General features: G+C 39.2%; 53 protein-coding genes and 3 tRNA genes (2 of these 56 cut by a window edge). 26 read left to right on the top strand and 30 right to left on the bottom strand.

Features of this window, described 5'->3' with window-relative positions:
• Nucleotides 1-1,331, bottom strand: partial view of a glutamine synthetase III family protein gene (locus BIZ36_RS06945; protein WP_187457151.1) — the 5' portion only. The gene continues 856 nt to the left of window position 1, outside the view; only the first 1,331 of its 2,187 coding nucleotides appear in the window; it begins with the start codon at nt 1,329-1,331; its stop codon lies off the left edge, out of view.
• Nucleotides 1,332-1,545: 214 nt separating this feature from the next.
• On the opposite strand from BIZ36_RS06945, the gene BIZ36_RS06940 reads away from it, so the two are divergent.
• Nucleotides 1,546-2,562, top strand: a complete 1,017-nt coding sequence (locus BIZ36_RS06940; protein WP_187457150.1) for a glutamine synthetase beta-grasp domain-containing protein — start codon at nt 1,546-1,548, stop codon at nt 2,560-2,562.
• A gap of 60 nt (nt 2,563-2,622) precedes the next feature.
• Here the strand turns inward: BIZ36_RS06940 and BIZ36_RS06935 are convergent, their stop codons facing one another.
• Both BIZ36_RS06935 and BIZ36_RS06930 read right to left on the bottom strand, forming a co-directional pair.
• Complete coding sequence (locus BIZ36_RS06935; protein ID WP_187457149.1) at nt 2,623-4,230, bottom strand: carboxypeptidase-like regulatory domain-containing protein; 1,608 nt, start codon at nt 4,228-4,230, stop codon at nt 2,623-2,625.
• A 10-nt stretch (nt 4,231-4,240) separates the two neighbouring features.
• The gene (locus BIZ36_RS06930) at nt 4,241-5,179 is read right to left on the bottom strand and encodes a calcium/sodium antiporter (protein ID WP_187457148.1); all 939 of its coding nucleotides are present in this window, start codon (nt 5,177-5,179) and stop codon (nt 4,241-4,243) included.
• 566 nt (nt 5,180-5,745) lie between these two features.
• Here BIZ36_RS06930 and BIZ36_RS06925 point away from each other — a divergent pair.
• Nucleotides 5,746-5,895, top strand: a complete 150-nt coding sequence (locus BIZ36_RS06925) for an SsrA-binding protein (protein WP_187457147.1) — start codon at nt 5,746-5,748, stop codon at nt 5,893-5,895.
• Nucleotides 5,896-5,899: 4 nt separating this feature from the next.
• Here the strand turns inward: BIZ36_RS06925 and BIZ36_RS06920 are convergent, their stop codons facing one another.
• The gene (locus BIZ36_RS06920) at nt 5,900-6,421 is read right to left on the bottom strand and encodes an adenine phosphoribosyltransferase (RefSeq protein ID WP_222937289.1); all 522 of its coding nucleotides are present in this window, start codon (nt 6,419-6,421) and stop codon (nt 5,900-5,902) included.
• Nucleotides 6,422-6,473: 52 nt separating this feature from the next.
• Here BIZ36_RS06920 and BIZ36_RS06915 point away from each other — a divergent pair.
• A tRNA-Arg gene (locus tag BIZ36_RS06915) sits at nt 6,474-6,547 on the top strand.
• A gap of 533 nt (nt 6,548-7,080) precedes the next feature.
• Here BIZ36_RS06915 and BIZ36_RS06910 read toward each other — a convergent pair.
• Nucleotides 7,081-8,163 (bottom strand): carbohydrate-binding family 9-like protein, encoded by a 1,083-nt coding sequence (locus BIZ36_RS06910; RefSeq protein WP_286174640.1) that lies wholly within the window; start codon nt 8,161-8,163, stop codon nt 7,081-7,083.
• 198 nt (nt 8,164-8,361) lie between these two features.
• Here BIZ36_RS06910 and BIZ36_RS06905 point away from each other — a divergent pair, with 198 nt between their 5' ends.
• Together BIZ36_RS06905 and BIZ36_RS06900 are read left to right on the top strand one after the other, a co-directional pair.
• A complete protein-coding gene (locus BIZ36_RS06905; RefSeq protein ID WP_187457146.1) occupies nt 8,362-8,919 on the top strand; it encodes a YeeE/YedE family protein in 558 nt (185 codons plus the stop codon).
• Between the two features lie 3 nt (nt 8,920-8,922).
• Nucleotides 8,923-9,336, top strand: a complete 414-nt coding sequence (locus BIZ36_RS06900) for a DUF6691 family protein (RefSeq protein ID WP_187457145.1) — start codon at nt 8,923-8,925, stop codon at nt 9,334-9,336.
• 7 nt (nt 9,337-9,343) lie between these two features.
• Here the strand turns inward: BIZ36_RS06900 and BIZ36_RS06895 are convergent, their stop codons facing one another.
• The 5 genes from BIZ36_RS06895 to BIZ36_RS06875 all read right to left on the bottom strand — a co-directional run bounded on the left by BIZ36_RS06895 (nt 9,344) and on the right by BIZ36_RS06875 (nt 12,999).
• Nucleotides 9,344-9,619 carry an ATP-dependent Clp protease adaptor ClpS gene (locus BIZ36_RS06895; protein ID WP_187457144.1) on the bottom strand — a complete coding sequence of 92 codons (276 nt, stop codon included), beginning with the start codon at nt 9,617-9,619 and terminating at the stop codon, nt 9,344-9,346.
• A 32-nt stretch (nt 9,620-9,651) separates the two neighbouring features.
• Nucleotides 9,652-10,488 carry a 50S ribosomal protein L11 methyltransferase gene (gene prmA / locus BIZ36_RS06890; protein ID WP_187457143.1) on the bottom strand — a complete coding sequence of 279 codons (837 nt, stop codon included), beginning with the start codon at nt 10,486-10,488 and terminating at the stop codon, nt 9,652-9,654.
• 62 nt (nt 10,489-10,550) lie between these two features.
• Nucleotides 10,551-11,300, bottom strand: coding sequence for a triose-phosphate isomerase (gene tpiA / locus BIZ36_RS06885; RefSeq protein WP_187457142.1), 750 nt, complete (start codon nt 11,298-11,300; stop codon nt 10,551-10,553).
• Between the two features lie 51 nt (nt 11,301-11,351).
• Nucleotides 11,352-12,449: a BT_3928 family protein gene (locus BIZ36_RS06880; protein WP_187457141.1), complete on the bottom strand. Its 1,098-nt coding sequence runs from the start codon at nt 12,447-12,449 to the stop codon at nt 11,352-11,354.
• Nucleotide 12,450: 1 nt separating this feature from the next.
• On the bottom strand, nt 12,451-12,999 hold the full coding sequence (locus BIZ36_RS06875) for a DUF1599 domain-containing protein (RefSeq protein WP_187457140.1): 549 nt from the start codon (nt 12,997-12,999) through the stop codon (nt 12,451-12,453).
• A gap of 106 nt (nt 13,000-13,105) precedes the next feature.
• Here BIZ36_RS06875 and folP point away from each other — a divergent pair, with 106 nt between their 5' ends.
• Complete coding sequence (gene folP / locus BIZ36_RS06870; protein WP_187457139.1) at nt 13,106-13,942, top strand: dihydropteroate synthase; 837 nt, start codon at nt 13,106-13,108, stop codon at nt 13,940-13,942.
• Between the two features lie 23 nt (nt 13,943-13,965).
• Nucleotides 13,966-14,754 carry a diadenylate cyclase CdaA gene (gene cdaA / locus BIZ36_RS06865; RefSeq protein WP_187457138.1) on the top strand — a complete coding sequence of 263 codons (789 nt, stop codon included), beginning with the start codon at nt 13,966-13,968 and terminating at the stop codon, nt 14,752-14,754.
• Here the strand turns inward: cdaA and BIZ36_RS06860 are convergent.
• Together BIZ36_RS06860 and truA are read right to left on the bottom strand one after the other, a co-directional pair.
• The gene (locus BIZ36_RS06860) at nt 14,751-16,517 is read right to left on the bottom strand and encodes an ABC transporter ATP-binding protein (protein ID WP_187457137.1); all 1,767 of its coding nucleotides are present in this window, start codon (nt 16,515-16,517) and stop codon (nt 14,751-14,753) included. The two genes, cdaA and BIZ36_RS06860, sit on opposite strands and share 4 nt — an antisense overlap.
• Complete coding sequence (gene truA, locus BIZ36_RS06855; protein WP_187457136.1) at nt 16,510-17,262, bottom strand: tRNA pseudouridine(38-40) synthase TruA; 753 nt, start codon at nt 17,260-17,262, stop codon at nt 16,510-16,512. The genes BIZ36_RS06860 and truA overlap by 8 nt, the downstream gene beginning before the upstream one ends.
• A 91-nt stretch (nt 17,263-17,353) precedes the next feature.
• Between truA and BIZ36_RS06850 the strand changes: the two genes are divergently transcribed.
• The gene (locus BIZ36_RS06850; protein WP_187457135.1) at nt 17,354-17,848 is read left to right on the top strand and encodes a metallophosphoesterase family protein; all 495 of its coding nucleotides are present in this window, start codon (nt 17,354-17,356) and stop codon (nt 17,846-17,848) included.
• 167 nt (nt 17,849-18,015) lie between these two features.
• On the opposite strand, the gene BIZ36_RS06845 is transcribed toward BIZ36_RS06850, so the two are convergent.
• The gene (locus BIZ36_RS06845) at nt 18,016-18,834 is read right to left on the bottom strand and encodes an SDR family oxidoreductase (protein ID WP_187457134.1); all 819 of its coding nucleotides are present in this window, start codon (nt 18,832-18,834) and stop codon (nt 18,016-18,018) included.
• 180 nt (nt 18,835-19,014) lie between these two features.
• On the bottom strand, nt 19,015-19,425 hold the full coding sequence (locus BIZ36_RS06840; RefSeq protein WP_187457133.1) for a DUF4293 domain-containing protein: 411 nt from the start codon (nt 19,423-19,425) through the stop codon (nt 19,015-19,017).
• Nucleotides 19,426-19,618: 193 nt separating this feature from the next.
• Between BIZ36_RS06840 and rho the strand changes: the two genes are divergently transcribed.
• The 6 genes from rho (at nt 19,619) to BIZ36_RS06810 (ending at nt 26,771) form a co-directional block, all read left to right on the top strand.
• Nucleotides 19,619-21,280 (top strand): transcription termination factor Rho, encoded by a 1,662-nt coding sequence (gene rho, locus BIZ36_RS06835; protein WP_187457132.1) that lies wholly within the window; start codon nt 19,619-19,621, stop codon nt 21,278-21,280.
• A 209-nt stretch (nt 21,281-21,489) separates the two neighbouring features.
• On the top strand, nt 21,490-22,221 hold the full coding sequence (locus tag BIZ36_RS06830; RefSeq protein ID WP_187457131.1) for a hypothetical protein: 732 nt from the start codon (nt 21,490-21,492) through the stop codon (nt 22,219-22,221).
• 30 nt (nt 22,222-22,251) lie between these two features.
• Entirely contained in the window at nt 22,252-22,944 is a 693-nt protein-coding gene (locus BIZ36_RS06825) for a hypothetical protein (RefSeq protein ID WP_187457130.1), read from the top strand.
• Nucleotides 22,945-23,975: 1,031 nt separating this feature from the next.
• Nucleotides 23,976-24,779, top strand: coding sequence for a pyrroline-5-carboxylate reductase (gene proC, locus BIZ36_RS06820; RefSeq protein ID WP_187457129.1), 804 nt, complete (start codon nt 23,976-23,978; stop codon nt 24,777-24,779).
• Nucleotides 24,780-24,781: 2 nt separating this feature from the next.
• A complete protein-coding gene (gene proB / locus BIZ36_RS06815; protein ID WP_187457128.1) occupies nt 24,782-25,561 on the top strand; it encodes a glutamate 5-kinase in 780 nt (259 codons plus the stop codon).
• Between the two features lie 10 nt (nt 25,562-25,571).
• Nucleotides 25,572-26,771, top strand: a complete 1,200-nt coding sequence (locus tag BIZ36_RS06810) for a glutamate-5-semialdehyde dehydrogenase (protein WP_187457127.1) — start codon at nt 25,572-25,574, stop codon at nt 26,769-26,771.
• 77 nt (nt 26,772-26,848) lie between these two features.
• Here the strand turns inward: BIZ36_RS06810 and rpsT are convergent, their stop codons facing one another.
• The 4 genes from rpsT to proS form a co-directional block, all read right to left on the bottom strand.
• Nucleotides 26,849-27,100: a 30S ribosomal protein S20 gene (rpsT, locus tag BIZ36_RS06805; protein ID WP_187457126.1), complete on the bottom strand. Its 252-nt coding sequence runs from the start codon at nt 27,098-27,100 to the stop codon at nt 26,849-26,851.
• A 61-nt stretch (nt 27,101-27,161) separates the two neighbouring features.
• Nucleotides 27,162-27,233, bottom strand: a tRNA-Glu gene (locus BIZ36_RS06800).
• Between the two features lie 73 nt (nt 27,234-27,306).
• Nucleotides 27,307-27,378 (bottom strand) — tRNA-Glu (locus BIZ36_RS06795).
• A gap of 70 nt (nt 27,379-27,448) precedes the next feature.
• Nucleotides 27,449-28,924: a proline--tRNA ligase gene (gene proS, locus BIZ36_RS06790; protein WP_187457125.1), complete on the bottom strand. Its 1,476-nt coding sequence runs from the start codon at nt 28,922-28,924 to the stop codon at nt 27,449-27,451.
• A gap of 95 nt (nt 28,925-29,019) precedes the next feature.
• Between proS and BIZ36_RS06785 the strand changes: the two genes are divergently transcribed.
• Complete coding sequence (locus tag BIZ36_RS06785; protein WP_187457124.1) at nt 29,020-30,252, top strand: hypothetical protein; 1,233 nt, start codon at nt 29,020-29,022, stop codon at nt 30,250-30,252.
• Between the two features lie 38 nt (nt 30,253-30,290).
• Nucleotides 30,291-31,805, top strand: coding sequence for an OmpP1/FadL family transporter (locus tag BIZ36_RS06780; protein WP_187457123.1), 1,515 nt, complete (start codon nt 30,291-30,293; stop codon nt 31,803-31,805).
• A gap of 75 nt (nt 31,806-31,880) precedes the next feature.
• Here BIZ36_RS06780 and BIZ36_RS06775 read toward each other — a convergent pair whose 3' ends face one another.
• Nucleotides 31,881-33,302, bottom strand: coding sequence for a T9SS type B sorting domain-containing protein (locus BIZ36_RS06775; protein ID WP_187457122.1), 1,422 nt, complete (start codon nt 33,300-33,302; stop codon nt 31,881-31,883).
• A 128-nt stretch (nt 33,303-33,430) separates the two neighbouring features.
• Nucleotides 33,431-35,233 (bottom strand): T9SS type B sorting domain-containing protein, encoded by a 1,803-nt coding sequence (locus BIZ36_RS06770; RefSeq protein ID WP_187457121.1) that lies wholly within the window; start codon nt 35,231-35,233, stop codon nt 33,431-33,433.
• A gap of 216 nt (nt 35,234-35,449) precedes the next feature.
• Here BIZ36_RS06770 and folE point away from each other — a divergent pair, with 216 nt between their 5' ends.
• The 7 genes from folE (at nt 35,450) to BIZ36_RS06735 (ending at nt 41,180) form a co-directional block, all read left to right on the top strand.
• On the top strand, nt 35,450-36,130 hold the full coding sequence (gene folE, locus BIZ36_RS06765; RefSeq protein ID WP_187457120.1) for a GTP cyclohydrolase I FolE: 681 nt from the start codon (nt 35,450-35,452) through the stop codon (nt 36,128-36,130).
• A gap of 16 nt (nt 36,131-36,146) precedes the next feature.
• The gene (cysS, locus tag BIZ36_RS06760; protein ID WP_187457119.1) at nt 36,147-37,628 is read left to right on the top strand and encodes a cysteine--tRNA ligase; all 1,482 of its coding nucleotides are present in this window, start codon (nt 36,147-36,149) and stop codon (nt 37,626-37,628) included.
• Nucleotides 37,629-37,630: 2 nt separating this feature from the next.
• Nucleotides 37,631-37,855: a membrane protein insertion efficiency factor YidD gene (gene yidD / locus BIZ36_RS06755; protein WP_187457118.1), complete on the top strand. Its 225-nt coding sequence runs from the start codon at nt 37,631-37,633 to the stop codon at nt 37,853-37,855.
• Nucleotides 37,856-37,957: 102 nt separating this feature from the next.
• Nucleotides 37,958-38,920 carry a prolipoprotein diacylglyceryl transferase gene (gene lgt / locus BIZ36_RS06750; RefSeq protein WP_187457117.1) on the top strand — a complete coding sequence of 321 codons (963 nt, stop codon included), beginning with the start codon at nt 37,958-37,960 and terminating at the stop codon, nt 38,918-38,920.
• Between the two features lies 1 nt (nt 38,921).
• A complete protein-coding gene (locus BIZ36_RS06745; RefSeq protein WP_187457116.1) occupies nt 38,922-39,425 on the top strand; it encodes a DUF192 domain-containing protein in 504 nt (167 codons plus the stop codon).
• Between the two features lie 2 nt (nt 39,426-39,427).
• Nucleotides 39,428-39,952, top strand: coding sequence for a GNAT family N-acetyltransferase (locus BIZ36_RS06740; protein WP_187457115.1), 525 nt, complete (start codon nt 39,428-39,430; stop codon nt 39,950-39,952).
• Complete coding sequence (locus BIZ36_RS06735) at nt 39,945-41,180, top strand: ATP-binding cassette domain-containing protein (RefSeq protein ID WP_187457114.1); 1,236 nt, start codon at nt 39,945-39,947, stop codon at nt 41,178-41,180. The genes BIZ36_RS06740 and BIZ36_RS06735 overlap by 8 nt, the downstream gene beginning before the upstream one ends.
• Before the next feature lie 58 nt (nt 41,181-41,238).
• Here the strand turns inward: BIZ36_RS06735 and secDF are convergent, their stop codons facing one another.
• Nucleotides 41,239-44,211 carry a protein translocase subunit SecDF gene (gene secDF, locus BIZ36_RS06730; protein WP_187457113.1) on the bottom strand — a complete coding sequence of 991 codons (2,973 nt, stop codon included), beginning with the start codon at nt 44,209-44,211 and terminating at the stop codon, nt 41,239-41,241.
• 304 nt (nt 44,212-44,515) lie between these two features.
• Nucleotides 44,516-45,442 (bottom strand): malate dehydrogenase, encoded by a 927-nt coding sequence (locus BIZ36_RS06725; RefSeq protein WP_187457112.1) that lies wholly within the window; start codon nt 45,440-45,442, stop codon nt 44,516-44,518.
• A gap of 324 nt (nt 45,443-45,766) precedes the next feature.
• On the opposite strand from BIZ36_RS06725, the gene BIZ36_RS06720 reads away from it, so the two are divergent.
• A complete protein-coding gene (locus BIZ36_RS06720) occupies nt 45,767-46,141 on the top strand; it encodes a hypothetical protein (RefSeq protein WP_187457111.1) in 375 nt (124 codons plus the stop codon).
• Nucleotides 46,142-46,222: 81 nt separating this feature from the next.
• Here BIZ36_RS06720 and BIZ36_RS06715 read toward each other — a convergent pair whose 3' ends face one another.
• From BIZ36_RS06715 to asnB, 3 genes are all read right to left on the bottom strand, one after another.
• Nucleotides 46,223-46,984: a hypothetical protein gene (locus BIZ36_RS06715; protein ID WP_187457110.1), complete on the bottom strand. Its 762-nt coding sequence runs from the start codon at nt 46,982-46,984 to the stop codon at nt 46,223-46,225.
• Nucleotides 46,985-47,073: 89 nt separating this feature from the next.
• Nucleotides 47,074-49,029, bottom strand: a complete 1,956-nt coding sequence (gyrB, locus tag BIZ36_RS06710) for a DNA topoisomerase (ATP-hydrolyzing) subunit B (protein WP_187457109.1) — start codon at nt 49,027-49,029, stop codon at nt 47,074-47,076.
• A 240-nt stretch (nt 49,030-49,269) separates the two neighbouring features.
• On the bottom strand, nt 49,270-50,940 hold the full coding sequence (gene asnB, locus BIZ36_RS06705) for an asparagine synthase B (RefSeq protein ID WP_187457108.1): 1,671 nt from the start codon (nt 50,938-50,940) through the stop codon (nt 49,270-49,272).
• Between the two features lie 238 nt (nt 50,941-51,178).
• On the opposite strand from asnB, the gene BIZ36_RS06700 reads away from it, so the two are divergent.
• Nucleotides 51,179-51,727, top strand: a complete 549-nt coding sequence (locus BIZ36_RS06700; protein ID WP_187457107.1) for a DUF2911 domain-containing protein — start codon at nt 51,179-51,181, stop codon at nt 51,725-51,727.
• A 70-nt stretch (nt 51,728-51,797) separates the two neighbouring features.
• Here BIZ36_RS06700 and BIZ36_RS06695 read toward each other — a convergent pair whose 3' ends face one another.
• Complete coding sequence (locus BIZ36_RS06695; protein WP_187457106.1) at nt 51,798-53,417, bottom strand: amidohydrolase; 1,620 nt, start codon at nt 53,415-53,417, stop codon at nt 51,798-51,800.
• Nucleotides 53,418-53,456: 39 nt separating this feature from the next.
• Entirely contained in the window at nt 53,457-53,882 is a 426-nt protein-coding gene (locus tag BIZ36_RS06690) for a hypothetical protein (protein ID WP_187457105.1), read from the bottom strand.
• Between the two features lie 132 nt (nt 53,883-54,014).
• Between BIZ36_RS06690 and BIZ36_RS06685 the strand changes: the two genes are divergently transcribed.
• Entirely contained in the window at nt 54,015-54,806 is a 792-nt protein-coding gene (locus BIZ36_RS06685; protein ID WP_187457104.1) for an NIPSNAP family protein, read from the top strand.
• A gap of 6 nt (nt 54,807-54,812) precedes the next feature.
• Here the strand turns inward: BIZ36_RS06685 and BIZ36_RS06680 are convergent, their stop codons facing one another.
• From BIZ36_RS06680 to BIZ36_RS06670, 3 genes are all read right to left on the bottom strand, one after another.
• Complete coding sequence (locus tag BIZ36_RS06680; protein WP_187457103.1) at nt 54,813-55,928, bottom strand: OmpA family protein; 1,116 nt, start codon at nt 55,926-55,928, stop codon at nt 54,813-54,815.
• Between the two features lie 65 nt (nt 55,929-55,993).
• Complete coding sequence (locus tag BIZ36_RS06675) at nt 55,994-57,469, bottom strand: hypothetical protein (RefSeq protein ID WP_187457102.1); 1,476 nt, start codon at nt 57,467-57,469, stop codon at nt 55,994-55,996.
• Nucleotides 57,470-57,585: 116 nt separating this feature from the next.
• Nucleotides 57,586-57,671: the end of a TonB-dependent receptor domain-containing protein gene (locus tag BIZ36_RS06670; protein ID WP_222937288.1), read on the bottom strand. It continues 1,687 nt past the right edge of the window; only the last 86 of its 1,773 coding nucleotides appear in the window; its start codon lies beyond the right edge, outside the window; the stop codon is at nt 57,586-57,588.

Below are 57,671 nucleotides of genomic sequence, written 5' to 3'. Positions count from 1 at the left end.
ACTACGTTCAATTTAAGCTCCGTTTTTTCTTCCGGGGACAATTTACCTTTGGTAACACCTTCCAATTCATCAAGGACATTGCCTAGTTGTGTGCCGATAAAAATGGAAATAATAGCCGGTGGGGCCTCATTGGCCCCTAAGCGATGATCGTTACTGGCCGAAGCTATAGAAGACCTTAACAATTCCTCATAATTATCCACCGCCTTTATGGTGTTTACAAAAAAGGTCAAGAATTGTAGGTTCTTCATTGGAGTGGAGCCAGGACTTAGTAGATTAACACCGGTATCCGTAGTCAAGGACCAATTATTATGCTTACCGGAACCGTTGATTCCTTCAAATGGTTTTTCGTGAAACAACACCTTAAAGTTATGCTTGGCAGCCACCTTATCCATCACGTCCATTAATAATAGGTTATGATCTACGGCAAGATTAGCTTCTTCAAAAACAGGCGCAAGCTCAAACTGATTAGGGGCCACCTCATTATGCCTTGTTTTTACTGGAATACCCAACACCAAGCACTCCCGCTCCAATTCCTTCATAAAAGCAATGGCCCTATTGGGTATAACCCCAAAATAATGATCATCTAACTGCTGACCTTTTGCGGCAGCATTACCTATTAAGGTACGACCGGTGAGACTAATATCTGTTCTTGAATTGGCCAAAGCCCTATCAATGAGAAAATATTCTTGCTCCCACCCTAAGGTAGCGCTCACCTTCACCACATTTTTGTCAAAATACTTTGCAACGCCTGTAGCCGCTTCATCAATGGCGTTCAATGCCCTTAACAACGGAGTTTTATTATCCAAGGCCTCTCCCGTATACGAGACAAAAACAGTAGGAATACAAAGTGTAGTTCCATAGACAAAAGCCGGACTGGTAGGATCCCACGCCGTATAGCCTCTTGCTTCGAACGTATTTCTGATTCCTCCACTGGGAAAGCTTGAAGCATCCGGTTCTTGTTGTACCAATTGCGCCCCTCCAAATTTCTCCAAAGCCCTACCATCATCCAACAGATCAAAAAAAGCATCGTGCTTTTCCGCGGTAGCTCCCGTTAAAGGCTGAAACCAATGGGTGTAGTGGGTGGCACCCATTGTTATGGCCCACCCCTTCATAGCTTCGGCAACTTGATCCGCTATTTTTCTATTTATTTTCGAACCGGAGAAAATAGCATTTCGCACACTATCCAATGCATCTTTGGTAAGATACTGGAGCATGCGCTCATCATTAAAGACGTTGGATGCAAAAATTTCTGACCGCCTACCAGCATCTTCTACCGCTAAAGGGGTTCTTTTTTGACTTTCCAAAATAGCATCAAATCGCAATCTAGACATAAGGTATTATTTAATAAGTGCGCAAAATTACCAATTAAGGATTTAATAATAAAAAGGGCTTATAATCCATATAATTTAAAATACCCCTCACAAAAAAGGGGTATCATAAATTTTATTCAATTTTTAGATATTTACCCCCTGTAAAAATAGGATATGTCTTCAAAAAATCTATTTTTGTTAGTCTGAAAATTAAAAAATTTAACTTCCAAAGATTATGAGCAAAACAAAATTGGAGTATATCTGGTTAGATGGATACTTCCCCACGCAGAACATGAGAAGCAAAACCAAAGTAGTAAATGATTTTGGTGGAACCTTGGAAGACTGCCCAATGTGGTCTTTTGACGGAAGTTCAACCAAACAGGCCGAAGGTGGTTCTTCAGATTGTCTATTGAAGCCAGTTGCTATTTTCCCAGATCCGGTGAGAAAAGATGGTTTCTTAGTCATGACAGAGGTACTTAATGCCGACGGAACTCCACACCCTTCTAATGGTAGAGCTACTATTGATGATGATGACAATGATTTCTGGTTCGGTTTCGAGCAGGAATATTTTATCATGGATACCGTTACCGACCTTCCATTAGGTTTCCCAAGAGGTGGCTATCCTGCTCCTCAAGGTATGTACTACTGCTCCGTAGGAGGAAAAAATACTCATGGTCGCCATATTGTTGAAGAACATGCAGATATGTGTATAGCTGCGGGTATCAACTTTGAAGGTATCAATCAAGAGGTTGCTTGTGGACAATGGGAATTCCAATTGTTTGCAAAAGGCGCCAAAAAAGCAGGCGATGAACTTTGGGTTGCTCGTTATATGTTAGATAGATTGACTGAGCAATATGGTTACTATATTGAGTACCACCCAAAACCATTAGGTAAGGATATGGACTGGAACGGTTCTGGTATGCACGCCAACTTCTCAAACAGCACTTTAAGAACTGCCGGTTCTAAAGAAACTTACGAGAAAATATGTGAAGCATTTAGACCAGTTGTTAAAGAACATATCGCTGTATATGGTGAGTTCAATGATCAGCGTTTGACCGGTCTTCATGAAACAGCTTCTATCAATGATTTCTCATACGGTATTTCTGACCGTGGAGCATCAATCCGTATTCCTATCGCAACGGTAGAAAGCGGCTGGAAAGGTTGGTTGGAAGATAGAAGACCAGCTTCTAATGGTGACCCATACAAAATTGCCGGTAGAATTGTTAAGACTGTAAAGTCTGCTGACGTATAATCGAAAAGATTAATTGTTGACATAATACGTAAAAACGCCCTGATTTGTTCAGGGCGTTTTTTATTTCTTAAGTGAATTTTCCTCCAAAGGTTTGAAAGGAGTGTTCATCCAATAACTTTTATAATTATCGGGCCTGTTAACGGGTTGGTTATCAAAAATTGGCCTTCTCATGTCCATTAGTAGGCTATCGACAGGAATTCTTGATACCGCACCAATCTCTTGTGTAAAAAACTCTCTAAACTGAGTGTAATCCTTAAATACATATTCATTTAAAATATTGCCCTCATTATCTAAAATATCTTCAATCTGTACTAAAAATACATCCGCGGCACTTACTCTCTTATTTGTCCGCGTATTCAATTCCCTTGTTAAATTATTCCACAATTTAGCACTGGCCTTTACTTCAAGCAAGCACCTATCTGTATAAACTTTTACATTAGTAGGTTTTATTATTTCGCCTCGATAACTAAACTTATAATTTTTTAAATCATCAGCTTTGGATTCCTTTCCTAAATCATTGTTGAAGTAGACCATAATCTTGTTCTGATCCATTATTTGCAATGAGTCAACAATAAATTTTGGTGGCAATGCTAATTGAAAAGTGTTTCTAAAAGCATTAAAATTTAAATACATTTTATCATTTCGGCCCCTTCTGTATTCCGTATTTACTTCAAAAATCAAACTACCTATAATTCCTTTATCCCTTAATTCCTTATCACTATTTCTTTTATAATCATCATAGAGACTATAGTGTATTTTGTGTATAGCATAGTCTTGTTGAGAAATATAAAACATTCCACTAGCAGTATATCCTGGGAATTTCTTTTTCAAATGGATGGCAAATAGTCTCTCTTCATCTGCGTAAGTATCCAACTTCCTTTCTATAGAATGGTTTTTAATTACATCACCTTCCGCTAATGAATTGATGAAATCATAGCTGCTTAGTTTATAATTTCTGATAGCATTATGAATTCTTAAAATTGCAAACTCATTACCTCCGTAGGCTGAGAGATATGCTTTATCTATAACTTTTGTTCCCTTCTCATAATTGTAACTGTTATCTGAAACCGTATCTCTGGGAAAATCGGTATTTCTAACATAATCGTACATACTAATTTTAGTGGAAATTGTATCTATTTTATGAAAGCCCATATCAAAAACTTCAACAAAAGCTTCATTCAAGTTTATATAACCGATACTATCCACTTGATACTCTCTATAATAGCCCTTTGTTGAAAATGAAAACATTGGATAATTTAACGTTATATTATCGATAGCCCTTTTTAAAATTTGCCGAGCTGTCAATCTTTTTTTACGCTTAGCACTTACGACAGCTTCATCCAATGAAAAAAGAGTGGTTGGTAACCTTAGAATGTTAATTTCAGAAGGAGATAGTTTTGATATCGGAAAGTTCGTTAACTGATACCCCATACTTGAAACCTGAATGGTATCACCCATTTGGTAAAGTTTCTTAGGTAAGCGAAAACCTCCATCCATATTGGTAATTACACCTTTTGCTTTTCCTTTAATACGAACCGTAGCGTAGACAATTGGAGTATTTGAAGTAGATTCATAAACCCTACCTCTAAGAAAGTTCTCTTCTTGAGCATACAAAGTAATTGTCGAAAAACCGATCAACAGTATCAACAAACATTTAAGATAGCTCATAGTTGGAGGTTTATCCCAAGGTAAAATACACAAAGGTCACATATAGGCCCACAAGAATTATACCATCGCGCCATCCCAATCGCAAACCTTTAGGGAAGAAAACCAAGGGCAGAATAATAAAGGATATCCCCAACATCCAAAAAATATCATTCCGGAGTAGACCTTGGTCCAAAACCTTTACGGGAGTTATAATCGAAGTAATGCCCAGAACCGCCAAAATATTGAAAATATTTGAGCCTATAAGATTACCTAGAGAAATTGCTTTTTCTTTCTTTATCACAGCAATGATAGAAGCTGCCAACTCAGGGATACTTGTACCTACGGATACCACTGTAACCCCAATTACACGTTCGCTCACCCCATACAATGTTGCTAAACCCACTGCGCCGTTGATCAACAATTCAGAACCGCCCCAAAGTGCCACTCCTCCTATTCCAAGAAAGAGTACCGTCTTGTACAACGGAAGAGGTTCATCATCTTCAGGAAGTTCGTCTACCACGGCAGGTTTTTGAAAACGGAGCAAATAGACCAGAAACAGAAAAAGAAATGTTACCATAAGCAAACCTTCATACCGAACCAAAACCCCATCAAAATAGATAAAACCGAAAAAGAGTGCAGAGGCAATCATCATCACGGGCCAATCTGTAGTATAAAAACTTTTGTTTACATCAATACTTCCTAAAATAACGGTGATACCCAATACCAAACCGATATTTGCAATATTGGACCCCACTACGTTTCCTAAAGCCAAATCAGGAAAGCCCTCCAGAGCGGATTTTATACTCACAATTAATTCTGGAGCAGAGGTCGCAAAAGACACTACGGTCATTCCTATAACTATTTTTGGAATGTTCAACCGCATAGACAAGGCCACAGCGGACTTCAACAGCCAATTTCCACCGGCAATTAATAATACGAGACCTAAAACTATAAATATTGAATTTTGCATGGTTGGTTAAATATGAAAACAAAGATAATTTAAGATTTACTAAACTGTCCTCACCCCATACATACTTCCTTTTAAAAAAATAAACTGATGATGGTTTTGATTAAAACATGAAAATTTTTGATGGAATGCCCCTTGAAAACTCAAATTAGAGCTAAAAGGACCCTTCAAATGTTTCGAATATGAACAAATGCGGCATATTTACATAACATTTAAAAACACGTTACAAGCATTTCAATCAAAATATGAAACCATATCCATCATTACAACTACAGTTCAGTATTCAATTTTAATAAAAGTCATCAATTTATTAGGAAGATATTATCGCCCTTATATATATTGAAAAAACAATCGATTGAGGAGTACTATTTACTCATCCTTCAATAAGAAGGCTAACCCTAAAAACCTTTAAAATTAAAATGATCACTATCGCTAAAATGCTTTTGTTTTTTATATCCTTAATCCTTGCAATTATCTAGATACTTTTCCCATAGGCCTATTATAAAATTAGACCGCCCATTGGCGGTCTAATTATTTCATATATTATCTATATTTGGTAAAACCCAGTTATGAAAAAAAGTTTTTTCAAATTCTTGGCCAAGCTAAACAAAGTCTTACTTCCTTCTTACACCAAAAAAAGACTGGATTTAGCCAAGGCATCTAAAATACAGCTGGCAATCATCGGTTGGCGTTATTATGTAACGACCAATGCCCTGTAATACGCTAGTACTTTATCAACGACTTTGTAGGGTATTCATTCAATTTACTAGCTCCGTTTAAGAAGGTAAGTTCAATCAAGAAGTTACATTGAACAATTTCTCCTCCTAAGCGTTCAATTAACTCACAAGTAGCGAAAGCTGTACCTCCGGTTGCCAAAACATCATCATGCACAAGTATTTTATCGCCTTTTGCAATACTGTCTTGATGCACTTCTAACATGTCCGTACCATATTCCAAATCATATGATTGTTGTAGGGTCTTTGCCGGTAATTTTCCGGGCTTACGCACAGGAACAAATCCGGCCCCTAACTTACTGGCCAGCAATGGGGCGAAAAAAAACCCTCTACTTTCCATGCCCACCACCTTGTCAATTTTTTTATCATCCAATAGCTCCAATAAGGCACTCACAGTTTGGTTTAATGCCTCTCCATTTTTAAGCAATGGCGTAATATCCTTAAATACCACTCCTTCTTTTGGAAAGTCTTGAATATCCCTGATATAGGATTTAAAGTCCATATTTTTCATTTTCAGTTTTGCAGTAAAAGTAAAAAGAAATATATTTGCACCCCGTTAATAAGGCCTCGTGGCGCAACTGAATAGCGCATCTGATTACGGCTCAGAAGGTTGCAGGTTTGAATCCTGCCGAGGTCACTTAAAGCGCAAACCCTGTATGAAAATGCAGGGTTTTGTATTTTTTGGAGGTTTTGAAAGCCTGCTTTCATAAGCGAACCAAAAATGACTAAATCGTAGTGCGCAAGCGATGTAAATTTGCATTTCCAAATCGGAGCACAAAGGAAGACCGTAGGTAATCCTGCCGAGGTCACGATTAAATCGAAAAGCAAGCAAATTCTTAAAGCTTGCTTTTTTTGATTTTATATCTTTTTGATTTTCAGCGCGGAGCGCTAATGTAAAATAATCCTACCGAAATTGCTTAAAGAGTAGACCCAATCTTAAATGCAGGGTTGTTTTTTCGGTTAAGGCCAAATCCTAACACATGCTCAAAAAGGATTATTAGCGATATTGAGTTGACTCCATTTTTTAAAAAGTACAAGAAAAGTAATTGACTCTGAAGTCATTAAGCAACATCTACTTCAAGAGAATGGCTCACCCCAAAGGTGAGCCATTCTCTTAAATTATCCGAGCTTTTGAACCTCTAAACCTTTAAAATTATTTGTTGGAGTGGACTATCGCTCAGAATCGATAAACTTCCCATCTTCCTTAATTAGCAAAACTTTTGAACTGAACGGACTTATCACTGTTATGTTCCATCCACTTTTGTGCCTCTCCACGTTAGGGACAACTGTTTTCCCTTGAACCCTAAAAATTTCTGAGTCAATTTCACTTATCATATTTTCAAAATTGTCCCCTGCCCCTAAGAGCTTTCGGTACAACGCATACATTTTCCATTTTATATGCTCGTCTAAAGGCAATTCAAAATTGACGTTGCCACCTACTTTTTCATCAGCAAAAAAGAGATATCCCCAATGTTCAGGTTCATGCATATTAATAACCCACTGCGGTGACCACACCCAATTGTATTCGGGTAGAAATTTTCCGTCGCCATCCTGCTTTCTGCTATACTTACCATCCTTTAGCTGATAATCCCAATTGACCCTAGAGAAGTTAATGCGCCAAAACTCATTTTTAGGTATTCCGTTTTTTCTACTCGCCTCTGTTATTACCTTCCAAGGAAAGGCAATTTCAACACTCCAGCCCTTATCTATATCCTCGGGATTGTTTAAAGTACCGTCAATTTGAACGGCGGTCTTAACCCCTTGAATATCCCAACTATCAATTATTTTACCATGATTTCTGTACGGTTTTGTGAGGAAAAGGTCCCACAAAGTGTTCAAGGCGTTCATTTCAAACTCATAGTAATTATGGGTATCTCCATCCGGGTCAATAAAAATTTCAAAGTCATTATTGTAAAAAATGACCGTGTCCCTATGTTTTAAAGTTGCCCAAACATGAGGCTCTTCCATTTCCGCATAGAAATAAAGATTTTCCTCATCATACAACATCTTCATTCTCGTTGCGTAAGTTGGAGTTTTATTACCTTCAATGTCTATGTAATTGTCTGTCCATGATGCTTTTTCCCATGAAGTTTCATTGGCCATACCATCAATTTGAATGGCGTCAATGGGTTGATAAGCAATATATTTTCTTGGTGGTTCTTGTGCATTCACCATGAAAATAGTAGTCCAGATAAGAAAGAACGTCTTCTTCATTATCGATAGCGATAGACCCGTTTTAGAAATAATATTCATTTTAATATATTTTGGTTTGGTTTGGCGCCAAAAATAAAGATTTAAGTCTAGTTGGTGGGTGAGTCCAATTCTTTTTACGAATACGCCAAAATGCAATCGATATCTTTACAGCAACATGAAATGCATTTATTGTATTGTAACAATTATTACCTTACGGCCCCGGTCTTTGTATTACTTTTGCTGAAAGTTTTTAACTAAATGGAATATATTCTCAATCCTTGGCCTTGGTACGTTTCAGGCCTATTAATAGCTACGGTTTTACTGCTTCTTCTCTATTTTGGTAAAACATTTGGTATGTCTAGCAACCTACGAACTTTTTGTAGTATTGGGGGCGCAGGCAAGTATGCCGATTTTTTTAAGTTTGACTGGCGTAGCCAAAAATGGAATCTTACGGTAGTTCTGGGTGCTGTGATCGGCGGATTCATTGCCGTACAATTTCTGTCCAACGGAGCGCCCATCGAATTAAACCCAAAAACAGTTGAAGATCTACAGAATCTAGGATTTCAAAATGCCGGGGAATCCATTCTACCTCCTGAAATTTATAGTTGGGAGAATGTATTAACCTTGAAAGGTATGCTCATATTGTTAATTGGTGGGCTTTTGGTAGGTTTTGGAACACGATATGCTGGGGGTTGCACCTCTGGTCATGCTATAACCGGACTTAGCAACCTACAATTACCTTCTTTAATCGCAGTAGTCGGCTTTTTTATCGGAGGATTGGTAATGACCCATTTTATTCTGCCCCTAATTTTTTAATTGATGAAGTTCCTTAAATTTTTACTTGTAGGAGTGTTTTTTGGAATTGTTTTGGTAAAATCCGAAGCTGTTTCTTGGTACCGTATATTTGAAATGTTCAAGTTTCAATCCTTCCACATGTACGGCATTATTGGTTCTGCTGTTTTGCTGGGAATCATTAGTGTATACACTATCAAAAAATTAAGACTAAAGAGCATTGAAGGAAAGGAAATATATCTCCCTCCCAAAGATAAAAGTGTAACGCGCTATCTCCTTGGCGGAAGTATTTTTGGATTGGGATGGGCTCTTGCAGGAGCTTGCCCAGGGCCTATGTACATTTTGGTAGGAACAGGGGTCCTAAGCATGCTAATAGTAATTGCAGGAGCTGTCTTGGGTACCTTCCTCTACGGAGTTTTTCGTCATAAACTCCCCCATTAAGTTACCTTTAGACAATTTCCGCGCTCAGGCCCGCTCGCAATAGTTTGCTGCAACGAGGTTCCAAATCTTTGTAATCACCCGTTTTAACGGTACACTTACCGTTGTAATGTACAATAATGGAGCATTGTTCTGCTTGCTCAGGGGTATGATCGCAAACATCGATCAAGGTTTCAATAACGTGGTCAAAGGTGTTTACATCATCGTTAAAGAGAACAATTTCATTTTGTTTAACAACCTCTTCCTCTAAAAGTAAATCTTCTAAAATCTTTTCCCTCGTACTCATATCTTTTTCATTTTAGATGTGCAAGACACTTTCTAAAATACGTATTTTACTGCTACCCAATTGTTTCTGGTAATATTTTTTTCAAATTTTAATCCACAGCTATTACATATTTCGGAAATCGCAAAAATATCATCTTCATAGAAGCCACTCACAAAAAGTATGCCGTTGGGTTTAAGACACTTTGCATATGCAGGAATGTCATTTATCAAAATATTCCGGTTGATATTCGCCAAAACAACATCGTACAATTTGACACCTTTCAAAAGGGTTACATCCCCTTCAAAAACAGAAACCTGCACATTGTTTCTTTCTACATTTTCCATTGCATTATGATAACACCAATTATCGATATCTATGGCTTCTACATTGGTAGCCCCTTTCATGGCCGCTAATATGGCCAAGACCCCCGTTCCACTACCCATATCCAAAACGGACTTCCCCTCAAAATCATGATCTAAAATCATTTGAAGCATCATATGGGTTGTTTCGTGATGACCTGTACCAAAGCTCATTTTGGGCTCAATAACTATATCGTAGGTCACCTGAGGCTTTTTATGAAAGGGAGCCCGTACAGAACAGTGCTCTCCTACCAGAATTGGGCTAAAATTCTCTTCCCAAGTAGCATTCCAATTTTCTTGCTCAATCTCTTTTTTTTCAAAAGAAATAGTAAAATCAGTATTCCTGAGAATTTCTATGGAGTCTATCATTCCTTCCACAAACTCTTCCTTTTGAATATAGGCTAGCACACCTGTTTCATTTTCAACAAAACTTTCAAAACCTACTTCTCCCAATTCTGCAATTAAAATATCGGTAGCTGGTTGAAGCGGTAAAACGGTAAAACTATATTCTATGTAAATGGTATTCTCCATACAAAATCAAAGAGGAGTGCAGAACACTCCCCTATTTATTTATGATGTCTCATCAATTTTTTTTAGATAGCCTCAATGATGGCCACGAAGTCATCGGCTTTTAAAGAAGCCCCTCCAATAAGTCCGCCATCCACATCTGGCTTTCCAAAGATTTCCTTTGCATTGGCAGGCTTTACACTACCACCGTACAAAATGGAAACATTTCCAGCAATGCTGGCATCGTAGGCATCGGTAATCGTTTTACGTATAAAAGCATGCATCTCCTGTGCTTGTTCTGGAGAAGCAGTTTCTCCGGTTCCTATGGCCCAAACCGGTTCATAGGCCAAAATAATACTGCTCCAAGCCGATGCATCTAACGAAAACAAGGCATTCTTCAATTGGCTCTCTACAACATTAAAATGATTACCGGATTTTCTATCCTCCAGCTCTTCTCCAAAACAGAACATAACTTTCATATTCTTGTCCAAGGCAGCTTTTACCTTTTGAGCTAAGATAGCATCATCTTCCTTAAAATATGCCCTTCTTTCAGAGTGACCTAAAATAACCGTTTCCACTCCAATGCCAAGAAGCATGTCTGCAGAAATTTCTCCGGTATACGCCCCGCTTTCCGCAAAGTGCATATTTTGAGCAATTACCTGAATTACAGAAGACTCCAAAGAACGAACAGCTCCAGCCAAATTAACAAAAGTTGGAGCAACCATCACTTGGGCATTAGTATCTGGCAGTTTTGCAGCTAATTCCGTTAATAAGGCTTCGGTCTCCGCCGCATTCTTGTTCATTTTCCAGTTTCCGGCAACTATTTTGCTTCTCATTTTATTTTAATTTTTAGTGTTCATGGTTAAATAAATAAGGCCGTTTGAAAATCAATTGAATTTCAACTCGTCCAAATCGTTATAATGTACTTTTTGTTTGATGGTTCCTTTCTCTAAAACCAACATTCCAGGGTTGGAACGCACAATGGTCTTTAAAGTGGTCTCATCCGTGAAATAGAATTCAAAATCCAGTTTATGATTGTCGATTAAGGCCTGGGTCTGTTCACTATTGGAAGCGGACATCCCAATGACTTTATAACCGTTGCTTTTAGCTTGGTCCGTTACGGATTTTACTTCAGCATAAGCCTCCTCATTCGTTTTACGAAGATCATAGGCAATTACCATCAACAATTTAGACTCTTGAAGCAAACTTGCAGCGAAATCCTCGCCATCTTGTTCAATGGTAAAATCATGCACGGGAGGTTCATAACCTTTTTGAACTTCAGTTGTTTCCACATCTATAAACTCACCATTGACTTGTGGATAATCCCCTTGGGTAACAATTACTTTTTCCTCTCCGTTCACATCAAATTTCCATGCGTAATCGTAAATAGGCTTAGGAGCATCTTCCGGTACGCTCATTCCATCCTCAATATTAGCCCCAATTTTATAGGGCCTAAAATCTATGACAGGTAGATGATTGAGCACATGATTACAATACGCAATACACAACATCAAAGAGATAACCATAACAATGGAACGCCCTTTAAAGCTAAAAAGGGGTGTGATATACTTTTGCCCTATAAACAGCGCCAATATTAATACCAACAGTATAATATCCTTGGTAAAAGATTCCCAGGGCGTCAATTTTATGGCATCTCCAAAACACCCACAATCCGTAACTTTATTATAGTATGCGGAGTAAAAGGTCAAAAATGTAAAGCCTACAATCATAATCAATAGGCTCCATACCGTAAATTTCACCCTGAACCCCACTAAAAGCATAACACCCAACAGCACTTCGAAGATTACAACGAATATGGAAATTGCCAGTGCATAAGGCTCAAATACAGGCATATCTAGCACTCCTTGGCTAAAATATTCTTCCAGTTTAAAAGAAAACCCTACAGGGTCATTCAGTTTTATAAATCCGCTGATAATAAAAAGAATCCCAACAAATACCCTACTTATACCAACTACATACTTCATCTTAGGAACCGGATTTTTCATTAAGGTGTATAAGTGCAAAGACTGCATAATTCACCATATCTTGGTAATTGGCATCTATTCCTTCGCTCACCAAGGTCTTACCTTTGTTATCCTCAATTTGTTTAACACGTAAAATTTTTTGAAGAATAAGGTCGGTTAGCGAACTTACTCGCATATCCCTCCAGGCCTCCCCATAGTCATGATTTTTGTTCTCCATAAGCTGCTTGGTATCTGCGGTATGCCAATCGTAAAGTTCAACGGCCGAGTCCGGGTCCAAATCCGGTTGTTCCGCCACGCCTTTTTGTAATTGGATCAAAGCCATTATGGAGTAATTGATAATGCCGATAAATTCGGAGCGTTCCCCCTCATCTACTTTTCTAACCTCATTTTCTTGAAGTCCCCTAATTCGCTGTGCCTTGATGTAAATTTGATCGGTAAGGGAAGGTAGGCGTAAAATTCTCCAGGCACTCCCATAGTCCTTCATTTTATTCTTGAACAACTCGCGACACGTTTTTATGACCTCGTCATACTGCTGGGAAGTTTCTGGCATGGATATCGTTTCTAATTTGCGTAAATTTCACACAAAATTTTGAATTGCTCAAAGTTCGTGTTTTAAACTTGGTTTTTCAAATGATAGCGCTTCAACTTTACGTAAAATGACCATTAACTGCCTAGGCCAACTGATTGACTTATCCACCCCTAAAATCATGGGGATACTAAACATTACTCCAGATTCCTTTTTTGATGGCGGAAATTACACCCAAGAATCCCAAATTTTAAATCAAACCGAAAAAATGCTGGCCGAGGGAGCAACTTTTATAGATGTAGGCGCCTATAGTTCCAGACCGGGTGCAGATTTTGTGAGCGAGGAAGAAGAATTGCAACGCATAGTACCAATAGTTCAACTTCTTACCAAGGAATTCAAGGACATAAACCTATCTATTGATACTTTCAGAAGCCGAGTTGCCAAAGAGTGTATCAATTCCGGGGCGGCCCTTATCAATGATATATCCGCCGGACTTATGGATGACAAAATGCTTTCAACTATTGCCCAACTGCATGTACCTTACATCATGATGCACATGCGTGGAACCCCAAAAACCATGCAATCTTTAACGCAATATGAAAATTTGCTAACAGATATATTGACGTATTTTGCGGAGCGAACCGCAGCTACAAAGGCCTTGGGAATTGTTGATGTGATTATTGACCCCGGGTTTGGATTCGCCAAAACCTTGGAACAGAATTTTCAACTTTTAGGTGCTCTAGAACTATTTAACATCTTAGAACACCCACTTTTAATCGGTCTAAGCCGAAAGTCCATGATCTACAAAAGTTTGGATACCGATGCAAAAAATGCCCTAAATGGCACTACGGCTCTAAACATGGTGGCTCTTGTAAAAGGAGCCAATATTTTACGCGTCCATGACGTTAAAGAAGCCAAGGAATGTGTTAAACTTGTAGAAAACCTGAAGAGCGAATTATTTTCCTAATTTTACAAAAACTCCTCCCAATTTTGGACTTTCTCAATTTTCTGGAATTTAATGTAACCGACTTACTGGATATTTTTCTGGTAGCCGTTCTTCTCTACTATGTGTACAAACTTGTACGCGGATCGGCAGCCATCAATATCTTTATAGGAATCGTTATCATTTGGGGTTTTTGGAAACTCACAGAACTCCTTGGAATGGAAATGATCAGCAGTTTGGTGGGTGCTTTTATGCAGGTAGGACTCATAGCCCTAATCATCGTTTTTCAACAAGAAATACGTAAATTCCTCCTCATGGTGGGGTCCACCAATTTTTCCAACCGGAAAAAATTCCTGAAACATTTTAAATTTTTGAAGGAAGATAGCTTAAATACTTCCACTGATGTAGATGCGATCATATCTGCCTGCAAAAAAATGAACACCACCAAAACCGGAGCCCTCATAGTTATTGAAAGAAATACATCCTTGGACTTTATCAAATCTTCGGGTGACAAAATGTATGCGGAAGTAAACAAACCAATTTTAGAAAGTATTTTTTATAAAAACAGTCCCCTACATGACGGTGCTGCCGTAATTGAGGACAATCACATTGTAGCCACAAGGGTCATCTTACCCGTTTCAAACAAAAGGAATATCCCTCTTCGATTTGGACTTAGACACAGGGCCGCCGTGGGCATTACCGAAAAAACCGATGCCTTGGCACTGGTAGTAAGTGAAGAGACAGGCAACATCTCCTACATAAAAAATGGGGAGTTCACAGACTATGCGGACTTGAACGAACTTATAGAAATCATTAAGAATGATTTAGTGGATTAAGCCACTTTTTCTTCCATAAATTGCGCTTCGTACAACTTACTGTAATAGCCTCCTTGTTTAAGAAGTTGTTTATGTGTACCTGTTTCCACAATTTTACCGGCATCCATGACAATAATTTTATCGGCCTTTTTAATGGTAGCCAATCGGTGGGCGATAATAATGGAGGTTCGCCCTTCGGTGATTTTTTCGGTAGCGCGTTGAATCAATTGCTCAGAATAGGTATCTACTGAGGATGTAGCTTCATCCAGTACCAAAATACTAGGGTCGCTTACATATGCACGTAAGAATGCAATCAATTGCCGTTGACCACTGGAGAGCATTGTGCCCCTTTCTTTTACGTTATATTGATATCCCCCAGGCAAACTGGTGATAAACTCATCCACTCCTATTTCATTGGCTGCCGCTATTATTTGCTCTAAGCTAACGGAAGGATTTTTTAAGGAAATATTATTCTCTATGGTATCGGCAAAAAGAAATACGTCTTGAAGCACTACGGCGATTTGAGCGCGAAGGGAGCTTAATTTAAAATCTCGAATGTTGATACCATCCACAAGGATGCTTCCAGAATTGATTTCGTAGAATCGGTTCAATAGGTTGATGATAGTAGATTTACCGGCACCGGTAGCACCCACAATGGCTACGGTTTCCCCTGCTTTCACTTCAAAAGAAATACCATGAAGCACCTCCTCATCCTCCAAATAACCGAAACGAACGTCTGAAAACGTAAGGTTTCCACTAACATTCTCTTTTTCAATTTCCCCTACATCCTGAATATTACTTTGTGTATCCAAAATTTTAAAAACCCTATTGGCGGCCACCATACCCATTTGCAGTGTATTGAACTTATCTGCAATTTGCCTTAAAGGCCTAAACAAAATTTCTATATACATAATAAAGGCGAAAATAGTTCCTGCCAAATCCGCAGTTATATTGGCAACATTTTGAAGACCTCCGTACCAAACCACCAAACCAATGGCTACGGACGAGACTATTTCGGCAATGGGAAAAAAGATAGAGTTGTACCAAACCGTTTTGAGCCATGCATTTTGATGCTTCTCATTGATGACCCTAAAATTATCGCTTTCAATTTTTTCGCGTGTGAACAACTGCACAATTTTCATGCCCGTTAAGCGCTCCTGCACAAAGGAGTTGAGATTAGAAACCTCGGCCCTTACATCTATAAACGCAACTTTCATTGCTTTTTGGAATAATCGCGTAGCATAAAGGATAACAGGTAGAATGGCAAAAACAATGAGAGCCAATTTCCAATTTAGGTATAACATCATCCCTGCAGCAGCGAACATTTTAAGCAAGTCTGCCACAATCATAAAAAAACCTTGGCTGAAAATTTCACCGATCCGCTGCATATCAGCTACCGCACGGGTTACCAAAACCCCTAATGAAGAAGTATCAAAGTACTTCATTCTAAAGCCCAGCATGTGCCTGAAAAGATTGATTCGCACATCTTTTATTACCGATTCCCCCAACCAGTTGGCATAGTAGTTAAAGAGCAATTGACAAATTACCTGCCCCAAGAGAACCACTAACATGATTACACTAAGATTCAATAGTTTTTCGCCATTGGGCTCCAAAATGGCATTATCAATTATTTTTTGAACAATGTATGGTATCATCACTGCAAATGCCGATAGAAGTATAGCAGCAAGCGCGACACCATAAAATGTGAGCCTATAAGGTCTGGTATGCGCCATTAGGCGTCTAAAAAGTCGAACATCAAAGGCTTTACCAGAATCTTTATCCATGCGCTGAAAGGGTCTTTTTAGGATATAAAACAGAGGTCAAATATAAGCCTTTTGCCGGTACAGAGGCACCGGCCTTACTTCTGTCCCTGCTATTTAGTACGGTTTTAACATAGGGCAGATCCCATTTGCCCATACCCACTTCCAACAGTGTACCAACCACGGCACGCACCATATTTCTCAAAAATCGATCGGCTGTTATGGAAAAAACCAGTTTATCCTCTCTTACTTCCCACACTGCTTTTTTAACGACGCAGAGAAATGTTTTTACATCGGTATTGGATCTTGAAAAGCATTCAAAATCTTTATGGTCCAGTAGTAAGGCGGCGGCTTCGTTCATTTTTTCAATATCCAATGGAACCTTCACATAGTGAGCACATTCAGTATAAAATGGATTTTTTTCTAGGACTATCCAATACTCGTAGCTTCTCTCAAAAGCATCAAAACGTGCATGGGCATTTTCCTCTACCTGATGTAGTTTCTTTAAAGAAATATCCACTGGAAGAAAGGCATTTAGTCTATAAACGGTCTGTTGCAAATCGTTTATTGGATTACTCTCAAAATGGGCGTACATCTGTTTGGCATGCACTCCCGCATCGGTGCGACCCGCTCCGGTAAGCTCAACAGTTTCCCTTAAATAGGTGGAGAAAGTTACTTCCAAAACTTCCTGAACCGTTATGGCGTTAGGTTGTTTTTGCCAACCGTGATAATTCTTTCCGAAGTATGAAAACTCAACAAAATATCTCAACTTGAAACCTTAGTTTTGTAAAATTTCAAAGATAGTTTACTTTCTTAAAAGGTAGACATTTCTTTATATTACATCCCCTTAAGTATCATTAATGACCCGTATTCTTTTACTTTCTGACACCCACTCCCATATAGACGATACCATTCTTAAATACGCAAGACAGGCAGATGAAATATGGCACGCCGGAGATATTGGAGACCTTAGGGTAACCGATAAACTCAAAGCCCTAAAACCTGTAAGGGCCGTTTATGGTAATATTGATGACCACATTACACAAAAAGAATTTCCGCTTGACAATCATTTTTACTGTGAGCAAGTGGAGGTACTTATGACCCATATTGGAGGATATCCACCAAAATACAATTCACGAACCCGGCCAATGATACAGAAACAGCCACCCAAACTCTTTATTTGCGGGCACTCGCACATTCTAAAGGTAATGATGGACCAAAAGAATCAAGTTTTACATATGAATCCGGGAGCCTGTGGAAAGCACGGTTTTCACCAAGTAAGGACCATGCTCCGTTTCAAAATTGACGGGCCGGAAATAAAAGACCTTGAGGTCATTGAATTAGGAAAACGTTAATTGAATACGTAGCCCAATAGCCAGTAAAGTATTATAAATACGACGATAAAACCGATACAACCACATTTACCGCCTCCCATTTTTTTTGCTCCCCAACCTGCGAGAATCGCTCTTAGAATATTCTTCATAGTTCAATTGATATTATTTAGATATGGAAATTAGAAAATTTATCCGTTAGTTGTAAAACCGGGATAACAGGTCATGCCCCCATCTACAAAAATGGTGGTACCATTTATGTATTCAGACTCATCTGAAGCCAACCAAGAAGCAACACTACCAATATCTTCTGGAATGCCAATTCTCTTGTAAGGAATAAGTCCCAACATGCCATCACGACCTTCTTTGGTACTCCATACATCTTTATTAATTTCAGTTTTTATGGCCCCTGGGGCAATACTGTTGCATCTAATCTTTTTAGGACCATATTCTTGACATATACTCTGCATTAGCATGACCAGACCTCCTTTACTGGCAGCATAATTGGCATGCCCGGCCCATGGAATAACCTCATGTACAGAGCTCATATGGATAATTTTACCCAACGATTTTGAAACCTCCTCTCGCATACCCCTTCGTAAAAATTCCTTAATGGACTCCCTAGCGCATAAAAATTGACCGGTTAAATTAATATCTATCACCTTTTTCCATGCATCAAATGGCATTTCATGCAAAGGATGGTCTATTTGAATTCCTGCATTGGCGACGCAGACATCTACCGTTCCAAATTCCTTAATTGTTTTTTGAAACATTTGTTGTACCTCATCTTCCTTGCTTACATCGCACTTTAAAACAATAGCTTCGCCGCAAGAACTGTTTTGAACTATCCAATTCGCTACCTCCTCTGCCTTCTCCTTTCCGCTGTGGTAGTTGACAACTATGTTAGCACCCTCGGTTCCCATAGCCATGGCCACCGCCTTACCAATCCCGGAACTAGAACCTGTAACAATACAGGTCTGGCCTTTCAATCTTTTATTGGGTTTCTGCATTACTTTAATTATTTCTGACTAAGCTACTTGAAATTTAGTTATGTAAGGCCCTGGAAGATGCTTAGCATTAACAATGAATGCGTTAGGATTCATTTTTGAAAAGGCACAAGAAACCTTAAAAAGCAAAAAACCCGGGAACTACCCCGGGTTTAACGCACTAATACTACTAAGATGTTAGGTTTAACGCAAACGATCTACAGATTTTACAAGATCTTCATCCTTTTTGATAGCCCTATTGGCAAGGACTAGAAAAACGATAGAAATAACAGGAATCAACATCCCAATACCCTTCTCAGAAACCGAGGTCTCTCCAGATAAATTTAGCGATCGGTAAACGAAAAATCCTAGTAAAAAAAGGTTAAGCAACAGATTTAATCTGTTGACCACAAATTGATTTTTTCTATTTTTAAAAAGCACAATAGCTACCAAAGCCAAAACTGAAATAACATAAAATACTATCGAAATAAGTATCTCACTTTGGGCGTATATCTCATTTCCATTGGCATCTGACCATAAGTTTACCCAAAACGGCAATATGGCAGAGATAAGCATAACTACTAGTAAATATACGGTCTGTATTCTTTGAATCATTCCTCAAATGGCATAATCAGGCGCAAAAATAGGGTCTTTTTATAAAAAAGCGATGATGTATTGAAAATAATTTGTAATATTGCCTCGTTATTAGTGATAGCACTTACCCAATAGAACATCTGTTCTTAGTAATACCCAAGTAACAATACACTTCTTATCATATTACGGAGACTTATAATATATACCTTACTTAATGTTTGAGATTTCAGAATTAAAAGCGAAAAAGCTGCCTGAACTTCAGGAAATTGCAAAGGGCTTAAATGTACCCAAATTCAAGTCGTTAAAAAAATTGGACCTGGTATACCAAATACTTGATGTACAAGCCTCTAACCCCAAAGTGGTGCAAGAAGTTGCCGCTAGCCAAACAGAGGAAAAACCAAAAACCAGAACTCCCAGAAAGAGAATAAGCAAGGAGAGCAGCCCTGAAACAAGCAACGAAACTGCACCGGAGAAAAAACCGGAAGCTGAGAAAACTGATAATGAGCCTAAGAAACCAAGACCAAGGACTCAGAATAAAAGTAACAGCACCAATAAACCTAACAACCCTAACAATAATTCAAACTCCAATTCCAATACCAACAGCGGTAAGCCGGAACAAAAGAGTAACCAAAACCGTAAAGGCCAGAACAACAAAAACCAAAACAACCAGAACAATAAGAACAGACATCAAAAAAGCAATCATGACAAAAGCAATTTTGATAAGGACTTAAAAAACAGGTATAAAGAACCTGAATATGAGTTCGATAGTATTATTGAAAGTGAGGGCGTATTGGACATTATGCAAGACGGGTATGGTTTTTTACGTTCGTCCGACTACAATTACTTATCATCACCGGATGATATTTATGTATCACAATCACAAATTAGACTTTTTGGACTCAAGACCGGGGATACCGTTCTAGGAAATGTTAGGCCACCTAAAGAAGGTGAAAAATATTTCCCGTTAATTAAGGTGAACAAAATAAACGGTATTGATCCCCAAGTAGTGAGAGACCGTGTTTCCTTTGAGCATTTAACACCGCTTTTTCCACAGGAAAAATTTAATTTGGCAGACAAACAAAGCAATATATCCACTAGGATTATTGATTTGTTCTCACCAATAGGAAAAGGACAAAGAGGTATGATCGTTTCCCAGCCCAAAACTGGTAAAACCATGCTTTTGAAAGCAGTGGCAAATGCTATCGCTGCCAATCACCCTGAAGTTTATCAAATTATATTATTGATTGACGAAAGACCGGAAGAGGTTACGGATATGCAGCGAAATGTGCGCGGGGAGGTTGTTGCGTCAACGTTCGACAAAGAAGCCTCAGAGCACGTAAGGGTAGCCAATATCGTTCTTGAAAAAGCGAAGCGTTTGGTAGAATGTGGCCATGATGTGGTCATCCTATTGGATTCCATTACGCGTTTGGCAAGAGCCTATAACACCGTTCAACCGGCTTCCGGTAAAGTTCTAAGTGGTGGTGTAGACGCTAACGCATTGCACAAGCCTAAGCGTTTCTTTGGAGCAGCAAGAAATATTGAAGGTGGTGGTTCTCTTTCCATAATCGCCACGGCGCTTACTGAAACAGGTTCTAAAATGGACGAGGTTATTTTTGAAGAATTTAAAGGAACCGGTAACATGGAACTTCAGTTAGATCGAAAAATTTCTAACCGTAGAATTTTCCCTGCCATTGACCTTACCTCTTCAAGTACAAGACGTGACGATCTTTTATTGGATGAAAATACCATTCAGAGAATGTGGATTCTGAGAAAATACCTAGCGGATATGAATCCGGTAGAAGCTATGGAGTTCATTGAGCAGCGTATTAAGCAAACCAAGAACAATGAAGAATTCTTACTTACAATGAACCAATAAAAGGCTCAAGAAGTAAATTTAAATCCCGGAAACATCAAAGTTTTCGGGATTTTTTTATGCCCATATGTTGCTAATTATCTATTTGAACTTTTAGATAATTACTTAAAAATTTACTGTTAATCAGATTTTTAAAATATATTTATAAAGCAAAAATACCCAACCCCCGAATTTTGCGTGTTTAAACAAGTTGAACCTAAAACGCTTATAACATGAAAAATTCAAACTATCTATCCATTAAAGTTCTTTCCTTCCTAGTTCTTTTGGTCACAATTTATGGTTGTGGCGAGCAAACCGGGAAAATCATTGATGAGACAGTTTCAGAGCCCAAAAATATGATTGTTAGTCTGGAGGATGGCAAAGTATTTTATGATACCTACACGCAGCGAAGAGCAAAAATTATAAAGCGGTATGAAGACTCAATGGACAAAAGGGACCAAAAAGGCGATACTGACGGAAACAATCAGGAAGCAGAGGAGTCTACTTCTGCATCAATGGAAGGAGGCTTTGTTCCTACCAGGTTTATTGAGTTTGATTATAAAGATTTAAAGACCTATCTTAAATTTATTGAACAAGAGGCAGATAGTGCCCAAGTAGACATTTCAAATCTTAGAATCTACCTCACCAACTATCCCAACGAACAAGAATTTCCCGATGGAAAAACTATAAAGGAACCTAGACGAAATAGTGTAATGATGGTCCCTACAACCTCAGATGGGAAGAAAGATTTTGCATTCTATACTGCGGACGATTCTGAGGATGGACAAAGAAAAGCGTATTTACTTACCGATGAACTGGATGATACCGGGAAATATACCGGCGGAAAAAAGAAATCTGAAGCATCTATAGCACCTAGTATTCTACCGGTAGAAGCTCCTGCCCCACCTGCTCAAAACCAACAAAGCCTGTATGGAAATGAAGGAGGGTTACATCCTCCATCATAAGTAGCCCAGCCCAACCAAACGGCCATATGCATGTTGTTTAACCCAAATTCATTACTTGAAAATTCTTATATCCCCATATATGGAATAACTTTAGTTGTAGCCATGTTCAGATATCCAAAATATTTTGACACCGCCCTGAAGTATTTTCCCATTTTGCTTCTTTATACATTTTTCAATGAAACCTTGGGAACTCTTATTTATAAATACGATGCATTCAGCCTTACGGTAAATTCCCTTTACATCGATTATTATTATGTCATATATAACATTTATAACATCGTATTTTTTGTCTATTTCCTATATCTGTTCAGAAGTTATTCAGAAAATTTAGCCTTCCAAAAATTAGCAAAGTATTTTATTTATATTTTCTTGGGGGTAGTACTGGTAAATTTACTTATACAAGATTTCTTTTTGGAATATCAATATCTAACCTTCTTTTCAGGATCGGTGTTCCTAGTAATCATCGTAACACAGTACTTATATGAGGATTGGACAAATAGACAAGCAGGACTTAGAAAGAAGAATATTTTATTTTGGTTGGGTACAGGTTTACTATTGTACCATATATGCTATTTGCCCATAAAAGCTATTAGATATTACAATGGGCTCTTCAACCTATCTGAAAACCCAAACTTAAGGAAAATTCACCTTACTCTCATATTAATTACCTATATCATATTTATCATAGGCTTTATCAGAATGAAAAAGAAGCTTGTACGGTAAGTTCTCACAGAAAGGGTTTTTGCCTATCTTGCGAAGAGATGAACCAACAACCATGATATCTTTCTATTTAGTATAGAATGATCTCGGCAAATTTCCCTCTATTCAAATGCTGAGAACTTTTTTGGAATACACCTATCTAGCTACGTATGCCATCGCGTTAGTGGCTTCTATTTACCGATATCCAAAATATTTCGATACCAAACTGCAATACCTACCGATCATCATTTGCTATACCCTATTTAATGAAATATTAGGCTACTTAACTGCATATCTTCCGCAATTTGGCTTTTTTAGTCGTGACTCCATTTCTCACTATAATGTAATTATTTACAATATCTACAACCTCGTCTTCTACTTATACTTTTTATTTCTGTATAGATTCTATATAAAATCAAGGAGACAGAAAGAATATATCTTCTGGGGCGTTATGTTATTTTTATTAGTAAGTGTCGTTAATCCATTTTTTCAAAATTATTTAATGAGTACGCAGACTGCAACCTACATTGCTGGTGGTTTTCTTCTCATTGCTAGCATCGTTTTTTATTTAAAAGAACAATATTCTAAACATAAAAGAATACCCTTGGCCAATCACCCCCTTCATTGGATAAGCATTGGATTACTCATATTTTACATAGGCTATTTGCCCATTAAGGTTGATAGGTTTTTTCACTTTACTAACGGCACCCAAGAAGCACCTATTATTAGAATAATCCAATACCTTTTAATCATAACAATGTATGTTTTTATAATAATGGGCTTTATCAAATTAAAAAAGCGCTCATATCGCTAAAATAGGCTGACAGTATTACCTGTCGTATTTTCAGTAGAGTCCATAGAAATTTAGGACTTCATTACATATGGGCACACTTCTTTCTTACTGAATCACCATAATCATTACCCTTAAGCCCAAATAATAGATATAATCTATAATATTAGGTTTAATAGAGCCAAACTCTATAGGACCATTTGTCATTCCGCACGGTTCTTGAGCCTTAAGGGGCGTATAGATATTTAGAAATTAAAACAAAAACATGAAAGTACTTGTTATTGGAGCTGGAAATATGGGACTCACTTACGCTGAGGCCATGTCAAAATCTAAACAGCTAAAGAAACGTAATGTTATGATTCTTGACAGCTCTCCCGAAAAAATCCTCTCCTTAAAAAAGATTTCACATTTTGATGTCTTTGAAAATCTAGAAGATTGTCTTCCACAAGCAGATTTAGTTTTTATAGCTGTTAAACCATATCATTGTGAGGACCTTTTTGCCAAGATGAAACCTTTGATTAATAAGGGGCAAATCGTAATATCCATTATGGCTGGAGTTACCATTCAAACCATGCAAGAAGCATTGGGCATCCAAAAAGTGGTTAGGGCAATGCCTAACCTTCCTGCACAGGTAGGAAAAGGAGTTACATCATTTATACCCTCCAAAGAGGTAAGTAGAATAGAACTCCTTACAGTAGAAAGCCTTTTGGACACCACCGGTAAATCAATAAAGGTTAGCTCAGAAAATTATATTGATGCTAGCACAGGAATTTCTGGAAGTGGTCCGGCTTACGTCTTTTACTTTATGCAAAGTATGATGGAAGCTGCGCTGAAAATGGGCTTTTCCGCAAACGACTCCAAAGTATTGGTAAGTCAGACATTTGATGGAGCCGTAGAGCTTTTCAATCAATCTGACCTATCACCGTCATCTTGGATGAATAAAGTAGCCTCTAAAGGAGGAACTACCAGGGCTGCACTGGATTCCATGGAGGACAATAACGTTAACGAACTCATTAAAGAAGCCGCTTATGCAGCTTTTGACAGAGCGGTTGAACTAGGAAAAAAATAAACATGTACAAACAAAGAGTAGTAATAAAAGTAGGTACCAACGTAATGACCAATAAGGATAATAGGATTGTAAGACCTATTCTCAAAAAATTGGTCAAACAAATAGCGGAACTTTATGAAAACGACGTCATGACGGTGTTGGTTTCATCAGGTTCTGTAATTGCAGGGATGGAAGTGCTGGGAGAAAGTCACATTAAGGATAAGACCATGAGAAGACAGGTTTACTCTTCCATTGGTCAGCCAAGAATGATGAGACTTTATTATAACATTTTTAGGGACTATGGAATGAAATGCGCGCAGGTTTTAGCGACCAAGCGCGATTTCAACCCAGGTGTACATAGGGAAAATATGATTAGTTGTTATGAGGGACTTTTATCCGAAGGTGTTATTCCCATAGCAAATGAAGATGATGCTGTTTCCGTAACCAACTCCATGTTCTCAGACAATGACGAACTGGCAAGTTTGGTTGCCGAATTGATTGAAGCTGACAAACTTATTATCCTAACGGATATTGACGGTCTATATACAGGTCATCCAGATGATGAGGATACAGAAGTAATCTCAAAGGTTGGTATTGATGAGAATGTAGAAAAATACGTAAAACAAGTAAAAAAAGGTGAAGCCGAAGGCCGTGGAGGCATGGGCTCTAAGTTGAGTGTAGCCAAGCAAACAGCGGCCAAGAACATTCCTACCTTTATTGCTAATGGCAAGAAGGAGAATGTCATTTTAGACATTGTAAACGGTAAGGATGTAGGAACGCAGATAATGGCGGAACAACTTTAAAAAAAGTAACATGAAATTATTAGAAACAACAATAAAAAATAAAGTATTAGAATCCATGATTTCTATCTTGGACAAAGACCGAGATAAAATACTGGAGGCTAATAAAAAAGACTGCGAACTATTTAACAAGGAAGACAGAGCCATGTACGACCGCTTAGTGGTTGATAATAATAAAATAGATGGCATGATTGCTTCTGTCAAAGAAGTATTGGGACAGGAAGACCCTGTTGGTAAAGTAAAGTCTGAAAGGAATTTGGAAAACGGTCTGAACGTAACCAATAAAACAGCTCCTTTTGGCACCATAATGATTATTTATGAATCTAGACCCGATGTTACCATAGAGGCTGCAGTCCTAGCGTTTAAAGCCAACAATAAAATTCTTTTAAAAGGAGGAAAAGAGGCGCTTCACAGCAATAAGGCCTTAGAAAAATGTTGGCATCAAGCTTTGGAAGAAAATGACTTGGATACTAACTGGATCCAATTACTTCATATGAACCGAACAGAAACCCAAGATTTTTTAAGAAACCCTTCTGAGAAATTGGATTTGATTGTTCCTAGAGGTGGAGAGAGACTTATTGCTTTTGTAAAGGAACATGCAAAATGTGCGGTTCTCGTTAGCGGAAGAGGAAACAATTTCCTTTATGTTGATAAAGATGCTGATTGGGAAAAAAGTATTAAGGTCATTTTAAATGCCAAAACCCATAAAATTTCGGCTTGTAATGCTCTGGATAAAATCTTGGTAGATGCCGCGGTTCCAAATTACGAGCAGAAGCTCAAAGAATTGGACAGTATTCTAAAAGAACAAGGTGTATCTGTTCTTGTAGATGAAAAAACGGGTTCCATCCTTAAGGAAGAGGAAGTTATAAAAGACGAAGCTATTTGGCATGAAGAATTTTTGGCGATGAAATGCTGTATTGGAACTGTGGAAAATCTGGATGAAGCCATTGAAAAAATAAATAAATTTTCTGGCGGACATTCTTCCACAGTGATGACCAAGGATTCCTCCAAGGCCATGAAATTCATGGAGCAAGTGGATTCAGCCGCGGTTTACCATAATGCGTCCACGCGCTTTACAGATGGGGGAGCCATGGGCGTAGGAGCAGAGTTAGCCATTAGTACGGACAAATTACACCACAGAGGCCCGTTAGGATTGGAACAATTGGTAACCAACAAATACTATGTATTTGGAGACGGACAGATTAGGATATAACCTAATCCAACGACCTAGGGCAAACTAAAAAGCCCCGATGCAAAACATCGGGGCTTTTTTAATGCTATTCGATTATATTACAAAGCAGCAACGTGCTTGGCCAATTTACTTTTCAAGTTTGCAGCCTTGTTACTATGAATAATGTTGCGTTTTGCCAACCTATCGATCATACTAACAACGCTAGGCAATAAAGCCTCAGCATCTTTTTTGTTCTCCTCACCACGCAATTTCTTGATTGCATTACGAGTAGTTTTGTGCTGGTAACGGTTACGTAAACGTACCGCTTCGTTTCTTCTGATTCTCTTTAACGCTGACTTGTGATTTGCCATCTTACTTTTTTGTTATAATTTTTTAGAAAAATCAACTTCCTCAATCTTTCTCAAAGTCTAGTAGCCCGTAGGGGAATCGAACCCCTGTTACCAGGATGAAAACCTGGCGTCCTAACCCCTAGACGAACGGGCCAAATTTCAAAATTCTGGAAAGACATTAAAAACGTCTTTAAACAGAATCACAATTTACTTCTATAAACACTTTGTAGCCCGTAGGGGAATCGAACCCCTGTTACCAGGATGAAAACCTGGCGTCCTAACCCCTAGACGAACGGGCCATTACTTTGAGTAATTGCGGATGCAAAAATACAATTATTTTTTACTATCGCAACATCCAATTAACTTTTTTTAATAAGCTTTTGCAAAGAGTACTCTTTTAGAAGATTTTTCACCGGAAATTATACAACTTCCCTCCTCTTCTTTTGCGTCTATTGGAATGCATCTAATAGTTGCCTTGGTCTCTTCCTTTATCTTATTTTCAGTAGCAATGGTACCATCCCAATGCGCTGATATAAAGCCTCCCTTGGTTTCCAAAACTTCCTTGAATTCTTCATAGGAATTTACCTCCGTAATATTTTCTTTGGTATAGGTATTAGCCTTATTGAAAATATTGTTTTGAATATCCTCCAATAAATATTCAATTTTGCTCACTACCTCATTGGCAGGAACGGTTTCCTTTTCCAGCGTATCCCTACGTGCCACTTCATACGTACCGTTTGCCAGATCCCTTTGACCTATTGCCAACCTAACCGGCACTCCCTTTAGCTCATACTCATTGAACTTAAATCCGGGTTTATGTGTATCCCTGTTATCGAACTTTACAGAAATTCCTTTGGACCTCAACTCTTTTAACAAAGGCTTCACACTTTCTGAAATTGTATCCAATTGCTCCTCTCCTTTGTAAATAGGTACAATCACCACTTGAATAGGCGCCAATTTTGGAGGCAATACCAATCCATTATCATCGCTATGGGTCATGATAAGCGCACCCATCAATCTAGTTGAAACCCCCCAAGATGTTGCCCATACATGTTCTTGTTTCCCTTCCTTGTTGGCAAACTTTACATCAAAAGCCTTGGCAAAGTTTTGACCCAAGAAATGGGAGGTACCGGCCTGTAATGCTTTTCCGTCTTGCATTAGGGCTTCGATACAATAAGTTTCAATAGCCCCGGCAAATCGTTCACTTTCCGTTTTAAGTCCTTTGATAACAGGTACGGCCATGTGCTCTTCGGCGAACTCCGCATACACATTCATCATTTGTTCCGCCTCTTCGATAGCCTCTTTTTCGGTAGCGTGAGCGGTATGCCCCTCTTGCCAAAGAAATTCAGCGGTACGCAAAAACAACCGGGTACGCATTTCCCAACGTACCACATTTGCCCATTGATTGATAAGCAATGGCAAATCCCTATAGGATTGAATCCATTTTCTATACGTATCCCAAATAATGGTTTCCGAGGTTGGTCTAACAATAAGTTCTTCTTCCAATTTAGCGTCCGGATCCACTACAATCCCGCTACCGTCTTCGGCATTCTTCAATCGATAATGGGTAACTACGGCGCACTCCTTTGCAAAACCTTCAACATGAGCGGCCTCCTTACTTAAATATGACTTTGGAATGAACAGGGGAAAATAGGCATTTTCATGACCTGTATCCTTAAACAATTTGTCCAACCCCGCTTGCATTTTCTCCCAAATTGCATAGCCATATGGTTTTATCACCATACAGCCACGAACCCCCGAATTTTCGGCCAAGTCGGCCCCTACAACTAGCTCGTTATACCATTTGGAATAGTCCTCGTTTCTCTTGGTCAATTTTTTACCCATCCTAAATAGTTTGGCACAAATCTTGTGACTATGTTATAAAAATAATTGGGTAAAACTAGTTATTTTTACTATGTTCAACAATAAAAATTGCAACCATGATATATTCATTACCCCTCCCAAAAATTAGGATGTTTTCCATTCTTGGCCTTATAGGGCTAACATTGGCTTCCTGTGGTTCATATCAATCCGCATCTTATTATGATAACGATGGAATTTATTCGAATGACACTCAGGTAAGTGCAGAAAACCCTCAAAGGCCTTTAACTCCAAAAAAGAAAGGGAGTGGAGAGAATTACGCTACCTATTTTGGTCAACAAGCCGAATTAATGGATGGTGAAATTTTTACCGATATCGATTCCTATTCTAGCAGTGTAGAAGCTGATACCATTCCCCAAGGCCAATTAACAGATTACTACGACAATGAAAATGATTATAATGGCTATGCCGCTTGGGGTGATAATACTACAGATGTAAATATCCAAATACACGACTTCAATTACGGTTGGGCCGGCTGGGGTTGGGGTTCCCCTTGGCTTTATAACAACTGGGGTTGGGGTGGCTACTATGGTGGATTTTATGGAGGCTGGGGAGGCTTTTACAACCCATGGAGGTACCGTTACAACCCTTGGGGTTGGGGATGGGGCGGTTATGCCTACAATCCTTATTTCTACGGTGGATGGAACACTTGGTGCCCTCCCTATGGTTATTACAATGGGTATAACAATTATAGGTACGGACGAAGAACTTATGCTTATAACAGTACCAGAAGAGGTTATACAACCAGTGCTATTACCGGCGGTTCTTCTCGTGTAGCTTATTCAAATACGGGCAGGAACAATAGAAATAGGGTTTCTTCAGGCTATGCCGGTACAAGTTCTAGAAGCGCTGTAAACAGAAACGCAGCCTCTAGAACCACCAATAGCCGTTACAGCTCTAGAAGCGGCAATGTTAGTTCAAGAAGAGTTGTTGGGGTAGACCAGAATAGGAACTACAGAACGAGCAGAAGCACCAGAACAGCTCCTACCTATAATCGTTCATCCCGAAATGGTAACACCTACAGAAGCTCTTCTAGAAACAGTCAAACCTATAGAAGTTCCGCTCCTAGAACAAGTTCGTATAGAAGCAGCAGCTCCAGAAGTAATGGCAATACTTATAGCAATTCACGAAGTAGTAGCTACAGCAGAAGTTCGGCCCCTAGAACAAGTTCTTACCGATCTTCCGGAAGTAGCAGTAGAAGCTATAGTTCTGGCCGAAGCAGTTCCGGAGGTGCTTCCCGCTCATCTGGCGGTGCTTCAAGATCTAGTTCATCAAGCAGAAGCAGAGGCTAATCCCAAAATTGATTTGAAACCTATTTAAAAAATTATTGATGAAACGAATTTTCACTTTCATTGGGCTATTGGCATGCACAATTTCAACCGCGCAAACCATAGACGATGTATTAAGTTACAGCCAAGAAAATCTGCAAGGTACTGCACGGTTTCAAGGAATGGGTGGTGCATTTGGCGCCTTAGGGGGAGACATGAGTTCCATAAACATCAATCCCGCAGGTAGTGCAGTTTTCAATAACAGCTTACTCACGCTATCCGCAACATTTTATAATACTGATACAGAATCAAATTATAGAGGCACGTTGGCTCACGCCGATGACAATACGCTGGACATGAACCAAATTGGCGGCGCTTTTGTTTGGAAAACTACCAACCCCAATTCAGGTTGGAAAAAGCTTTCCCTTGCAGTCAATTACGATGTAGTTCAAAATTTTGATGATTTCAATGTTTCTAATGGAATTGGAATAGAAGGACTAGACAATTACTATTTGAATTTTGCTGATGGTATAGCTCTGGACAATTTAAAGCTACGAGATGGTGAAACACCCAGTGATGCCTATCTGGATATTGGAGCCACCAACGGATTAGGATTTGCCGGACAACAAGCATTTTTAGGATTTCAATCTGCCCTGATTGAACCTACGGTTGACGAACCCGAGAATACCACTTATTTCTCAAATTCAGATTATACAGATCTTAGCCAAGATTATCGCCAGACTACAAGTGGCTACAACAGTAAGTTTGTGGTGAATGCCGCTACCCAATATGAAGATTTTCTATATATGGGTGCTTCCTTAAATTTCCATACCGTTTTATACGATAAGTATAGCAGATATCAAGAAGAATTTTTTAATGCGGATGACGAACTAAGATCGGCCACTTTTGAAAATCAATTACGTACTGAAGGTTCTGGATTTTCCTTTAGTTTGGGGGCCATTGCAAAGTTAAATCAATTCATTAGAGTAGGCGGTAGTTATCAATCTCCAACATGGTATCGATTGAGTGATTCTTTTGCCCAAGGCATTAGTACCAATTATCCAAATCAGGCACCAAATTTTAATTTCACCGGACTTAGGGATATAAATATTTTTGATTACCAAATTAAAACTCCCTCCAGGCTTACTGGAAGTATTGCTGCTATTTTTGGAAATAATGGACTCATTAGTTTTGATTACTCCTACCAAGATATGTCCAACGCAGAATTGAGACCTACCAGTGATGCAGGATTTGCAGAAGAGAACGACTTTATTTCACAAACTCTTGGCGGAGTTTCCTCATACAGGCTAGGTGGAGAATACAAGATTCAACGTGTGAGCTTACGCGCCGGATACCGGTTTGAACAAAGCCCTTATGCAGATGGGAATGTTGTTGGAGACTTGCAAGGTATTTCTGGTGGGCTTGGATTTAATTTTGGTGCCAGCAGATTGGATTTAGCCATCAACCGCACAGAGCAAGATGTATTACAATATTTTTTCTCCACCGGAATAACCAATCCTGCAGTATTGAACAGAGTAAATACGAATTTTACTCTTGGGTATACCTTAAACTTTTAGAGTTTAACTTTGGAAATTATATAAAATCAAAAAGGGCGGGCCATAGGCCCGCCCTTTTGAATTACTATTATCACTTTACCTTTTTAGAGTGAAATTGGCCTTCGTGTTCTTTGCTACCACAACACCATCTTCATCCTCCTGATATTCAAATCTAAACCAATAGTCAGATGATGGAAGTGGCTTACCATTGTAAGTGCCATCCCAAGATGTATTGGCATCCAATTGTGCCAACAGTTTCCCAAAACGATCAAAAACAAAGACTACTGGATTGTTCAAAGTCTCAATACCCCTTATATTCCATGTATCATTGGCACCGTCATTATTTGGTGTAAAAAATTTTGGATAACCCACTACAAGAAATTCAATTGGCTCTGTTGTTCCACATCCATTCTTATCATTAATTACCAAAGTATTGATTCCCGGTGGCACGTCATTGAATATAGCATCATCCTGATATTCGCCCCCATTAATAGCATATTCGTAATCCCCAGTTCCATCTACATGTACCTCAATATTGTTCATATCCGGATCCAACGTCAAATTCGAATTTAACAAGTCTACCCTATCAAGTTGGGGAATACCATAGAAAGTAATTAAAATATCGTCTAGGTAATGGTTACCTTCATTAGTGGTAATTTCCACAAAATACCTACCGGAATTGGGGCTGGACACCGTCAATTGAGTAGCTGTTGGGCCAGACCCCATAGGTTGATCAATGGTCCCGTCGTCATCAAAATCAACTGACCAAGCCACGTTGGCAATATTGGGGCCTGCAGGAGAATTCAATGCACTCAATTCAATATCTGGATCTCCCTCACAAGCTTTGATATCCAAGCCAAGAAATTCATCCCTCAAAGTACAATCCAGAGCATTGTCTTGATCGGCATCTACGGAACTTCCAGTGAAGGTGAGCATAAACTCCTCGGGGTCATTATCCGTATTGTTGCTAAAATTATTGATTAAAATGTAATAGACTTCACCGGGTAGCACTTCCAACCACTCGTCATATGTATTTAAATTCTGCGTTGTAGAAGGTACGCCCACAGTGCCATCTTCAGGGTTTACCCCTAAACCCGTGAAACGGGTACTTCCTACCTCATAATTACATCTTATGGGAGTGGCATTTCCGTTACTGATTTCAGAACAGCTCACATCCGGTCCGTACACCGCGAAATCCCATTCAGCCGTTATAGTAGTCTCCCCGGGTAAAGGTATTGCTTCAATATCAAAACCTACCTGACCACCTGTTCCGGCCCTGAAAACATACCATGAAGTGTTGTTTTCAATATTGGCATTGTCTACACTGCCCTTTTCTAGACAGCCGGTCTCCAAAATGATTTCCGGATCAAAATCATCAATATCCCCCCTACCTTCTGCCATTCCCAAAATGGGAGCATCTGCACAGACTGGTATGGCCGACCTACAATCGGGAGAGTTTTGGGCCAGTAACGTAGTCCCGGAGACAAGAAATAGAAGTAGTAAGGTTAGTTGTCGCATACAGGTATATACTAAGAATAGACTCCTAGCTATAACTATTTACAGGCTGATTTAGTATATGTTAAACGAAGAAATAGACCTTTAATCGATAAAAAATTCAGGACTTTCCGGTGGAAACTCTAGAATAACTACCGTTTTAAGCTAAAGTGATTGTTGACATACTTGGCGGTCATCCGTTCACCCTCCAGATTGGAATACGTTAGCTGAAACCAGTAATCCGTTTCGGGTAATGGCTTTCCATTTAATACACCATCCCAACCTGGACTTGTCTCATTCAATTCTGCCAACAACTTTCCGTATCTATCAAAGATATGAACTATGGGGTTTTCCAATGTCTCTATACCTTCAATATGCCAATAATCATTGGACCCGTCCGCATTTGGACTAAAGAATTTAGGAAACCCCACTACTATCACCTCCTCAGATACAGATCCACAGCCCATAGGGTCATTGACCGTAATGGTATGCCTACCTGGCAAAACCTGATAAAATGTATGCCCTTCTTGATACGGACCATCATCCAGTTGATATTCCAATTCCCTGTTTGATGCTGTCATTACGGTAATGGTATTGTTAGTGCTTAAATCCTCTATTAATAAATCCTGAATTTCCGGAGGGTTGGACCTTACTACCATTATAGTGGCCGTAACCTCACATAAAAGACCTGCCTGTTCATTGGTTACTGTCACCCTGTATTCTCCCTCCTGTTGCACCATTATAGAAGGAGAGGTTTGTCCCGTACTCCATTGGTAGCGATAATTTGGGTTTGGGCTAGCTTCTCCAATTTGCGCACCCGTGTCAAAACCGCACAAATAGGCCTCAGTGGGAAAGTTTATTTGTGGCGTTTCCATGTTAATCAAATCAAAACTTTGGGAAGCATCAAAACATCTAGGATTGGCCTTTGAGGAAATACGGGCATAAATAGTTTGAGTCCCAGGACTTGTGGTTAATTGTTTTGATTGTGAGTTTACTCCATTTAAGGCGTCGTCCATGGATAAATGATAACTTATTAAAAAATCATTGGAGTTTTGCCCTCCCAAAATTTCTAAATCCTTTTGTTCTAAATCAAATACCTGCAACCCGCTGCAGGAAGCACTGTTCGTAAGGGGATTGGCCACGGGCATTGGATAAAAAGCTACCTGAACATTACTATACAAATTACCTGTGGGTCTAACTACCTCCACGCGATACATAGCACTATTGCTAACCTGTAGTATGGGATTATGCTCACCAACTAGTTGTTCATAGCCATTACCAATATCCTGAAACCAATTATAGGTACTGGCATTTGCCGTCGTGGCATCTAATTGTACGGTATTTCCATCACACTCTGTAATTGGTGGGCCCAACAAACTATCTATAATGGAACAGTCCAGCGCATCATAAGGGTTGGTCACAAAAATATGGCCAGAAAATTGAATGGAAAATCCAGCATTGTTGTTACTAAAGTTATTGATAAAAAGGTAATAATCCTGTCCGGGCTCTACTTGCAACCATTCTTCATATTGCACGTTTAAATCATCACCTGTAGGGTCTTCGCCCACCCCAATAAACGTATTGGAATCAGAATTATCAAAGAAATTACAACGTACCGGCTCCCCCAAATTATTACAATCGTTGGTTTGATAAAGGGAAAAATCCCAATCTTCAGAAACATCTATGCTTATATTAAATCCCAATTGGCCTGAAGCTCCAGTTCTAAATCTATACCATGCAGAATTGGATTCAATGGAGCCGGTCAATGTGCGTTCTAAACAGCCACTTTCCATCGTCCCGCTAAAGTCATCAACTCCATACCCATTGGTACCTCCATTGACAGGGGTATTGTTACATACGGGAATGGCATTGATACAATCTGGCGAAACCTGGGCTACAATCGTTTCTACACCAATTGCAAAGAGGATTAGTAAGGTCTTCTGAATCAGGTTCATGAATACGTATCATCTAGATTTTCATAAAACTATTTCAAGATTAAGCTTAACACCAATTTATGTTGTGTATAACGAGATATAGAGCATAAAGTGCCATATAATGTATATCTTTGCAGTTCGTTTTTGTTGATAGACAAGGTTATTTAAAATTGATTAGCATTCAGTAATTATTTACCATCTACACCGACCAAACGGAACAAAGAAAGAGTTGAGCTGATGAAAATTAACAGTACTTTGGAAAAACAGTTTGAAGAAATGGGGGACGATCACGTCTCCGCGGCAGAGGATACCCCCATGCGTGCAGACGCGTTTGTATTATCCGATGAAGAAAAAATAGAACGTATACAAGAAAATATAAGGGAAGTAATGCTTACCCTTGGTTTGGACCTGGATGATGACAGCCTTAAAGGTACTCCTCTGAGAGTAGCCAAAATGTACGTAAAAGAGATATTTGGCGGACTTCACCCTGATCGTAAACCAAAATCCTCTACGTTCGACAATAAATACAAGTACGGTGAAATGTTGGTAGAAAAGAACATCACCCTGTATTCTACCTGTGAACACCATTTGCTTCCCATTGTCGGAAAGGCCCATATTGCCTATATTTCTAGCGGAAATGTTGTAGGTTTATCCAAAATGAACCGCATCGTAGATTATTTTGCCAAGCGTCCTCAAGTTCAAGAAAGACTTAACATTCAGATTGTACGCGAGCTACAAAGGGTTTTGGAAACGGATGATGTAGCCTGTGTTATTGACGCCAAGCATCTTTGCGTAAATTCCAGGGGTATTAGAGATATTGACAGTAGTACCGTTACTGCAGAATTCGGAGGCAAATTCAAGGAAGAAGCCGTTCGCAGAGAATTCCTTGACTACATCAACCTAGAAACCAACTTCTAACAGCTTTTAACTACCAATGCCACTTTTCGAGAGTCAAGAACTAAAGATTTACAATTCCCTTAAAGGTCATAAAGAAACGTTCTACCCCATAAATGAGGGCCATGTAGGTATGTATGTTTGCGGCCCAACGGTGTACAGCAATGTACATTTGGGAAATTGCCGTACGTTTATGTCCTTCGATATGATTTTCAGGTATCTTAAACATCTTGGCTATAAAGTTAGGTATGTTAGAAATATAACGGATGCCGGCCATTTGGTAGACGATGCGGAAGATGGGGAAGACAAGATTGCTAAAAAAGCAAGACTGGAGAAGTTGGAACCCATGGAAGTAGTACAGCGGTACACCTTGGATTTTCATAATATCCTGGAAAAATTCAATTTTTTACCTCCAAGTATTGAACCTACAGCTACCGGGCATATTATAGAACAGATTGAAATTATCAAGGAAATTTTAGGTAAAGGTTTTGCCTACGAAATCAATGGATCTGTCTATTTTGATGTGGCCACTTTTAACGAAACCAACGAATACGGTAAGTTAAGCGGTAGAAAACTGGAAGATATGGTCGCCAACACCCGTGAGCTGACCGCACAGGATGAAAAAAGAAACCCGCAGGATTTTGCACTTTGGAAAAAAGCAGAACCACAGCATATTATGAGATGGCCTTCTCCTTGGGGCGATGGATTTCCAGGTTGGCATTTGGAATGTACAGCCATGAGCACCAAATATCTAGGAGAAACCTTTGATATTCATGGGGGCGGAATGGACCTTAAATTTCCGCATCACGAATGTGAAATAGCTCAGGCAGAGGCAAGTTATGGCAAATCTCCAGTCAATTATTGGTTGCATGCCAACATGCTCACCATGAACGGTAAAAAAATGGCCAAATCTACTGGAAACAATATTCTTCCGGGCGAAATTTTTACTGGTGACAACGATATTCTAAGCAAACCGTTTGCTCCCTCCGTAGTGCGTTTCTTTATGATGCAAGCACACTACACCAGTATCCTGGATTTAAGCAACGATGCCCTTTTAGCTTCTGAAAAAGGTTTTAACAGATTAATGGAAGCCTATAATCTATTAGACAGCCTACCTACTGGCAAACAAAGTGATTTTGATGTAAAGGCATGGAAGCAAAAATGTTACGATGCCATGAACGATGACTTTAACAGTCCTATTCTCATCGCTAATTTATTTGATGCAGTTAGGCACATCAATCTCATCAAGGAAGGCAAAGAAAGCATTGCGAATGAGGATAAGGATTTGCTGGCAGAAGCCCTTCATGCTTTTGTTTTTGAAATTTTAGGATTGGAACAAAAAGTAGGTAATAATCAGGACACTGAAAAACTTTCCGGCGTGGTAGAGCTACTTATTCAATTGAGAAAAGAGGCAAGGGAAAACAGAGATTTTTCTACTTCGGACAAAATAAGGGACCAGCTGGCAGAATTGGGTATTCAACTAAAGGACGGTAAGGACGGAACCACCTTCAGCATTCTATAAACATGATAAAAAAGATTCTGATAGCTCCCTTTGTGTTTTTAGTAAGATTCTATCAGATCGCCATTTCTCCTTATACCCCGGCAACATGCCGCTATTCACCCACTTGTTCGCAATATACTCTAGAAGCGTTAAAAAAACACGGCCTCTTCAAAGGGGGGTGGCTAGCCCTCAAAAGAATTATTAGTTGCAACCCATGGGGTGGTAAAGGCTACGATCCCGTACCTTGATTAATTTGGGGTTGCTCCCCTTAAAACACATGCGATTAAACCCCTAAAATTTACTTTTGCCCCCTCTTAAATTCTTATCTTAGCGATCCTAAAACCAAATGCATGAACTATCTAGGCATTATCTGGAATCCTAACGAAACACTGTTCACCTTAGGTCCTCTTCAAATTAAATATTACAATCTTCTTTGGATTATTGCATTCGCTGCCGGTTGGTTTATAATGAAGAAGATTTTTGTTCGTGAGAACAAAACAGTAGAACAATTAGATTCCCTGTTCATACACACAGTACTGGCCACCATGTTAGGTGCCCGTTTAGGACATGTATTTTTTTATGATTGGCCCTACTACAAAAATCATTTGCTGGAAATTTTACTTCCTATTAGGGAAAGTGCCAATGGTTCTTTGTTTGGGTTTATAAATGGTTATGAATTTACCGGTTTTACAGGTCTCGCCAGCCACGGGGCTATTATCGGGGTGCTAATTGGCACTTACCTCTATGCAAAAAAGTATCCGGACATGAAACCACTTTGGTTATTGGACAGAATGGTGGTTCCTTTTGCCCTAGGTGCTTTTTGTGTACGATTGGGAAATTTTTTTAATTCAGAGATCAATGGGAAGGTTACCGACGAATCTTTTGTGTTTGCCACAAAGTTTATCCGTGATTCCGATGATATGCATCCTTCTCAGGCATTAGGTATAACCAAGCAAAAAACACTTAACGCTGCCTATGATGCTATTGAAAATAATCCTCAATTTTCGGAATATTTAGCTCAAATACCCTATCGCCATCCAGCACAATTGTACGAAGGTGTAGCATATATTTTCGTATTTCTCATACTTTATTTCCTGTATTGGAAAACGGACAAAAGGGAAAAAACAGGATACCTTTTTGGTGTGTTTCTTGTCTTATTATGGACCATTAGGTTCTTTGTAGAATTTGTAAAGAAGAGCCAAGGTGGTTTTGAAGAATCCCTAGGACTTTTATCTACCGGTCAATGGTTAAGTATTCCTTTTATACTCATAGGTCTATACTTTATGTTCAAACCTCAGGCAAAAAAAGGTTAAGATGTGCTTACCATTTCATTCTTTTAGAAAATTAGTCACTTCAGTACTTTGCCTGACCTTCTTTTTAACAGGATGCAAGAACACTGAAAAGAAAACGGTAAAAACAGAGGAGATAACCTTTACTAAAGAAGGAGAACTTCGTATTTATAAACCAGGAACAGATGTTCCTGTTCTAAATTTAAACATTGAATTAGCCGAAACGGAATATGAAACCCAAACGGGTCTTATGTACCGTACGTCAATGAAAGATAATGAGGCTATGCTTTTCATTTTTGACGATGTGGCCATGCACTCTTTCTACATGAAAAACACCCAATTTCCCTTGGACATCCTATTTATTAAAGAGGATATGACCATTGGTAGTTTTCAGGAAAATGCCCAACCGCTTAATGAAGGCAGCTTATCATCAAAAATACCTGTACAATACGTCTTGGAAGTAAATGCCGGAATTGTCGCCAAAAAGGGATTGAGTATTGGTGATAGCATTAGTTTTCAAAAACTTTAGTTATGTCCTCGTTATTGCTGAATGGATGCTCCTCCAGAAGACTTCTATTCCGAAAAGTAGAGCTTTCAGATTTCAATGATTGGCTACCCTTTCATCAAGAGCCCAAAAGCTCCCAATTCTGGGAGGGTTTACCTACAAATCCCAAAGTGGCCTGCCAAGAACAATTTGATAGAATTTTTGAAAGGTACGAAAAGGGATTGGGTGGCATGAATGCCCTTATTTGCAAAAAAACAGGCTTACTCATTGGACTGAGTGGTCTACTAATTCAAACAGTAGACAAAAAAAGTGAGTTGGAAATAGCGTACAGTATCTTGCCTAAATTTTGGCAAAAAGGGTATGCTACCGAGGCAGCCAATAGATGTAAATTGCATGCCTTTGAAAACAATCTCTCACCTTCGCTAATTTCCATTATTCAAGTTGATAATATTCCTTCACAAAAAGTGGCTATCAATATTGGAATGACCAAAAGCAAAACAACCAAATACAAAGCCAACAAAGTATTTATATTTCGAGTACACCATGAGTAAAAAGCATTGGGCCATCTTCACGGACAATTTATCAAAAAAATCCAGCTTTATCCAAAGCGTATTAAAAGGCATGTCGCCGCAAGGTTTCGAGAATCTGAGTGATTCAAAAGGATATTTGTTTTCCAAAAGGGTACTTGAAAAGCTAATTGATGAAGAAGATAGGCATGATACTAAAATCATCAACTTAGACAGTACACAATCAGTGCAATCCATGTCCAGTGGTGAACAAAAAAAGGCTCTCTTATCGTATTTATTAAGTTTGGCACCAGATTACCTAATTCTGGACAATCCATTTGATAACTTGGATTTTGAAAGTCAACAAAGATTAAAAGGAGAGTTAGAGCAAATACAAGATTCCGTACAACTAATACTACTTTTAAGTAGGCGGCAAGACGTACTATCGTTTTGTAATCATTTTGCCAGATTGGATGGCTCAAACCTTACTATGTTGGACGATTATGAAGAGTATTCACAAGTAGATAAAAAGTCTAAACTCTCAGGAAAAATACCTCCTCCCCCTTACACGTTTGATTATAATGAGGAAGTACTTATTCAACTTAACAATGTTTCCGTAAAGTATTTGGAGCAACCTATTTTAAAAAATATCAACTGGACCATCAGGAAAGGGGATTTTTGGGAATTGAAAGGAAATAATGGTAGTGGAAAAACGACCATTTTATCAATGATTACTGGCGAAAACCCAAAAGGGTACGGTCAAGACCTACATATCTTTGGACACAAAAAAGGAAGTGGCGAGAGCGTTTGGGAACTCAAAAAAAAGATAGGCTATTTTACACCGTCCATTACGGATAAATTTACCGGCTATCATTCCGTAGAAAACATGTTGATTTCTGGGTTAACCGATTCCATAGGCCTGTACGTAAGACCTACTGAAATCCAAAGCAGACTTGCCAAAGAATGGCTTCAATTAATTAAAATGTGGGATTTAAGAAACCATCTCTTTCATGACCTTAGCTTGGGTCAAAAAAGATTGGTTATGTGCGCAAGAGCCATGATAAAACATCCTCCTTTGTTAATATTGGATGAGCCAACGGCTAGTTTGGATGATGCAAGCGCGGCCCTTTTTGTTTCGCTGGTGAACAAATTCGCGGAAGCAAGTGAAACCACCGTTATTTTTGTATCACACAGAAAAGAATCCGGACTAAATCCTGATTACACCTACCAACTTCAAATGTCTCCAACCGGATCAACCGGTACTATCATATAAACTAAAAAAGACCCACTAGAGAGTGGGTCCTTTTAAAGTTTGAGTTAGTAATATATTTTTATTCTACAACTTCTTTTTTCTTACCGGAACTTACCGATTTGTTCAATGTATCAAACATAACCGGAGTAGCAATAAAGATAGATGAATACGTACCTACGATTACACCTATTATCATAGCGAACATAAATCCTCTTAAGGATTCACCTCCAAAAATGAAGATTGCCAACAATACCACCAAGGTGGTCATAGAGGTGTTCAAAGTACGACTCAAAGTACTGTTAAGGGCAAGATTAATGTTGTCGCCCCCGCGCCAACCTTTCTCACCAATAATCTCACGTATACGGTCAAATACTACCACTGTATCGTTCAAGGAGTAACCAATCACAGTTAGTATCGCAGCAATAAAAGCTTGGTCAATCTCCATATTAAATGGCATAATCGTACCAAAGATGGAGAAGATACCCAATACAATCATAACATCATGGAAAACCGCTGTAACGGCACCTAAAGAGAATTGCCACTTACGGAAACGGAACAAAATGTAAAGGAAAACTACTGCCAATGAACCCAAAATTGCTAAGAAAGCATTCTTTTTAATATCATCTGCGATAGTAGGACCCACTTTTACAGATTGCAAAATACCTATTGAATCCTCTCCACTACCAGATACAAAATCTTCTTTACTGATTCCAGATGGCAGATATTTCTGTAAGGAAGTAAACAATTTATCCTGAATTTCATTATCAACCTCAAGACCCTCTACATCTACTTTGTAAGGTGTAGTTATCTTAATCTGATTTTCTTCACCAAATGTTTTTACATTGGTGCCGCTTCCGAATACATCATTAAGTTCAGAAGCTATTTCAGAAGAACTTACCGCCTGCTCAAACCTAACTTGGTATGATCTACCACCTATAAAATCCACACCTTGTTGCAGTCCATTGGTAAAAAGACTTATCACGCCAACAATAACCAATACACCGGATAATATATAGGCAATTTTTCTTTTACCTAGAAAATCAATATTTATATTTCTAAACAAGTTTTTGGTAGCACCTGTGGCAAAATCCAATCTTCTAGATTTACCCTGCAAATACCAATCAACCAATAATCTAGTGATAAAAATGGCGGTGAACAAGGAAGTAACGATACCGATCAATAAGGTTGTAGCAAAACCTTTGATTGGTCCAGAACCAAATATAAATAAGATTATAGCCGTAAGACCCGTTGTAATGTTGGCATCTAAAATAGAGGACAAGGCGTTGTTGAAACCATCGGCAACTGCCTGCGACTTCCCTTTACCCTTGGCTATTTCCTCTTTTATACGTTCAAATATAAGTACATTGGCATCTACGGACATACCAATGGTCAATACGATACCAGCAATACCAGGCAGCGTAAGAACGGCACCTAAGCTAGTTAATACACCAAAAATCAATAGAATGTTCAATAGCAAGGCGATGTCTGCAAAAAGACCTGCACGGCCGTAATAGAAGACCATCCAAATCAATACAAATGCCATGGCAATCAAAAAGGACATAAAACCGCTATCAATCGCTTCCTGACCCAATGAAGGCCCTACAATGGTCGCCTGAATAATTTCTGCGGAAGCAGGAAGTTTACCAGCTCTCAAAACATTGGCTATATCCTTGGTCTCGTTGATGGTGAAATCTCCAGTAATTTCCGAACGGCCGCCCGATATAGGACCAGAAGAAACACCAGGTGCGGTATAAACCTTATTATCAAGAACAATGGCAATACCGGTCCTGTTATTATAGGCATCTCCTGTTAGCTCTTCCCATTCCTTGGCCCCCTGCGTATTCATGGTCATAGACACTGCAGGTTTGCCCCCTAAATCAAAATCATCACGGGCGTCACTTACCACATCACCACTAATTCTTGGAATACCGTCCCTATTAGACTTTAAAGCGAAAAGCTGAACGATTTCAGAATCTTCCGAAGGACGCTCCCAAAGGAACTTAACGAATTGCATATTGGCCGGAAGCAACCTTCTGATTTCCTTCATCCTTAAGTATGACCCAATTTCGGCTGTATCCTTGGCTGCTGCAACCCCTACCGCATAACTTGGTGCACCTAACTGAAATTTCTCAAAAAGCGGATTACGTTGATTGGCAAAATCCAATGAATCTTGTGCAACATCCGAAAGAAGGGAATCCAACTCAGACTCTTCTTTAACCGGCTCTTCTACCTCATCTACATCTATTAGGGATTTCAGCTTCTCGTTCGCTTGAAAGAAAAAGCCCTGTAATTCTGGATTATTAGGCTGATAGGTTTCCCAAAATTCTAATTGAGCTGTGCTAGAAAGCAAATCTTGGGCACGGGCAATATCCCTTGCTCCCGGTAGCTCGACCAAAATACGACCCGAGGTACCTTCACGCTGAATATTTGGTTGGGTAACCCCAAAACCGTCAATACGCTCCCTTAATACCTCAAATGCAGAAACAATACTTTCATCAATTTTTCTTCTGATGATAGGCTTTACCTCATCATCCGACATTTGAAAATTGATTTCTTCACTCAATCCTTTATTGGCAAAAATATCAGGAGAGGCTAATTTAGTTTCTCCACTTATATCGTCCCAAGCTTGGAAGAATAAATCAACATATGTGGCATCACTATTCTTGGAAGCTGTATCGGCATCGGCCAAAGCCTTATTGAAAATTGGATTCTTACTATTGTTGGCGAGACCTTTTAAAATATCCTTTACAGAAATTTGAAGGGTTACGTTAATACCCCCTTTAAGGTCCAAACCTTTGTTCAACTCCTTTTTCTTGGCTTCGTTGTAGTTGGTATACCCTAAAACCGAATTGTCTCCAATAGAATCAAGATACTGTGCCTCCAAAGCTTCGCGCTTAATGACATAATCTTCCTCTGATTCTGAAATTTGGCTTATGGCATAGGCTTCCGCATCGTTTTCGGCCTTATTGGTAATGAAAGTATACGATAGTTGGTAGATACTTACCAGCCCGAACAATAGGGCGAAAAGCTTTATAAGTCCTTTATTTTGCATCGATTACAAATATTTAATGGGTGCTTTTTCTAACAGCGTGCAAATATATGATTTTCCAATAGGATTTGGCAACATATTTGCCAGTTATTATATGTTGCGACAAAAGTAATTATTGTAGCAACGGTAATGAAATTTTTAAATTTTAATGTCTTTCCATTGCTAATAATGCAAACTATTTTTCAAAATCAACAATTTACCAAAAGAGCGATTAAGTGCCATTTTATTGAATTACCCCTTATAAAAAATCCGTCTTGAAAGAAACTTCCAAAACGGATTTTTAGTATTTAAAGATTTAATTCAAGTTCTACAACTCCAATAATCCATTTGTTTTACTCACTCCTTGGGCACTTTCCTGCATTTTAGCTTTTTCGGCATCGCTAAGTGGAATATCAACAATTTGCTCAATTCCATCTTTACCCAAAACTACAGGTACTCCAATACATATATCATTTAGGTCATACTCTCCCTCTAAATATGTAGAACATGGGAATATTTTCTTTTGATCGCAAGCAATGGCCTGTACCAGACCAGAAACCGCTGCCCCAGGCGCATACCATGCACTTGTACCCAACAATTTGGTCAGGGTTGCACCACCCACTTTGGTATCTTCTGCCACCTTTTGAAGTCTTTCTTCAGATAGGAAAGTAGAAACTTTAATACTATTTCGGGTAGCGTGGCTAGTTAAAGGCACCATTCCCACATCGCTGTGACCTCCAATTACCATACCGTCCACATCAGAAATGGGCGCTTCCAAAGCTTCTGCCAATCTATATTTAAAACGCGCACTATCCAATGCGCCTCCCATTCCAATAATCTTGTTTTTTGGAAGATTGGTAGTTTTGTGTACCAAGTAGGTCATGGTATCCATAGGGTTACTTACCACAATCATTGTTACGTTAGGTGAATGCTCAATTAAGCTTGAAGCTACAGATTTAACGATACCTGCGTTAATACCGATCAATTCTTCGCGTGTCATTCCCGGTTTTCTTGGAATTCCTGACGTAATAACGGCAATATCACTATTGGCAGTTTTGGAGTAATCGTTGGTGACACCTGTTATTTTGGTATCAAAACCATTTAAGGAAGCGGTTTGCATGAGGTCCATGGCTTTTCCTTCTGCATAACCTTCTTTAATATCCAACAATACTACTTCAGAAGCAAAATTTTTAATTGCAATATATTCGGCACAGCTAGCACCTACTGCCCCTGCTCCTACTACGGTAACTTTCATGTTTAATTGTTTAAGTTTATTTTTTATCTCTTGACCTCGAATCATGACTTCCTTCATTGAAGAACACCACAAATTGGACTCTAAACTGCCATTTTTTCAAGGGTTTCCAAAAATAAACAATCTTGTTAGAAAATTAAGCGAATTCCTAGTCAATTTCTCAATCGCGAAATCGTTGTAATGCATCGTTGAAATGCACTCCTGTTAAAAAATTTGACCTTTCAACGAAGAAAAATGCAAATATCAACCATACATCGAATTGTAATAATAGAGATTTAAAAATGGGCGTTCTAGTACTGTAAACCCCGAATCAAAAAAACCTACATAATGAAAAAGCTTTTTTCATTTCTTGGCATCGTTGCCATTGTTTTGGCAAGCAACTGCTCTCGTATCCCTGAAAATAATGATGATGTAATTGGCATTTGGTCAGATGAAGAAATTAATGTATCCAGCCCAACCGCTAAACAAGAGACCGTGAGACATGAGTGGATTTTTAACGACGCCTATTTAGGTAGATACCATAGAAAAACAAACGGAGCCATTACCTTTAAAACAGATTTTAAATGGTCTATTGAAGACGATACATACACTATAACATACCTGGGAACCGATATGCCAGTAGAACATGTGCATATGCAGTCTACCAATGGTGTTACCATTCTTGCTGATAACCAAGGACAGACCATGGCGACCAGGGAATAAAAATTTTACTAGGTTCAAATACGCGAAAAAGCCGCACTCCGTAAAAGGATGCGGCTTTTTAATTACCTAGTTTGTAGCTATTTATTTTGCTTCACCTACCTGCGCATCTAAAGCAAATTCTGTGTAATCCAATATATACACACCTAGCAAACTCCATTTAAACTTCTCCCCTTCATATTTGGATTTAAATTCTTCGCTATCCATAAATAAACGGTCAAAATGCTCGTCTAGGTTACTTTTTGTCAACCAAACGATTTCTTCTCCTTTCTTTACGTAATAGGATTTGGCGATTCCACCTGCCAATTTCAAGCTACCAACGCCAATACTGGCCGTTTGTTTGGCAAAAGGATCTGTATAAACTTGAATGATCTGACTGTACTTGGGGTTTACAACCTGCATTAAATACTCCGTAGGTTTCTTTTTATTTTTCAAAGACACCATTTGATTGGTATACATGGTATACCCTTTGCTCAAATGCTTCGAAGCATCTGTTTTGCCCCATTTGGTGGCATCGTTAAAAAAATTGGCCTGCTTATCCAATTGCTCCAAACCTGAAGGTGCCATATAAAGGTCTGCAATATCAGTAGCCTGAATTTCTACCTTCTTTTTGCCGTCTTCAATGATTTTCAACCTATGTATTTGACCTTTTTTACGATCCACATCCTTAATATGCCCTTCAATTTTAGTACCATCTTTAAGTGTCACATAGGCTGGTTTCTTCCTAGAATAAGAAGTGTAAGCCGGATCAAAAGCGGCTTGTTGTTCTCTTTCTTTCAAATCTTCTTGGGCAAATGTCATTACGCCCGTCATAAATAACAGTAGGGAAACTACTTTTACTTTCATAATAAAAATTTAGGGGTTATTAATAAATATCCCTAAAATAAAACGTCCGCCAAGTGGCGGACGAATTTATGTTGTGAAAGTCTAACTTCTTATACATCAATGTTTGCATAAACGGCATTTTTCTCTATAAAGTCCCGTCTTGGAGGAACTTCATCACCCATAAGCATAGAGAAAACCCTATCCGTTTCCGTTGCATTGTCAATTGTAATTTGACGAAGCGTTCTAAACTCGGGGTTCATGGTTGTATCCCATAACTGTTCGGCATTCATTTCCCCAAGACCTTTATAACGCTGTATGCTCACACCACCACTATAACTAGCAGCTATCTCATCACGCTCCTTATCAGACCAGGCATAGCGTTTTTTAGAGCCTTTCTTTACCAAATACAGAGGAGGAGTTGCTATGTAGACATGGCCACCTTCTATCAACTCCCTCATGTACCTGAAGAAAAACGTTAGAATCAATGTTTCAATGTGGCTACCATCCACATCGGCATCACACATAATTACAACCTTATGATATCTTAATTTTTCCAGGTTCAAGGCCTTACTATCTTCTTCCGTTCCAATAGTAACCCCTAGGGCCGTATAAATATTCTTTATTTCCTCATTTTCAAAAACCTTGTGCTGCATGGCTTTTTCCACGTTCAAGATTTTACCTCTTAGTGGAAGAATGGCCTGAAATTTTCGGTCCCGGCCCATTTTTGCCGTACCACCTGCAGAATCTCCCTCTACAAGAAATACTTCACATTGCGCAGGATCTTGCTCAGAACAATCGGACAATTTTCCAGGTAGCCCACCAATACTCATTACCGTCTTACGCTGTACCATTTCACGGGCCTTTGTAGCGGCATGTCTGGCCTGAGCGGCAAGGATAACTTTTTGAACAATAACCTTGGCATCATCTGGATGCTCCTCCAAATAATCCGTGAGCATTTCAGAAACAGCTTGGCTCACCGCAGAAGAAACCTCTCGGTTTCCAAGCTTGGTTTTCGTCTGACCTTCAAATTGAGGTTCTGCGACCTTAACGGAAACAATTGCTGTAAGTCCTTCACGGAAATCATCTCCCTGAACCTCAAACTTCAATTTCTCGAGCATTCCAGAAGAATCTGCGTATTTCTTTAAAGTAGAGGTCAATCCCCTTCTAAAACCGGAAAGATGCGTACCCCCTTCGTGCGTGTTAATGTTATTCACATAGGAATGTAAATTCTCCGTGTAACTGGTGTTGTAAACCATTGCCACTTCCACAGGGATACCATTTTTCTCCCCTTCCATCGCGATAACCCCTTGAATCAAAGGTTCACGGGTACCATCCAAGAACTTAACAAATTCACTTAGTCCAGCATCGGAATAAAAAGTTTCAGAAAGGTACTCCCCTTCTTTATCCTTTACCCTTTTGTCCGTAATGCTTATGGTAACCCCTTTGTTCAAGAACGAAAGCTCACGCATTCTGTTGGCAAGGGTCTCATAACTATACTCCGTAGTCTGGGTAAAGATTGAATCATCCGGTATGAAGGTAACGATGGTTCCAGTTTCATCGGTCTCTCCAACACTTTTCACGGGATAAAGGGATTTACCCCGTTCATATTCCTGTTCCCAAACTTTCCCATCTCTATGTACGGTAGCTTTAAGATGATTGGAAAGGGCGTTCACACAAGAAACACCTACCCCGTGCAAACCACCGGATACCTTGTACGAGTCTTTATCAAATTTACCTCCGGCACCAATTTTGGTCATTACCACCTCCAGTGCGGAGATACCTTCTTTTTTATGCAGGTCAACAGGAATACCCCTACCGTTATCTTGACAAGTAATGGAGTTATCTTCATTGATTATTACGCTAATTTTATCACAATGACCACCCATGGCCTCGTCAATGGAGTTATCCACAACTTCATACACCAGGTGGTGAAGCCCTCTCACACCAACATCACCAATATACATGGAAGGGCGCATACGTACGTGCTCCATACCTTCAAGGGCCTGGATACTGTCCGCCGAATATTTTTTCTTGTTTTCTTCTTTGTTATTCGCTTCTTCGCTCATAAAATTACAAGGTTGTTAAACTTACATTTTGGCAATCTAGCAAATATACGGAATACCCTATAGAATATGGGTTTTTAGCACTACATTAACTCTAAGTTATCAACAATATTTGTGGAAAAATCCTGTTCCGGATTTCCACTCCAGCGCGCATTAAAAATCCATAAAAATTGGCACTCCCTAAACACAAAAAAACCCCGCCTTCAAGTAGACGGGGCATTATTATAACAAACACAAACTTAATTATTTCACATAGGCATCTGTGTGAACCTTAGCAACAGCTCTACCGGAAGGGTCGTTCATATTTTTAAACGCCTCATCCCACTCCAAAGCAATCTGTGTACTACAGGCAACGGAAGCCTCTTGAGGTACGCTCAATGCCGCAGCATCCGATGGAAAATGGGACTCAAATATGGAGCGGTAATAGAATTCCTCCTTTGAAGTCGGGGTCTGAATAGGGAACCTGTATTTTGCATTGGCCAACTGCTCATCAGTAACTTCTATATTTACAACCTCCTTTAAAGTGTCTATCCAGCTATAACCTACACCATCTGAGAACTGTTCTTTCTGTCTCCACGCAACGCTTTCTGGTAAATAATCCTCAAACGCCTTACGTACCACCCACTTTTCCATACGTTCGCCGTTGATCATTTTATCCTGCGGATTAATGCTCATGGCCACGTCCATAAATTCCTTATCCAAAAATGGCACACGACCTTCTATACCCCAAGCCGCCAAAGATTTGTTGGCACGAAGACAGTCATACATATGCAATTTGCTCAACTTACGAACGGTCTCTTCATGAAACTCCTGTGCGTTTGGCGCTTTATGGAAGTAGAGATATCCGCCAAACAGCTCATCTGCCCCTTCACCTGAAAGTACCATTTTGATACCCATGGATTTGATGACGCGTGCCATTAAGTACATTGGTGTGGAAGCACGAATGGTGGTAATATCATAGGTTTCCAAGTTATATATAACATCCTTAATAGCGTCTAAACCTTCCTGTATGGTAAATTTAATCTCATGATGAACGGTACCAATATGATCGGCCACTTTTTGAGCGGCAGCCAAATCTGGGGAACCTTCCAGACCTACTGAGAAGGAGTGCAATTGTGGCCACCAAGCATCGGTTGTATCATCTGATTCTACTCTTTTTTGGGCGTATTTTTTGGCAATGGCCGAAGTTACAGAGGAATCAAGACCTCCGGACAACAATACCCCGTAAGGCACATCGGACATTAATTGACGATGCACAGCTGCTTCCAAGGCCTCTTTTATGGCCTGAATACTGGTTTCGTTTTCCTTAACGGCATCGTACTCCATCCAATCCCTTGAATACCATCTTTTGAACTCACCATCATCACTATGTAAGTAATGACCTGGAGGAAACAATTCAATTTTAGAGCACGTTCCTTCTAAAGCTTTTAATTCCGAAGCAACATAGAACGTTCCATTCTGATCCCACCCAATATAAAGTGGAATGATACCCATATGGTCACGAGCTATAAAGTAGGAATCATTTTCCGCGTCATAGATGGCAAAACCAAAAATACCGTTCATTTCATCTATGAAGTCCGCCCCTTTTTCTTGATATAGGGCCAATATGACCTCACAATCAGAATCTGTTTTAAAATTATATTTTCCTTCAAATTGTTTTCTAAGTTCCCGGTGATTATAAATTTCACCATTGGCAGCTAAAATCAACTTTCCATTTTCACTCAACAACGGCTGCTTTCCTGAAGCTGGGTCTACAATAGCCAAACGCTCATGGGCAAGAATGGCTTTCTCATCTGCATAGATACCGCTCCAATCCGGACCGCGATGTCTTACTTTTTTAGACATTTCTAACAACTGCGGTCTTAAAACATCTGAATTCTCCTTTAAATCAAAGGCACATACAATTCCACACATAACAAAATGATTATTTGTAATTTGAAAGCAAAGATGAACCTAATCTTTCAATTAAAAAACATTATTTAATTTTTAACTACACATTGAAACTTTTTAAATCAATTCCAATTCAAACTGTATAAAATAGACTTTAATTCATTTAAAAATTGAAGATTGTGTAAGAAGGAGTAATTTTAACGACTCTTTAGGAAAGATTAAATTGTTAACTAAGTAGTTTTATTAAAACATTTATTTTATCATGAAAAAAGTATCTCTTATCGCATTTTTGGCAATAGCCATGTTTTTCTCAATCGATGCCACCGCACAGAAGTTCAGCGGTTTGGACAAAAGTCCTATGGACATGGCGTCTTTTCCCAACGACTATAAAGTTGCCAATAAATCCGTAAGGGTTATTTATAGCAGACCTCAATTAAAGGGTCGTTCCCTTGCAGAACTTGCTCCCGCTGGCAAAGTTTGGAGAACGGGTGCCAACGAAGCTCCTGAAATTACATTTTACACAGATGCCAATTTTGGCGGTAAGGATATCAAGGCAGGCACTTATTCTTTATTCACTATTCCTGGTGAAAAGGAGTGGACGGTAGTACTTAACAAAAACTTGAACCAATGGGGCTCTTACTCCTATGATGAAAGTGCAGATGTTGCGCGTGTATCAGGTATCTCTAAATCAGAAGGTGACTCTTTAGAAGAATTTTCCGTTACCTTTCAAGAAACTGGAGACGGTGCATCACTCGTAATGGGTTGGGACAAAACAAGAGTAGCCGTACCTATCACTTTTACCAAAATGTAATTTATTTACTATCTATACACAAAACCCAAGGCTAAAAGCCTTGGGTTTTTTATTTGCAGTTTTCGGAATCTTACATCTTTACTCCGCCAATATAAGTAGCTAGCACCTTTGTTTTAGGAATTTCAGTTAAGGGTACTTGCATCATATCCTTTTCATATATAACAAAATCCGCCATTTTTCCGGGCTCAATACTTCCCTTTTCATTTTCCTCAAAGTTGGAGTAAGCCGCCCATATAGTCATACCGCGCAATGCTTCCTTCCTACTCAAGGCATTTTCATTCTGAAAACCACCCTCTGGAAATTGTTCCAAATCCTGTCTTGCCACAGCCGCATAAAAAGTTAGAAATGGACTCACTTGCTCCACTGGAAAATCGGTACCCAAGGCCACCATGCCGGCTTTGTTAAGTAATGATTTATAGGCATAGGCTCCTTGTATGCGCTTTTCTCCCAAACGGTCCTCTGCCCAATACATGTCGCTAGTAGCGTGGGTGGGCTGTACCGATGGTATAATCCCTTTTTCAAAATAATCAAAATCTTCCTCATCAATAACTTGCGCATGTTCCACCTTCCATCTTTTATTGGTTTTCCCTTCAAGAGCATTTTTGTAGGCCCTTAAAACCACCGCATTCGCAGAATCGCCAATGGCGTGGGTATTCATTTGAAACTCGGTTACCGATAACTTTTTTGCCAAATCCGCTATTTCATTTACGGGAGTTACCATGGCGCCAAAATGTTGGTGTTTATCAGAGTAAGGCTCTTTTAACGCAGCTCCCCTTGACCCCAAGGCCCCATCGCCATAAACTTTTACTGAGCGCACATTTAATTTCTCCGTTTTAACAGGACCCTTCTCCAAAAAATAATCTACCTCCTTTGGATTATTGCTGATCATAGCGTACATCCTAATACTGAGTTCACCTATCTGCTGAAGGCTATCGATCAATTCTATGGTAGAGCGGTCTATCCCTGCATCGTTCACGGTTGTCAATCCGTAAGAAAGACAGATAGCTTCGGCATCTTTCAATGCCTTAATTCTTGTTTGCAAATTAGGTGCTGGAGTTATGGAATCTATTAACGTCATAGGGTTGTCTATTAGAACACCCGTAATTTCATTGCCATATTTGACGATTTCACCACCATCAACCTTGGTATTATTATTGATTCCCGCCAATTTTAAAGCGGCAGAATTCACCAATAATGCATGGCCGTCTATACGACTTAAAGAAACCGGTGTATCCGGAAATAGTTCATCCAGCTCCTTTTTGTTTGGAAATTCCTTTACTTCCCAATCATTCTGATCCCAGCCTCTTCCAATGATAAAATTAGAGGGGTTTTTCTTTTGAAAGGCCTGAACCCTCTCCAATACTTCTTGATAACTTTTGGTACCCACCAAATCTACCGTTTGTTGGTCCAGACCCAATCGATAAAAGTGACAATGGGCATCTATAAGACCTGGAGTTATGGCTTTTCCATCAGCATTTACGACCTCAGCTGCCGTAAATCTATCCGTTATTTCTTTAGTAGTTCCTGCAGCTACAAATTTACCTTCCTTGATGGCAAAGGCCTCTACGGTATTAAATTTCTCATCTACCGTATACACGTTAGCATTAATTACCAGCAAATCTACCTCTTGCTTGGTAGGTTGACAAGAAAGAAAAATGAGGCCAATAGAAAGGAAAAAATATCTAATCATTAGTGAGGTGTAAAAAATAGTTGGCGGATGTAAGTTTTTTTATTTCGGGGTGATTCTAGAACCAGTAATTTGGTAGGTACCGTCATAAGAAGAACTTTCTCCAGATATAGAATCCCCCTCAGCAGTTAAGGCTACAGAGAAAACAGTTCCTTCCACATTTACATCAAAAGTAATTTTGGCACCGACCACCTGCACATTGTAACCTTTTAAAGTTGCTCCGCTCAATTCAACTTCTACTCCATAATCTTTATCTTTTTGGCTGATGACTATGACGCCTGAGCTATATTCAAGAGGTGCACTTACCACCGTATATTTCCAAATGCCCACAAGACCATCCGCAATCAACGGATTACGAAACTCTATATCAGAATATTTTGATTGTTCGCTAGAAGCTTGAATCAAATTGACCGAAAAAAAAGACAAACAAAGAAGACCAAAAGCTATTTTCTTCAAAGCATTTTTCATGGATTTAATTTTTAAGTTTTCTTAAAGATACTATTTTATCTCCTTCGCCAAACTTTAAATAATTAAGGCCTGCAATAGGTTTATTGGCCCATCTTCATTAAGTTTATTCACTTTCAAACTTAAACTGAACAAATGAAAACTTTAAACTCAGCCAAATTGGCCATCATAGCATTGTTTTTTATTATGTGTGCAAAGGAAGGCCTATCCCAGAATACTGAAAGGGAGTACTATCAATTAAAAATGTACACTTTAAAAGACGAACAACAAGAAAGTAGGATGGACAACTTTCTGGAGAATGCTTATTTGCCCGCTCTCAAGAAGGCCGGAATCAACAACGTGGGCGTTTTCAAATACAGACCTAACAATTATTTATTGGCAAATAAGATTTATGTATTAATTCCATTTACATCACTCGACCAATTTGTGCAATTAGAGGAAAAACTGGACCAAGACTCCACCTACATGGCTGCGGGGGAAGATTACATCAAAGCCAAATATGACAACCCGCCCTATGAACGTATTAATTCTACCTTGATGCGGGCATTTGGAGAAATGCCTCAAATGAGAGCCTCCAAGGTTACCGGGAAAAGGAAAGATAGAGTCTATGAGCTACGAAGTTACGAATCTCCCACCGAGGCTACTTATTGGAATAAAGTGGATATGTTCAATGCAGGCGGAGAAGTAGAACTCTTTGAATCCTTAGGATTTAACGCGGTTTTTTACGGGGAAGTTATATCTGGTGATAGAATGCCCAACTTAATGTACATGACCACATTCACGGATATGGAAACGAGAGATGCCAAATGGGAAGCATTTTTTAGTTCGGATAAATGGGGCGTGCTGGTACACGACCCCAAATACAAAAACAACATGAACAAGGCTGATAAATTACTTCTCTACCCAACAGAGTACTCGGATTACTAGTAATTTTTAATTAGAAGACATTTCTTGAAATATAAATTCAACCCTGCGGTTGAGGGTTCTGCCTTCATCACTATCGTTTGTGGATACTGGCTTTGAACCTCCCATGCCATTCCAGGAAATCCGATTTTTAGAAAGGCCTTTTTCTTGCAAGAAGGACGCCACCGCCCGTGCTCTTTTTTGGGATAATTTTTTATTATAGGATTTAGAGCCCACATTGTCCGTATGGCCATTGATAACAATACCGATTTTTGAATTATCCTGCAGGTACTCCAAGACTTGCAGGAGTTCTGTTTGAGCTAGTTCAGTTAGATGAAATTCATCAAAAACAAAGAGAACATTCCTGAAAACATGGGTCTCGCCCACCTTAAACTCTTTCTTGTCCAAAGAATCACCTTCCAATTGTTCTTTATTGCCGGGTGAGTCTTCAATTTCAAGCACCTTCACCATATCTATGTAGTAGTATGCTCCCTGCTTGGCATTTTTCTTTGTTTTGAACAATCTAGTTCTTCTATTATTTTTAAAATTGCCCAATATCATAAAACGCTCCCCTCCCTTTGCTTCAAATTGGGTATGCACTAAAATCCAATCCTGGGTATCCGAATAGAAATTACTGTAGCCCATTTCCAAGTAGGTATAACTATTTTCCTTGTGTTCATACCACAAGCGTTTGGAAAACTCCTTTTTAGTATCACTTTCAATTTTATGGCTGGAGAAAAGAGCACCAAACTCTTTAATAGCAAAATCTGATTTTTCGGCCAGACTTACATAAAAGGAGACTTCATACTTGGTTCCCGCCACCAAAGGAGATTTAAGTTCTGCCTGCAGGTATTCCCTATAATCATCCGGAGCATAAAAATAAAGTCCGGCATATCCTTTACCAAAATCCGCAGCTTGAGCCCCATTAAAATTTTTGGGTGTACCCATTTTTGTACTGCACCCATTAAAATAATCAGTAGAACCACCGGTGGGGGTAGTCCAAATATCAACATCAATGTTAAAGTTCCCTAGTTTTTCCGGACAACGGGTATACGCTTCAAAACTCGGATTCAGAACCAAATTCTGCGAGAAGGTAGATGAGGTTCCAAATCCAAAAATAATAGCTACAAGTAAACGAGGTAACATAGAAGGAGCGACAAAAACTCCCTAAATGTAGGAAATATTAGTTTGTGGATGGATTCCTAACCGCGTTACAGCGTATCCATATACTGATGAATAAGATCAATTCCTTCTGTATGAATTTCGGTGATACCAATTTGTGGCATGGAGGGACCGTAGGCCGGCAAGGTTTCCGTTCTATTTTTTATATCATCCTTAAATTCAACAAAAAGACCATCTGCTAATGAAACTTCATAACGAAAATCTGGTCTTCCGGGCGTGTTTGCGTTGTGATTACCACCCGGTTGGTGGCAATGTGCGCAGTTCACATCCATATAGGCTCGGGCACGTTGCGCCAATGAAAAATTGGAATCGTCCCAAGCAGGCAACCTCTCTATTTCCGATAACGCCGGTACCCCCGTTAACAAGCCTTTATCAATAAAATATTGCAACTGATTTTGTCCGTTGTATTCAAAATTTAGATTCCTGGCCTTGGGCCCAATTGGGATCGGGGTACTATTTACATTATGACATTGGGTACAATTAATTGAAAACGGAACTTGATAATTGACCGTTTGGGAAGCCCCATTACCGTCTATCCAATTGACGGGCACCGTTGGCGCACTATTGGATAAATTGGCCTCTGTCTGCTCTTCGTTCCAAAGATAATTACCCATTGTCCAAACTCCGTTCTTTTTAATCAAAAGACGGGTCTCAATCAATTTTCTGCCCGAATCAAAATTTCTTTCGTCGTTGTAGTAATAAAAAGTCTTGGTGATAACGGTATTATCCGGAAACTGTAAAAGTCCGCTTCCATCATAGGTCATTTGTGCGCCTTCGGGCAAGGATATGGTCCGGAATTTATACGCATAATCCGAATACAGTGGCGTACTTAAACTATATTCATGCGTGGTAGGATTGGGAAGCAAATCGCCAATATTTCCCCTGAATAGTTTTAACTCAGAAAGTTTTGGCAGAAATTCCGCCACTGCATACACCGTGTCATCCAGATAGGGATTGGTGCTGGCGCTTACTTCATCTCCATTGGAAACTCCATCAGCATCACAATCAGAAGCAGCCCATACTGAATTTAATGCATTGTAACCATCATAGCCAACTTCTTGTAAGGGGTCACAAGGGTTGTTCTCATCGCTCCCATTGGCAACCTCCAAATAATCCGGTATCCCGTCTCCATCACTATCTTTTGATTCGTTTAAAAAAGGGTCTGAACCGTCCGTTAATTCCTGGGCATTGCTTATACCGTCAATATCGCAGTCTGCAGCCAACCATACCGTACTATTGGCGTCATAACCCGTATAACCGGAGGTAGGCTTTGGGTCACAGGGATTGTTTTTGTTGGTGCCGTTCAACTCTTCTTGCTCATCCGTGATACCATCTCCATCAGAATCTAAATCTATAGTAGAATCACCACCACTATCAGATTTACAGGCAACGATTGCCAGCAGACCTACTAATACCACTAACTTTAAGAAATTACTGCTTTTAATAAAGTCTTTTAAAACGGAAAGAGATATGGTTATCAATGGCGTTTCACCCAAACTGATCATAGCGCAAAGTTTACTTTTTGTAGAAACAATCAAAAATAAAGAATCCCTACCTTATCTTACTTTAGGATAGACGAGCACCTATAAAAATCGGTTAACTAACTACATTATACTTGTTATTACAAATCGAACTTATAGGTAGCCCCTCCCATGATCTGTAATCCCTGAACGGGATAATTTGCCCATCTTAAATAGTTATTATTGG

The sequence above is a fragment of the Cytophaga sp. FL35 genome, from assembly GCF_014349235.1.
Classification (GTDB): domain Bacteria; phylum Bacteroidota; class Bacteroidia; order Flavobacteriales; family Flavobacteriaceae; genus Euzebyella.
Note: the sequence above shows the minus strand (reverse complement) of the source record. Positions and strands in the feature narration are given on the sequence as shown.

Coding starts and splice junctions, on each gene's coding strand:
- BIZ36_RS06920 (WP_222937289.1), bottom strand. CDS start 6,421: ATGAAAAATATGGACTTTAAATCCTATATCAGGGATATTCAAGACTTT.
- BIZ36_RS06925 (WP_187457147.1), top strand. CDS start 5,746: ATGAAAAAAAGTTTTTTCAAATTCTTGGCCAAGCTAAACAAAGTCTTA.
- BIZ36_RS06880 (WP_187457141.1), bottom strand. CDS start 12,449: ATGAAGTATGTAGTTGGTATAAGTAGGGTATTTGTTGGGATTCTTTTT.
- rpsT (WP_187457126.1), bottom strand. CDS start 27,100: ATGGCAAATCACAAGTCAGCGTTAAAGAGAATCAGAAGAAACGAAGCG.
- BIZ36_RS06830 (WP_187457131.1), top strand. CDS start 21,490: ATGAAAAATTCAAACTATCTATCCATTAAAGTTCTTTCCTTCCTAGTT.
- BIZ36_RS06850 (WP_187457135.1), top strand. CDS start 17,354: ATGACCCGTATTCTTTTACTTTCTGACACCCACTCCCATATAGACGAT.
- BIZ36_RS06740 (WP_187457115.1), top strand. CDS start 39,428: ATGTCCTCGTTATTGCTGAATGGATGCTCCTCCAGAAGACTTCTATTC.
- tpiA (WP_187457142.1), bottom strand. CDS start 11,300: ATGAGAAGCAAAATAGTTGCCGGAAACTGGAAAATGAACAAGAATGCG.
- BIZ36_RS06910 (WP_286174640.1), bottom strand. CDS start 8,163: ATGAATATTATTTCTAAAACGGGTCTATCGCTATCGATAATGAAGAAG.
- BIZ36_RS06900 (WP_187457145.1), top strand. CDS start 8,923: ATGAAGTTCCTTAAATTTTTACTTGTAGGAGTGTTTTTTGGAATTGTT.
- BIZ36_RS06720 (WP_187457111.1), top strand. CDS start 45,767: ATGAAAAAGCTTTTTTCATTTCTTGGCATCGTTGCCATTGTTTTGGCA.
- BIZ36_RS06685 (WP_187457104.1), top strand. CDS start 54,015: ATGAAAACTTTAAACTCAGCCAAATTGGCCATCATAGCATTGTTTTTT.
- BIZ36_RS06690 (WP_187457105.1), bottom strand. CDS start 53,882: ATGAAAAATGCTTTGAAGAAAATAGCTTTTGGTCTTCTTTGTTTGTCT.
- folE (WP_187457120.1), top strand. CDS start 35,450: ATGAAAATTAACAGTACTTTGGAAAAACAGTTTGAAGAAATGGGGGAC.
- BIZ36_RS06675 (WP_187457102.1), bottom strand. CDS start 57,469: ATGATCAGTTTGGGTGAAACGCCATTGATAACCATATCTCTTTCCGTT.
- secDF (WP_187457113.1), bottom strand. CDS start 44,211: ATGCAAAATAAAGGACTTATAAAGCTTTTCGCCCTATTGTTCGGGCTG.
- lgt (WP_187457117.1), top strand. CDS start 37,958: ATGAACTATCTAGGCATTATCTGGAATCCTAACGAAACACTGTTCACC.
- gyrB (WP_187457109.1), bottom strand. CDS start 49,029: ATGAGCGAAGAAGCGAATAACAAAGAAGAAAACAAGAAAAAATATTCG.
- BIZ36_RS06905 (WP_187457146.1), top strand. CDS start 8,362: ATGGAATATATTCTCAATCCTTGGCCTTGGTACGTTTCAGGCCTATTA.
- BIZ36_RS06840 (WP_187457133.1), bottom strand. CDS start 19,425: ATGATTCAAAGAATACAGACCGTATATTTACTAGTAGTTATGCTTATC.
- BIZ36_RS06810 (WP_187457127.1), top strand. CDS start 25,572: ATGAAATTATTAGAAACAACAATAAAAAATAAAGTATTAGAATCCATG.
- yidD (WP_187457118.1), top strand. CDS start 37,631: ATGATAAAAAAGATTCTGATAGCTCCCTTTGTGTTTTTAGTAAGATTC.
- BIZ36_RS06745 (WP_187457116.1), top strand. CDS start 38,922: ATGTGCTTACCATTTCATTCTTTTAGAAAATTAGTCACTTCAGTACTT.
- BIZ36_RS06860 (WP_187457137.1), bottom strand. CDS start 16,517: ATGGATAAAGATTCTGGTAAAGCCTTTGATGTTCGACTTTTTAGACGC.
- BIZ36_RS06770 (WP_187457121.1), bottom strand. CDS start 35,233: ATGAACCTGATTCAGAAGACCTTACTAATCCTCTTTGCAATTGGTGTA.
- BIZ36_RS06845 (WP_187457134.1), bottom strand. CDS start 18,834: ATGCAGAAACCCAATAAAAGATTGAAAGGCCAGACCTGTATTGTTACA.
- proS (WP_187457125.1), bottom strand. CDS start 28,924: ATGGGTAAAAAATTGACCAAGAGAAACGAGGACTATTCCAAATGGTAT.
- BIZ36_RS06875 (WP_187457140.1), bottom strand. CDS start 12,999: ATGCCAGAAACTTCCCAGCAGTATGACGAGGTCATAAAAACGTGTCGC.
- cysS (WP_187457119.1), top strand. CDS start 36,147: ATGCCACTTTTCGAGAGTCAAGAACTAAAGATTTACAATTCCCTTAAA.
- BIZ36_RS06695 (WP_187457106.1), bottom strand. CDS start 53,417: ATGATTAGATATTTTTTCCTTTCTATTGGCCTCATTTTTCTTTCTTGT.
- BIZ36_RS06715 (WP_187457110.1), bottom strand. CDS start 46,984: ATGAAAGTAAAAGTAGTTTCCCTACTGTTATTTATGACGGGCGTAATG.
- folP (WP_187457139.1), top strand. CDS start 13,106: ATGACCATTAACTGCCTAGGCCAACTGATTGACTTATCCACCCCTAAA.
- proC (WP_187457129.1), top strand. CDS start 23,976: ATGAAAGTACTTGTTATTGGAGCTGGAAATATGGGACTCACTTACGCT.
- BIZ36_RS06785 (WP_187457124.1), top strand. CDS start 29,020: ATGATATATTCATTACCCCTCCCAAAAATTAGGATGTTTTCCATTCTT.
- BIZ36_RS06935 (WP_187457149.1), bottom strand. CDS start 4,230: ATGAGCTATCTTAAATGTTTGTTGATACTGTTGATCGGTTTTTCGACA.
- BIZ36_RS06725 (WP_187457112.1), bottom strand. CDS start 45,442: ATGAAAGTTACCGTAGTAGGAGCAGGGGCAGTAGGTGCTAGCTGTGCC.
- asnB (WP_187457108.1), bottom strand. CDS start 50,940: ATGTGTGGAATTGTATGTGCCTTTGATTTAAAGGAGAATTCAGATGTT.
- BIZ36_RS06930 (WP_187457148.1), bottom strand. CDS start 5,179: ATGCAAAATTCAATATTTATAGTTTTAGGTCTCGTATTATTAATTGCC.
- BIZ36_RS06700 (WP_187457107.1), top strand. CDS start 51,179: ATGAAAAAAGTATCTCTTATCGCATTTTTGGCAATAGCCATGTTTTTC.
- BIZ36_RS06775 (WP_187457122.1), bottom strand. CDS start 33,302: ATGCGACAACTAACCTTACTACTTCTATTTCTTGTCTCCGGGACTACG.
- BIZ36_RS06895 (WP_187457144.1), bottom strand. CDS start 9,619: ATGAGTACGAGGGAAAAGATTTTAGAAGATTTACTTTTAGAGGAAGAG.
- rho (WP_187457132.1), top strand. CDS start 19,619: ATGTTTGAGATTTCAGAATTAAAAGCGAAAAAGCTGCCTGAACTTCAG.
- BIZ36_RS06735 (WP_187457114.1), top strand. CDS start 39,945: ATGAGTAAAAAGCATTGGGCCATCTTCACGGACAATTTATCAAAAAAA.
- BIZ36_RS06680 (WP_187457103.1), bottom strand. CDS start 55,928: ATGTTACCTCGTTTACTTGTAGCTATTATTTTTGGATTTGGAACCTCA.
- BIZ36_RS06940 (WP_187457150.1), top strand. CDS start 1,546: ATGAGCAAAACAAAATTGGAGTATATCTGGTTAGATGGATACTTCCCC.
- prmA (WP_187457143.1), bottom strand. CDS start 10,488: ATGGAGAATACCATTTACATAGAATATAGTTTTACCGTTTTACCGCTT.
- proB (WP_187457128.1), top strand. CDS start 24,782: ATGTACAAACAAAGAGTAGTAATAAAAGTAGGTACCAACGTAATGACC.
- BIZ36_RS06825 (WP_187457130.1), top strand. CDS start 22,252: ATGTTGTTTAACCCAAATTCATTACTTGAAAATTCTTATATCCCCATA.
- BIZ36_RS06780 (WP_187457123.1), top strand. CDS start 30,291: ATGAAACGAATTTTCACTTTCATTGGGCTATTGGCATGCACAATTTCA.